The sequence below is a fragment of the Neobacillus sedimentimangrovi genome, assembly GCF_010614825.1.
Classification (GTDB): domain Bacteria; phylum Bacillota; class Bacilli; order Bacillales; family Cytobacillaceae; genus Neobacillus; species Neobacillus thermocopriae.
Window position 1 is genome coordinate 115,343 of sequence record NZ_JAAFZF010000002.1, and the last position, 44,425, is coordinate 159,767.

Sequence of the window (44,425 nt, forward strand, 5' to 3'; positions counted from 1 at the left end):
TTTTTCCCAGGATCATTTTGATTAGTTGCTCGGCATTTTGTAGTTTTGTGTTAAAGGAAGAAAGCCGACATGGAACTTTGAGATCAAATCCGTTACTAAATGTGACGATGGTGTGGTTTAAGTTTCCTTTCGTTCTTTTGATGTGATCGGGGTTAAACCAAATGGTTTCTGGGTTGTTCGCTGATTTAGTTGGAAACACACAAATTTTGCATATCGGATTAACGATGAATGGGCACATCGGAATATTGCCAAGATGCCATTTAGCCGATTCTATCGCTCCTTTTAAATTAAAGCCAATACTTCTGATACTGTCTGATAAAATTTCCAGTGGGGACTGATCCACCATAAACGTTCGATTGTTCTCCCGTACAAGGGAACAAAGCTTGCCGAATCGGTCATGGTAACCTGTCATATACATAAAATTTTCATTGATAATATAATTTTTTTCGATATTCAATGGAAACCTCTCCTTATGGTCTAGTTTGAATAATGGTGGAAAAAAGATATACTATCAAAATTTAGATGCTATCTTACCCAATGCTAAGAGTGCCGTCTTGTTCTGACCACTTACTCATTGTTTGTTCCAAACAAGATGCCTCACATTTTCCTCACCTCCCTTAGTGTAAAACGCTTACATTGTATATAAAAATCTTGCCTCTTATAAAGAGGACAGGGGATTTTTTGCTCAAGCCATTTCTATAGATGAAAAATAGTCAGATGAGATATGGAAAAACAGTGATGTTGTCTGGGGTGTCAGAGTGGAAAGGGGGATTGTCACTGTTATCATTATATTGTCATAACTTCTATCAAAAATTTTAACACAAAAAATTACAAAATTGGCACTAATTTGTTGAAAAATTCGTAACATTTTGTGTCAAAAGTAATAGTAAAAAATACCCACATTGTTTGTTGTTGAAAAATCTATGATTCGCTTATCCATTTCTTTAATTTCACTATGGCTCTTGACCGCCACCGTTTGACGGCAGAAACCGAGACATTTTCTTTTTCTGCTATTTCTTTCAAGGTCAATCCGTACTGCATGTGGTAGTATAGCCATTTTCTTTGGTTTAGGGATAGAATCTGGCTACTGTCAATGAGAAGTTCTTTTCCGATGAATGGATGAGAAGAATCAGAAGCCACCTCCCAAAATTCCTCTTTTGGGCAGAAATGATGGTCGCTTTCTTTTGCTTGTTTTCTCAATTCATCTAGTAATCTACCTTTCATAAACGAATAGGCATAACTACTAAAACTTCCTTTTTCCGCTTCAAAGCGCTGGCTCGCCTCCCAAAGGGCAATCAGGGCGAGTTGATAAAATTCATCCTTGTTGTATAGGTGGAGGGAGTGGATAATCTTATGGATCATCGGCTCGTATTGTTCGACGATTTTTTCAAAGCTTTCCAAGTGTTAGGTCCTTTCAGGAAAGCGCGCTTAGCCAGTGAATTCCCGGGTATCTCCACCATACCGGATTAAACTGTTTCTATCGAATTGCACCATTTCATTTTTGAAGTGAAAAACGCTCTCAAACTCACGAATTTTCCATTCGAAATTCAAATTTAACGCCGATTTTTTTCATTTCGAGTAGATTTGGTAGAAAAAGAGAAGGAGGGAATTAGATGGTTGAAAGAAGGAAAGGAGAATAAAAAAAGCGGACAAAGTCCGCCTGTTCGCTGTTATTCAAATTCTTTCCCTTTTTTAAGTAGTTCGATCATCGGCAATGAGCTCATCTTCTTTACGCCTAATAAGTAGACGAAGGCTAGGGTAATTAGCAGGATGAGGAGATCGATACCGATGATGATCAAGAAATAGGAAAAACTGATCGGAATCCATTTGAAGAGATAGCTAATCAAATAGAGTAGGACAGTGATAAGGAAGATCCTACCGAGAATTTTGGTCAGTAATCGGGTGTAAATGCTAGAAATAGACGTTGTTTCGTATCCTATCAATTTTAGAATGGCCATTTCTTTTCTTTGGATTCTCATAAAATTCACCATCAGTAAAACGGCTGTGATAATGGAAATGATGAGAAAAACGATTCCTAGAATGATCAGGATTAGCTGGGCTGAACTGATATTAGCTGAAAAATTTTCAAAGCTATTAAAAGTATAGCTGGTGAAATAGTCATGGTTTTTTAATAGTTCCCCAATGGTATCGACATCTTTGATGTCCTTTACATACACTATCACTTTATCTAAATGCGATTGCTCTATGTATTCGAAACTGTTTGGTGAGTTTTGGAACATCGTTTTCAAGAATTGATGTGCTTCATTTTCATTGATATAGGCCTGGTAGTTATTCGGGATGGAATGGATTAGGATCGCATTTTCATTGGTCGCCCCTTGTTCGGCTGTCAATGTGACATCCGTTGTTTCATTAGATGAAAAACCTCCGTCTTTTTCTTCAATTACAGGGATTTTGATTTGAATTTCTTTCACATCTGCTTTTGGTAGACAAATATGGTTGTCTTTTAATGTACAGTTTTCACTCACTAGAAAGGCTAGTTCTTCACTTAGGCCCATCAGTGAAATGCCAGTTTCTAAAGAGTGGTCAAAGACCGTTGGTAAAATATAAATAGGATAGGCTTTTGCCTTATTGTCTAGTCCCTTTTTTTCCAAGAGGGTATTAATGCTCTGTACATCCTGAAGCTCAATTTGTGTGGAATTGCCTTGTTCGGCTTTTCCATCTACATGAATGACTTTGACATTATTGTTCGTCAAATAATCTCTGTTGATCATGTAGTATTGATTGGCCAAGTAAGAGAACATTAGGTTGATCATCGTTAGGGACACCACTAGGATGATGACCGAAATGGTAAGGTAGCGGTGTGTTTTCTTCCGCAGGATCTTCACAACTAAGTTTTTATTCATGCAAATGACCTCTTTCTAGGTATAACGTGATGTCGGCATATTCTTTCACTAATGGATCATGTGTGGTCACAATGATCAGCTTTTCTTTAGAGAGCTGTAGCAATAATTTCAATAAATCGCTCTTTAAATCATGGTCAATACTTGCTGTCGGCTCGTCTAACAGGATGACATCAGGGACGTTTAGTAAGGCTCGCGCTAGTGACACCCGCTGCTTTTCTCCTCCGGATAGGACGGATACTTTTTTATCGATGAGCTGCTCGATGCTCAGCTTTTTGCATGTGTCGAGAATGAGTGAATCATATTCACTTACCTTTTTGTCGGTAAGATTGAGTTTCAGATATAGATTTTCTCTCACTGTAATGTTTGTTAAAAGCATATGTTCTTGCATTACATATTCTAATCCATGATAGGAGGCGTGGATCCGGCCGCTATCTGGTGTTTCAAAACCGGCGATCAGGTTTAATAAGGTTGATTTTCCACTGCCACTAATGCCATAGATAGCATATAAACCTGTTTGGCTAAAAGTGTAATTCACATCTGACAGCACCTGATGGGTGTAATGTTTGTTTATGTTTTCTAGTTTTAATGCGACACTCATGTTTTTAGTCCCCTAACTTTTCCATTTTTCCTTCGCTGTAGATTCGTACTTCGGATGACTTTTCGTCAAAACCGATAAACTTGTTTCCTGATAAGAGAAGTTGTTTGTCTTTGACGGCCCAGACTTCGTAATTTCCTATGTCATCGACTTCTAGAATATATTGATCCCCGACGACCCATGCTAATACGGTCTTAGGTTGAAGTTTGGTTAAGACTTGTTTGCCACAATACAAGGTTTGATCTTTCATGTAGCATACGTCTCCATAGAGGGTGCTGAGATTTTGAGTTACATCCTTGGCAATGAGTTCAAATTTCGACAGGTTGATGTTTGTTTTGTATAAATTTTGGACACCATCTTCATGTAATAAGGTGTAAATTTGATCATTGGCAGAAATACCAATGCCAAAGATTTTTTTTGTTTTTTCATTTTGTTTCGTTGGAAGCTGTTCTAGTTGATTCTTTTTTAAATGAAAGAGTCCTACGAATCTTTGCTCATTGCCATTGTAATCCATCACTGCGAAAATAGGTTCATCTTTGACATAAGCAAAGGGAAAGATGGCTTCGGTTTTACTAGGATGGACATATATCGTTTCTAGTCGTTCGTTGACTCTTTTCATAATCTTAAATTCTGAACTGACGGAGTTCCCATAGGAAATGTATTGATCGTATTTACTCAGCCTGTATTGAAAATCATTTTCTTTTGCGCTGATTTTTCCTGTCCGCTGCTTGGACGTTGTGTCATAGGTGATGTATTCCACCCCATCGTATACAAGAATACAGTTTTCTTTCGAACAGCCTAAGATCTCCTCCGTTCCACTCGAATCCCGACTACAACCGAATAATGTTAGAATCATTCCCAAAATGATGGCTAATTGTTTTTTCATGATTGTTCCCCCAAATACCAAGGGACGGTTCTTCTAGCTGGAAGCACAAGAACCGCCCCTGTGAAATTGTCATTTGAATAGAATTAGACCGATGCGTTGATGGCCCAGGATCTAGCATCTCCTTTTAATTTAACCTTTGCTTCGTTTTGGATGGAAACGGTGCCGCTTCTGTAATCAGATTTAGGCTTAATTACCGCATTTCTCCGATTAGAGTAGGCTCCTTTACTTCCATTGGAATTTTGCCAATAAGCGCTTGCGCATATATTTTGCCAAGAGCTGCTGGCACTAGCAGATACTCCGTCGCCAGAAACACCAATGGACATGGAGGCGCTATTTCGTAATGAAGCACAAGTTTCCCAGCTCGTTTTGATCCACTCTACCGTTTTACTACCTGAGTAGACAGCCGATGTTTGATATTCAAATTGATAAGTATTTCCACTTGAAGTAAGACCGGATCTCCAAGCATTGGATGTTAATGTTCCGTAACTACTTGGGAGAGTTAAAGTTTTTGCTTGTGAAGCTGCATCGGCGGTGCCAATAGAATAGCTAAATATACTGACAGCTACGGCCGCACTGGCTAGTAGTTTTGAGATCTTTTTCATTTCTTCTTCCTCCTGTTTCCCTCGTTTTTGGGTCTTTATTTATGTATGGTTTTCATGTAAGAACAAAGAAGTTTCATGATCTCCTAACCATACGATTTTACTAGTATTCAACTTTCGGCCGCGGCAACGGAAAGCAAACCTCAGTTTCTATTAGAATGTATCGATACACCCTCATATTATCACAAATTTTGGAAACCCTTACAGGGAATTTGGTAATACTTATTGGGAAAATTTGTAGGAAAATAAGAAATAAGATCGGATAGGGTCTAAAAACTCTTTATACACGAGAAAAAGTCATAGAGAATAAGAGTCCAATTCTTGCAAACTTCCACACACAACAATTGGACTTTTATTTAGCGATATAAGTAGTATATTTATAGTAGATAGACAAAAATGGACATAACAGTCCAATCATTGCAAAAAAGTTTACACTTTCTTCATCGTATAGAAGGGCCCTGTTAGACATACGGGAGGAAGGGAGCACGCTTATGGTATTAGACCAACGATGTATGGCCATTTTGAATAAAGTGGTTTATGCATCAGCCTATGTCTCTCCAAGCGAGATTATGGAAGAACTGAAAATTTCTAAACGTACTGTTTATTATGACGTTGAAAAAATTAATGGTTGGCTGAAGGATCAGGATATAGAATTGCTGAGTTATGTCAGATCGGCCGGTTTTTATTTAAGTGAAGAAGGGAAGAAGCGAGTTAAAGAAAAACTAGCTTCCTTTGATAAGAAAAAGAGTTATGAATTTTCTCCAAGGGAAAGAATGGCCTGGGCGGCGATTTTGATACTCACCCGGGAGAATAAAATCTTTCTTCAAGATTTATTGGAACAATTAAATGTGAGCCGAAGTACCTTGCTTTCGGACATGAAACAATTGAAAGCACAGTTGATTCCCTTTCATGTGCAGCTGAAATTTCAAAGAAGTTCAGGCTATTATATCGAAGGACAAGAACAGGACAAAAGAAAATTGTTGCTCTACTTTTTGTCTCAAGTGATGACGAATCGCAACTGGAATGAATTATTATCGGAAATTCAAATGACGGTTCATTCAAAAGACCCATTGCCTTTGGATTTGCTTCAGCAGTCAGACCTTGAGCGAATCTATGAAATTATCAATGAATGTGAGCGCTTTACGGGTATTCATTATACAGATGAGGTCATCCAGGCTTTAAGTGCTCATTTATTTCTATTGATCAAGCGGTTTACTCAAGGGAAATACATTCAAATGGACCCGGTTGAAAAGGAAGTCATTCAGGAAACAACGGAATATCAGGCCGCCCATTTTATTTGTCAAAAAGTTGAAAGCGCATTCCGAGTTTCGGTGCCGGAAGATGAGGTTTTTTACTTAACCACTTATCTTCTAGGAGCGAAAATTAGTGATTACCGTCTGAGCGAAGTGGAAAATCAACAACTCGTTCATTTAAAACAGATGATTAAGTTGATGGTCGATGATTTTCAAAAACTGGCTTGTGTCTTTTTTCAAAATCGTCAGGAACTGGAACGAAACTTATATATTCATTTAAAACCCGCCTTTTTCCGGATTAAATATGGGATTGAGTATGACCATCCTTTATCCGAATCATTAAAGCATACGTATCATGACTTATTTGTTCTAACGAAAAAGGTGGTCCACCATTTTGAATATGTGCTTGGGAAACCTGTTTCAGACGATGAAATTGCTTATATCGCAATGCATTTTGGCGGATGGTTGGATAAAGAGGGCGTAAAGGTAGCCAAAAGAAAAAAAGCCATGGTGGTTTGTGCAAGTGGGATCGGGACATCCCGTATCTTACAAAAGCAAATTGAAGACTTGCTTCCAACCGTGGATGTCGTTCAAGTGCTGACGGTTCGAGAGTATGAAAAGGTTAACTTAGCGGGAATGGATTTCGTGATTTCCACTACGCCGCTTGAGGAAAAAGGTCGACCCGTTTATGTCGTTCATCCCATCTTGAATCATGCAGAAAAAACCTTACTTCTAAAACAAATTCAGTCTACTTCTGATGGAGAAGGTTCTGATATCGAAGCACTCCTTTCTATTATTCGAAAATATGCCGATATTCATCAGGAAGAAAAGCTTTATCAGGAATTAAAGAGTTTTTACCAAATCAAAAAAGAGAAAATGGAGGTGAAGTATAAACCGATGTTAAATGAATTGCTAACCATCGATAAAATTCAATTTGCCGACAAGACGGAGAGCTGGGAGGAAGCGATCCAGATGGCGGCGAAACCACTGGTCGCGGATCAATCGATTCAAACAAGTTATGTGGAGGCCATGATTGAAAATGTAAAGGAAATGGGGCCATATATTGTCATTGCGCCAGGAATTGCCTTGCCACATGCCCGGCCAGATGCAGGAGTAAATAAGCTGGGTATGAGTTTTCTTCGGTTGAAGGAAAGCTGCTCTTTCTCTGACAAACCGGACCACCAAGTTCATCTATTCTTTGTTCTCGCTGCCGTTGACAATGAGACCCATTTAAAGGCTTTATCACAGCTATCGAACATGTTATCAGATGGAACCACCCTTGAAAAATTAAAAACTGCGCAAACCGCAGGTGAAGTGGAAGAAATCATTAACCAATTTTCGAAAGAATAAGGAGGAAACATCAATGAAAAAAATTCTTGTTGTTTGTGGAAATGGATTAGGAAGCAGCTTTATTGTCGAGATGAATGTAAAAAATGTTTTAGGTCAATTAGGTGTCGAAGCAGAAGTATCACATACAGATTTAACGACAGCTAAGACTGAAAAGGCAGATTTATATCTTGGTTCCAAGGACTTAATTGCTGTATTAGATGATGGCACACGTACAGTTGTCGGCCTTACAAATATTTTAGATCAAAATGAATTAAAGAGCGCCCTTGAGAAGCACATCTTGTAAGGTTGTTAAAAAAAGCTGACTCTACAAACTAGCGGCCAATCTCCCTTCCTCATCCCTGGCAGATAAGGAGGGAGCAGCGCCCTTTTGAGTCAGCCATGAAAAATTCGTCCATTTTTAGTATAACTGGAAAATCGATAGATTACTAGATCAAAGATAGAGTTGACAAAGTAACCTTAAAAGGAGGGAAAGGTATGTTGGATTTTATTATGAATGATATATTAGGCACCCCGGCTATTCTTGTCGGATTATTTGCCCTATTTGGTCTCATTCTTCAGAAAAAAGGGATTGCCGATGTGATTTCCGGTACATTAAAAACGATTATGGGATTTCTTATTTTAGGAGGAGGGGCTTCCATTTTAATAGGGTCTCTCGACATTTTTGGAAAGATGTTTGAAAAGGCTTTCCATATTCAAGGAATTATCCCGAACAATGAAGCGATTGTTGCCATCGCACAGCAAACATTTGGTAGAGAAACCGCGATGATTATGCTTTTTGGGATGGTCATGAACATTGTCATTGCCCGTTTTACGCCATTTAAATATATTTTCTTAACCGGACATCATACGTTATTTATGGCTTGTTTAATTTCTGCTGTTTTTGCGACAGGTGGAGTGACGGGTATTCCATTAATTATCATTGGTTCAATCATTCTAGGATTATTAATGGTTTTCATGCCAGCTATGCTGCAACCATTTGTACGCCAAATTACTGGTAATGATAGTATTGCTGTCGGTCACTTTGGATCTTTTGGTTATTTTACATCTGGGCTTATTGGGAAGTATCTCGGTGATAAATCGAAAACGACAGAAGATATTAAGGTTCCGAAATCACTTGGGTTTCTCCGGGATACATCGGTAGCGATGTCGTTAACGATGGCCATCTTATTCTTAATTGTCGCTCCGGCGGCTGGAAAGGATTTCGTCGAATCAGAGTTAAGTGGCGGAGTGAATTTCTTAGTCTTTTCTCTCATGCAAGCGATCACGTTTGCGGCTGGGGTGTATGTGGTTCTTGCTGGCGTACGCATGCTCATTGCTGAGATTGTTCCCGCTTTTAAAGGGATTGCGGATAAAGTTGTGAAAGATGCCAAACCAGCTTTGGATTGTCCAGCGGTGTTCCCATTTGCACCGAACGCCGTTATTATTGGTTTCTTATTTAGCTTTCTTGCAGGTCTTCTTTCGATGTTTTTACTTCCTGTCTTTGGCTTAAAAGTCATTGTTCCTGGATTAATTCCGCATTTCTTTACAGGAGCAGCTGCAGGTGTCTTTGGGAATGCGACAGGAGGAAGACGTGGGGCGATGATTGGTTCCTTTGCGAACGGTCTATTAATCTCTTTCCTACCGGCTCTATTACTTCCTGTTCTCGGTTCACTAGGATTTGAAGGCACAACATTCGGTGACTCTGATTTCGGTGTTGTCGGAATTCTATTAAGCTTATTGGCGAAATTGTTCTAGACATAGGAAGCTTTGCATGAAAAAAAGTCCGCATTCGCTTGATGGATTAGGGCTGTCCAGAAAGTCAACTGTTTGACTTCTGGATGGCCTTTTCCTGTTTTCTTGTTCCTTCCTATTTAAGCATCGTGAAAATTTTTCCATTATTTAATTCACACCATTCTAAATCACCATAGGATTCTTTATCTCCATATTTCTTGATAAATGCTTCTTTATTTTCGAATACTTCAATGGAACCATTTTCTAGTAATGTTAACATTCGATATGTATTGATCTGAAACACTTTTGAAACGGCTATTAATTCACCAATATGAATGTCATTAGAAAAATCGGTCATGGTTTCTACTCCTTTTTACAAATTCCGTTGCTCGTCCATGAAAAACGGAGCTAATTATATATTTGTGTTCATGTGCTCGGTTACATCCTTCCATTTTTCGTGGTATATCATACCTATGTTTTGGTGGGCTAGGGGAGGGATTGGGATAGGGGCTTACAGTGAGGGAAACAGAAAAGACACCGGGTGATAAATCCCGATGTCTTTACAATGTTTTATTTGTAGATCCAAACTGCACCAGCAGAGTTGTCTTTGGCTTCTCCAATGACTCGGAATTTAAGACCTAATTTAGGAACCTTGCGTCCGGCATCAGGAATGAGCGAGTTCATATAGGATTTGGAATCATCAAAAAGGGTTTCTCCTTGTAGTCCTGGATATTCATAGATGCCGCGGGTTGGAGAATCGATCGTCCAAGCCGGTGCCTTGTCTAAAGTAAAGGCAGCATCCGAGATTTGGTAACGAGTACTTTGATTGATGGAGTCAGAGCCATTTAGTTTTCCGACAATCGCTTCAGGGTGAGAATCCACTACCCCAAGGAAGCCTTCGCCAGGATGTACACCAACCCAGTTATCTGTGTAGGAATCATCTGCATACCAAACGACTAATCCCGTATTATATTTTACGCCGCGGGAGAATGCTAGTGCCTTGTCAGAACCAGCATAGTTTCTCCACTCAAGGTAATAGTAGTGGTCTTTTAGGAATGTTCCATTCGTTTGAATGAATCCATCAAGTGTAACTGCTGGAGTTCCTTCTGCGCCATCTGCAAATACTTCATTACCATCGACGATTAATTTTAATTCATCCATTGCAAAGCCTTCAGGGGCTAAACCGCCATCTGTTACATAGTCAAAGGCTAGCTTCACTTTTTTCCCTGCAAAAGCACTTAAATCATATTCTTTGTCCATCCATTTTCCGTTAGTTGTTTCCATTCCGCCAGCTGTGTTTTCGTCACCAATCGTATCGATTAACGTTTCTTGTCCATCGATGATCGCATTGACATAGACAAAGTCATAATCGTACTCCACTTCAAAGTTTGCTTTATACGTAAACTTCGCATTAGTTGCATTGGTCAAATCAAACTCTGGAGTGACGAGGGCTGTATGAAGGTCGTCCCCTTTTTGGCTATAGTAATATTGGTTGCCAAAGTCTGTTTGAATGCCTTTTACTTCTTTACCAGGAAGGTTCACTTTCACAATGCCTGGGTTTTTCGATTTTGTGACGCTTTGGTCAATGACCGTTGCGACCCCATTTTTATCGATGTCTTCATAATTGATTTCGGTAATGTTTGCCCAGTTGCCGCCCATGATTTTTTGGAAATATTCCTTGTTTTGCGGAGAAAAGCTCGTTGGTTCCGTTCCGGCAATTTTACCGTTCCAGCTACCACCACTCATGACGGACCAGGATCCAATAGGCTCACCATGTCCACTGTAAATGGTATCGTATTCATCAGGAAGTCCTAAGTCATGTCCAAATTCGTGTGCGAAAACGCCCACTGCGCCATCTTCTGGCTGGATGGTGTAATCAAAGGCTCCCATTTTGCCGCCCCAGTAATCTACTTTAGCCGTTGATCCAGGAACCGCATACACGCCATTTAATACCCAGCGGTGTGACCAGATCGCATTGTCTCCTAGGGATCCGCCGCCAGCTTCTTGACCAGTACCTGCATGGATAATCATTAAGTGATCAACTAGTCCATCTGGCTCGTATTGGTTACCGTCTCCATCAAGGTCGTATAGGTCAAACTCATCGAATTTGGAAAGGTCGATGCCTGAAACTACTGCCGCATCAAGGGCGCGTTTTACAAGGTCACGTGGCCCAAGTGGATCTAGGTTGTCGTGACCACCGTCTGGATGGTCATCACCGTAGTCTTTCAGGCTGCCTGGAATGGTCAGCCATTCAGAAACCGTACCGTCCACGGTATAGCTTCCACCAGATTGTTCTTCATAAAATTGCTTAAAGGTCTTAATTTTTTCTCCATTGAAAAGAGTGAATTCTTGATCACCGAACAGTAAATTTTCGTAATGCTGTTTGCTGAAGTCATCAGAGTACATATAACCTTCTTCTTGCACAACTTGGTTATGTTTGAAATCTTCCGTCTCAACCAATAAAACTAGCACTTTATCTGTGCGTACGGGACCGTTATAGTTTGCTTGTTTCGCAGGATTTACTTTGACGGGTCCATTAGGTTTGCCTTTTTTATAGTTTCCATGTCCTTTTTGAAGCTGTTTGGCTAGCTTGTCCTTTTGCTTGGTGATGAAATCTTTTGTTTTCTTATCAAACTTCTTCTGTTCATCGGTTAAATGCTTTTTACCAGGCTTTTTGCTTTCTTTTTTTCTTATGTAAGTGCTTACAGCTTTCTGGATCTCTTTTTTACTAGCATTCTTTGAGATAACTCCTCTTTTCTGTAAAGCTTTTGCTAGTCTGTCTTGATCCACAATATTTAAGTCGATGGGTGCTGATTCAGCCATGTTTCCTTGGTTGGCTGATACAGGTGTAGCCGTTCCTGCAAAAGTGCCGGCAAATAAGGACGCAGCCACTAAGGTAGAGGCTGTAATGCTGGAAAATACTTTCAATCTACTATTTTGTTTCACTCTTTTTCCCCCTTTTCATAGATTAGATTATTCGTTATCCGAATAATCTGATTTTATTTTCCTTCTAAATGGCTAGGAAGTAAATGGGTATAAAATCTTAAATGTTAGAAAAATCTGACTTTATTTCTAGGAAATTTTACCTATTGGAAAAATTGGTAGATGATCAAAATGGTAGATTAAATAGATAGAAGAAAATAAGTTTGAAAAAATAGACTGGTCCCGAGTGGAACCAGCCTTTTTCGTGATTATCTTGTTGCGACAATGGATTTTCTTTTATACAGGAGGGAACCAGCAAGAAAGGATAGAGCGCCCCATATGACTAAAATCCCAATCCCAAACCAAAGTGTACTGGACATGACTCCTGTTTCATACACCATGCTGTCTCTCAGGCCTTCAGCAAAATAGGTGAGTGGAAGGACTTTGGATACAGGTACAAGCCATTCAGGCATTGTTTCAATTGGAAAGAAGATCCCGCTTAAGAACATCATGAGAAAGCTGAAAATGTTGGCGATCCCCATATAGGCATTTTGCGTCGTACTGATCGAAGAAATAAAGTATCCCAGTGCATTAAAGGACAGGGCGCCAAATAAAAAGACGATGGCCAGACTGAGGTAGTTAATGTACAAATTGGCTCCAAATATAAATACGCCGATGAGTGATAAGAGAAGGATTTGAACAATGCTGAATAACAATCTCATGATCATATCACTTAGCCCGAAAATGCCCATATTCGCAGGCGTCATCCTCAGTCTTTTGATTAATCCTTTTCTTCTCATTTCTACTAAATCCACCATGCCAAACATTCCGCCTTGAGCAATGGATAAAGCAATCATTCCGGTTAATAGGAAGTCCGTATAGCTTAAGTCTGCATTTCCGGATGAAATGGATTCAAATTGGACATCAAAGGAAGGCGTTGCCCCTACGGCAGTTAAGTTTGCCTGTTGTACAAATTTATCGAGAACACTTGAGATGACCTGAGTTGTCACTCCTTGTTCTTCTTCTTTATTAACCAAAATGACAAATTGGCCTCCGCCTTCGGTTTCAGGAAACACGATCGCTGCATCGACTGTTTTGTTTTTCACCCATTTTTCTGCTTGTTTTCTACTGACAGGTTTGTCAGATTTCACTTCTAGGATTGGAAGTTGACTCAGTTGCGTGAACAGCATGTCAGACGTGGGATTTGGATGTTCTTTTACTATCGCTACTTCCGTTTTAAATTCATCATCGGAGTTGTCGCTAAATATCACCATAAAGATGACCATTAAGATGACAGGGAAAAAGATTCCCCAAAACCATGCTTGTTTTTCCCGAAGGGTTAATTTTAATTGGGTCATGAACATTTTTTTAAACTGCTGCCAGTTATTCAACTTAATCCCTCCATTCTTTGCCTGTGTAAGCAATAAAGACATCTTCAAGGCTCATTTCGCGAATGGAAACTTGTTCGACTTGATAGTCGTTCTCTTTTGTGAATTGAAATAAGTCATGTAGGGTGTCCTCTGGTTTCACCGTCCAGAGTTTTAAGGTAGTATCATCTCGCTCTGTCCGGATGACGGAGTCAAGATTTTTTGAAAAATGTTCGGCTTCTGCTGTTGTTTTTTCATCGTGGAAAGAGAGCCTTACTTCCCTTTCTTTTGTCAGTTTTTCGATAAGGGCAGAGGGGGAATCCAATGTGACAATGTTCCCTTGATCGACGATACAGATGCGGTCACTCAATTTTTCGGCTTCTTCCATATAATGTGTAGTTAAAATGATCGTTTTGCCTAATGACTTTAGCTGGAGGATGATGTCCCAAATATTTCGACGTGCTTGTGGATCTAGCCCAGTTGTTGGCTCATCGAGGAAGAGGATTTCGGGATTACTAATCATCGCCAGCCCGATGGCCAGTCTTTGACGCTGCCCCCCTGATAATTGTTTGACGAGATTGTTTCGGTGTTCGGTGAGATTGACAAGTTCTAGAATTTCTTCTGTCGATTTAGGTTGATCATAGAAGGTGGCAAAGAGGTCCAAATTTTCTTTTGGGGTTAATAAATCAAACATTGCACTCGATTGAGGCTGGACACCAATTTTTTTCTTAATGGCTACGGCATCTTTGTCCCAGGTTAAGTTCTGAAAACGAATTTCTCCTTGATCGGGAGGAACTAAGCCTTCAATCATTTCAAGTGTCGTGGTTTTTCCAGCCCCATTTGGACCGATAATGGTGAATACTTCTCCTGCATTTACCGAAAAACTAATGTCGCGAACCGCTTCGATGGAACCGAATGACTTTTTTAAATGCTTTACTTCCAATACGGTCATGCATTTTCCTTCCTTTCATGGGATATGCTGATCCTATGTAGCCCTGCCCAAAAGAGGGAGTTTCATCATATTACGTAATGAATGAAAGAAAGATTCATCATTTTTACAAAATTATAAAAATTTTAGAGCAGAGAAGGAAGGATTCGAAGGAGAGCCTTTTTCAATGAAAAAGGGGCTGTCCGGAAAGTGGTATTTCAGCCGAAATAAAACCCAAGAATGCTGTTAAATCAACATTCTTGGGTTTTTAATTTGGGTTCATTTTTCTCTTAAATGGACTTTTTAGACAGCCCCTTTTATAAATACATGACCTAATCAATTTTTTTATAAATATATTCAACTGGGTAATCAGCGAAATCTTGTCTCCACTCATCTACCACTGGATGAAGTTTATTTTTATAAGTTATATCATTCGTATAGAATTTTACTTTTTCACCATCATTTATAATACTGCCAATATAGTAATGGTTAAATGGGTCCTTTACAATAATCCCTTCCTTTAAGGTATAGAGTCCACGAACTCCGCCTTCAAAAACTAATGTATCTTCAAGCTCATAAGAATCAATTATTTGCATATTTTCTACCAATGTATCGTAGTCATTACCTAATAACTTTTGGATATCTTTATCACTATTAGCATCTATAATACTTCCTGAAGATAAAGTAGCTTTTGGAGTCTTTGCTGCTGCTGATTGATTTTTGTATTCTCCTCCAAAGTGCGTGCCTATTCCGCCAATTTCATAACAACCTTCTGTTTCATTGACTGTGATAGAATCTTTATTCAATGTTAAATCGAGTCGACAATTAAATTCATCGTTAACCAAAATAGCCGTCTTTCCCGTAACAGTTGCTTTTCCATCAATTCCACCTGTATTCGCACCGCTTAAAACTTCAACAGCAAGGTCAAACGTCTTTCCATTGAAATTGCTAATTTTTAACGTCCCAGGATCACTTACGGAGACACGAGTCCACTCACCATTCCAATTGTTTGATTCCTTTTTCTTTTTTTCTTTTTGAACTTGCTTACTATTTTCGGTTGTTTCCGTTTTTGAGATTTCCTTTTCTTTAATTTTTGTTGTTGTTGATTTTGAATTTCCTACTTTACTATAAACAAAATAACCGGTACCTCCGATTAGTAATAAAGTAAGAATCGCCAATAAAGCTTTCTTCATTTGTTTAGTTCTCCCCTTTTATATTTGTATACGAGAAAATTATAATGAAATATTTTTCTTTTGTGTTAAAATGTTCCTATCTTTTTTACAATAAAATAGAAAAAACAGGATAATTTTCTTAGGTAAAATAATCTATATCTACTGTTGGGCTTGATACATAGTTTGAAAGTGGGAATATGGGGAGCTGTCTAAAAAGTTATATTCTCAATTAAAAACGCCCTGTGAAATAGGACGTTTTGGGTGACAATTACACTTTCATCCGCTCGGGCAGACTCTGTATCGACTGGACCACTAAATCTAGCTTGGCTTCGATCCGATAGAGTAGAAAGAGGGTTACCACGATCGGAAATCCGACCTCGCTGATGAGTGGAATCAGTTGATCCATGAGAATTCACTCCTTTCTGGGGCCATTCGTTTATATTGCTATTGGAGAGAGGCCGGTTTACTAGTGAAGCCGGCCTCTAGTTGCCTATTCTGCCAATTCATATTCGACTACATTGCGGTCAATTACGCGTGCGCCTTTTGCTACGGCTAATTTACCGGTAGCCGTAAAGAAAACATCAGATGCAATGATTTGTTCCATGGATTGCTTGACTTGAGCCTCATCAATCGGCTCTTTCGGGTTTTCTAACGAAATTCGGGCCGTTTTCCCAAACTCTGTGCCGAATTCTAATTCCAATGTTTTTGCCATTTAATTCACCTCCATTCTTTTGTGGGGCCTGTCCTAAATGTTGGTGGGACAGGCCTTTGCTTTCTTCCTTCCATTAAGCAATGATTTCGGAGCTGTCTGTACGCTCCAACGTGTTTAGCGGATCATTGCATAAAACGGCAAGTGCGTTTGCTGCTTGGAATAATTGGTCGGCTGTTGCTTCTTTACGAACATTGCTAAACGTTTTAGTTCGTAAAATTGGTTTGCCGTCATCATCGATGCCAGTTTGGAATACCATTTTTAGCTTTGTGCCAACTAATAAGGATTGTGCCATCATTCATCACCTCCTTTCACCCTCTATATAGGGTTTGGGAGACGAAAAGGACAGGGGGGTGGAAAATTTTTTTTATAAAAAAATGAAAAAAGGGATATGGCTAGAGAATTTACCACCAAAACCCCTTAATGGAGGTACGGGGATCATGCGGGAATTTTCGGTAAGAACGAGTAGAAAAAGGTGGGGTGTTAAAAATCTACTAAGGATTCTATAAACGTAGATTTTTTTCCTTACTTAAAGGACGGATGGTTTCACTCTAATATTAATAAAATATCTTTAATTTTCATCTATGTAGATCAAAAAAATGTGATAATTACTTTGGAAACTATTAAATTCTCTAATTCTTAAGTAATTAATTCTTCTTCTCGGGATATAATAAGACAGATAGAAAAGCAACTATAAATTTTAAGGTGGAAGATAGTCTGTAATTTTTCTTCCACCTTTTTTTAGATATTAGCTCTGTTAAATTTGAATGTTGATTTTTACATTAAAAAAAGGCCGACTGATTATGTCAGTCTTTTCATATGCTTGCTCTTGTTAAACTAACGCCCTTGTTAGTTAAAGAAGAAGTAGCTACTTTTTATTCCAATCTTCAGCTAACATTCCATAAACAATATGGTCAACATAATGGTCATACAACCATTCTGCTTGTCTAATACGTCCTTCGTTTACGAACCCCAGTCTTTCTGGAATAGCCCTACTTTTCTTATTTTCCACGGCAACCCTAATTTCAACTCGGTTTAGTTTTAATTCATTAAAAGCATAATCAGTCAAAGCCTTAGCTACTTTAGTCATAATTCCTTTACCTTGGTATTTTTCACCAAGCCAGTAACCAATGTATGCAAATTTATGTGACCAATTTATCGTGTGATAACCTGAAACTCCAACAATTTCTCCATTAAATAGTATAACTGTATTCAAACTCTTGTTTTCAGCAAAACCCTTTAAGGATAGTTTTATATAATCTTTCGTATCTTCAATTTTTGTTACAGTATCAAGCCAAGGAAGCCATTCGCGTAGATATTCTCTTGAATTATTTGTTAATTCGAAAATCCTTTCCGCATCTTTTAATTCTATTAACTTCAAAGATACTTCCTCATCAATCTTATGTACAAACATAATCACACCCCCTAAATATGGTTTAATTTGTATATTAACACACTTTATTTTAAATGAGTTTTTTATTTAACTAACCTTTCCGTTAGTTGAAGAAGAAAATCAACATTATTCTTTAACAGAGCCTAGATATTAAGCTTTTTATCAGATTCCATTTTTATCAGCGACTACGTCCCCTATAATATAATCGTACAGACAAGTACGTAATCAAAAAGATCACTGATTTTGAAATCAATGCTCTTTGTTAATAGATTAATTTGGTCTAAATGTAGTAGAAACTCCTGGTAAAACTCGGTATCTACTACCTGATAATGCATATGCTGTACCTGATAGATACGCAACTCCACCATTATTTTTGTTCATGGATACGGCACCACTAACAGTTGATCCTAAAGCTCCCATACCACCAACAACCACATCTCTCTTAAATCCAGAATAATATCTTAACTTTACAAGACCTGAAAAATGATATGGCCAAGCAGTGGCAGGTTTTACAGACCAATACACAATTCTTCATGAATCACCAGCTACAATACTTGCTCGTCCTCCAGGGCCAGTAACTGATGAAAAAGGCATAATAATATTATCACTACTACTTATTCCATTTTCATTTACAACACTATTAGGGTGATTGAAAATAGCATTAGAAATTTCGGAATCATTATCGAAACTTATAACTGTAATTTCATCATCTTTATAAATAATTTTTCCTGTTTGAGATAATCTTTCTAGTTCTTGATTATCTTGCTCATTAGCAAATGCTGGAGTAACTAATACAAGTGAAAAAAGCATAAAAAATTATTGTGAAAATAAATTTTTTCATAAATCCCCTCTATTTTCTATATTTTACATTTTTATTATATAATCACATAAAATGGAAGGAGAGGTAATTTATTTTGGAGAAAAATAATCATTATAAAAATCTATTAGAAAGACTGTGTAAAGCTAATAATATTTCCCCTCGAAGGCTTAGATTTGAACAAATTGAAGATTTTGTAATTATTTATGTAAAAAATCAATTAAAAGAAGGAGTAGATTTAGAATGCTTTAAAATCTTAAATCTAATCCATCAAACTGTTTCACCTTTAGGAATACGATTCGAGCAGCAATTATACTTATATCCTGGAGGAGATAGATTAGATAAAGTAGCAATAATGTTTAATAAAGAGGACTACGTACTTTTAAATAAAAAATTAGAAGAAGGAGACATCTAAAATTTGCTAAAAAGGGCCAAGGACGCTTTAAAGGTAAACCAAAATGGGCATAGCTTTTTTGCGCAAAAATGCCCTGTATGGCGTCTGTGAACAAGAGTCGTTAAAGTGATGATCAATCTATAAATCCGTACCATATTCAAATATGGGAAATTTTTTATAGCCATAACAAAGAAGAAAAAAGGGGGTTACTCATGAAAAATTTCGTTTTCTTGTTGCCTTTTTTATTATTAGTTGCTTGTAGTAATCAAACTCCAACTCTATCGAAAGAAGATGAGATTAGAATTGAACAGGAAACAAAACAAGAACTAAAAGAAGCGGAAGAAAAGGCAAAAAAAGAAGTTGAAGAAATGCTATCTTGGCATGATCATGAAAAATATGATTTTATTGCATATCAATTACTCAGTAGAACCGAAGAAGAGAGAAACGGAAAATTAGAATACAAATAAACGGGATATGCAGTCGACGCTGAGGTATATGGATGGAAAACATCACCTTTATTGAGTGAAGAGGATAAATCATTTTCATTATGGCGTAGTGATTTGCCAAATACTCCTGAAAAAAGAGATGTTATATTAGTTAAGTTTCCTAAAAATGATCATAGTAAATATCTAGATATAATGCTAATATATTCACCTACGGGCGAACCCATCGGTGATTGGGGTTTTTAAGTTTGTGTTCTCAAGTGAGTTTACCGACGAATCCTCACTTGAGATCGAGTTTGCAGAAGGAAATTAGAAAAATTGTAAATTAATAACTTTTTCTAAAATACAATAAGTAACATTACCTCATTATTTTCACTCTTTCACAATACAAATCTACTGCGTAACGTTTGTTATTTTGGATAATATGTTCCATTACATAATCCCATTAGCCATATTCCAAGAACCAAAATGATAAATGAGATTTATAGAAGGAGGGAAGTTATGTTCTTTGTATATTAATCCTATTTTTTTACAGTACTTAGTGCGTCTTTATGTGGCTCTAACATTTTTATTAGTTGTTCTTTGTTCATTATTTCTCCTTATATCTTCAATTCATTTTCAGAATTAAGCATTATTTTTACTATATCTTCATTAGGTGCTTTAAACATCCGCAATAATTTAAGTAAATGATCAAATTCCTCTTTATGTGTTGTATTTTTTAATTTGTTTATAAGTGTTTCTTTAGAAACAAAGTAATTCTTTTGCTGTTCTCCTACATAGTTTTGGTACTCAAATGAACATGTAAATATATTCATTGCATTACGCATATCTACATGTTGTGTATCATAGAAAACAATAATATCATCATTAAAACAACAACAATAACTATAACTGTTTTGTTGTTGTTTTATTTAATATCTTGTTTTCATGTTTTTAATGTTTATATGTTTTATATTGTCGAACAAGCTAGAAGAATAAAGGCTTTTTTTACTTAAATTATCACCTTTTTTGCGTTAACTATCACTTATTTTGCGGTAGTTATCACTTAGACTAATCAAACGATTAGTTAGATGAAAAAAATATTTTGTGATATTAGAAGAATGGATATTTCGTAACGCAGAAGAGGAACTAATTAAACGATTGATTAAACGACAAAATTTTCCCGTGATGTAGGAAGGAATGGATCTATCACAACACATATAGAGGAATGAATCAAATGTTTGATTAGACGACAAATTTTTTGCCGGGGTGTGCTAGATAGGGAAAGTGAACAAAGCAAATAGAGGGATTTATTAACCATTAGATTAGATGATAACTTTTTAAAATGTAAAAAATGCGGCAGGATCAAGTCCTGCCGGTTGTTGTATGAAGTTGCTTGTCATTAGGCATTTTTCGCTGCCGACTTTTTAACGAACCAAGTGGTGAAAAGAATGATGACAATGAGCAACAGCTGTGTTAGAAAGGTTTCCCAAGTTGGATACATGCCTATCCAATCAATATATGGCAGAGATTGCACAGTGCTTGTAGATAAGATATTGGATATTTGCAGTGCATGGATGCTGACACCGATTATTTTAAAGGCCAATAGGTAGATGAGAATGGCTGCGGCTTTAAAAAATAGTCGAATCGGAATTTTTACACTGTAATGAATGATTATAAAGCCGATAACCGCTAGAATCCCAATGGCCAAGACGATGCCTAGAGCGAGCTGTTGCAAGCTGATGTAGGGAGTAATCCCTGTGTAAAAAATAATCGTTTCTGCCCCTTCACGGAAGACGGAAAAGAAGCTAATGACTGCAAATGAAAGAAGGCTTCCTTTTGCAATGGCTTGGTGCATCTGCTGCTCAATAAACTTTTTCCAATTTCCGATGTTTGACTTATTATGAAGCCATGCTCCAATCGTTAGCATCATGATGACAGCAGCCACTCCTGTAAGTCCTTCAATATATTCCCGGCTCGAAGCGGCGACGATTTTTGAAAAAGCCATATTGATAATGATGGCGAGGATTGCGCTCCCTAGAATTCCAGCTGCAACTCCGCCCCAAATCCATTTTTGTTTATTGGCATGCCCCATTTTCTTTAGAAAAGCAATTAAGGTACCGACAATGAGCATGGCCTCTAATCCTTCCCTTAGTAAAATGAGGGAAGCATCCCAAAACGTATAATTCGTTTTAGCTGTTAACGGAGCGAGTCGAGAGGATAGATCCTGAACGATAGACTCGGCTTTTTGTTGATCGATGTTTTTTGAATTTATGAGACTGATGCTGGCCGGAATATTGGTTTCTATATCATTGTAAAGTTTGCTGTCTCTCGTTTGTACTTCTCCCTCGACCATTGGCCATATGGTGAGGATTTCATTTAAATCCGTGCTTGCTTTCTCATATTCCTTGTTTGCGATCGCCTTTTTTGCATTGTCCAATAAAGTTGCTACATCTGTCAGTGAATAGCTCTCGTTCACGTCCGTTGCTGATTTACCGGAAAGGAAGTTATTTACTTCTTTGGTCAGCTGGTCAGCACTTTGCTTGGCTTTTTGAAGGTCTGCTGGTTCTTGCGTAATCGCGATTCGAATTAAGGCCATGTATTTTTCGATTTGACCATAAGCAACTATACTTTCATCATGAACTGCTTTTTCCGAAGCTGTCCATTGATTCATGATGGCTTGATAGCGTGATTTTAAAACCATGGGATCACCATCAGCGAGCGAGTCCTTTAAACGGTCAATGAGTGGAAGCAGCTGTTTGACTTGTTCTTTTGCTGCATTTTTGTCCACCGGATTTTGTTCTTGATCATATAAAACGAGCGCCGTTGATAGCGATGATAGACTTTTGGTGACTGCCTGGCTGTCTGTGTTTGGATTGGCTAGAAGTGATTGAACATTTTTCAGCTCTTTGTTTACCTTTTTGGCGTGTTGACTATTTGTATTCTTTATGGATTCCCATTCCTGGGCAAATTGCTCCATATTTTTTGCTGAGGTATCGACATCTCCGGCTTTTGCCTTCATTAAACTGTCGCCAATCAAGACAAATAGTTCGTCATGGTTTTGTGCTGCAAAACTCGGGACAGCGTTTGGCAAAAGAAGCATGAAGAGCAACAATAGAATTTTTCCCGTTTTCATCATGGTTCATTTCATCCCCTGACTAGGTGAATAATGTCTCGCCGATAAATCCGCCTGGCTTTGTGCCTGGAAGACAGGCAAAAATGGCACTGCCGCGGTGAGAGATGTACTCATTCAACTTATCCATTTTTGCTAGGCGTTGTTGAATCGGAATAAACTGTTTGCTTGGCTTACGTTGGAAGCAGATAAATAATAACCCGGCATCGAAGTTCCCCGTTTTTCCATCCATCCCGTTAGAGTAAGAATAGCCTCTGCGCAGTATTTGTTGTGTTCCGTCCCCATGTGCGACCCGCATATGAGAATCCGCAGGAATGACATATTCGCCGTTCTTGTTTTTTTGTGAAAAATCAGGTGAATCGAATTCATTTTTTTGGCCTAAAGGGGCACCGTTGTCACGATAACGTCCGAATGTATTTTCTTGCTCCTGTAAATGGGTTCGGTCCCATACTTCGATGAACATCTGGATCCGTCTGACGACAAGATAACTGCCGCCTGCGAGCCAGTTAGGGCCGTCACCAGGCTGGACCCATACTTGCTCATTCATCACTTTTTCGTTATTGACATCGGGATTCACTGTTCCATCCTTAAAACCAAACAAGTTTCTTGGAGTTCTTTCCTTGGGATCGGCCTGTTTGGTTCGCTGAAATCCAGGTTGTGCCCAACGTAAAATGGCTTTGCCGCGTGCAATCCGAATCAGGTTTCTTACGGCATGAAAGACGACTTGCGGATCATCCGCACAGGCTTGGATACACAAGTCTCCTCCTGACCACTCTTCTTGCAATGCATCCAAAGGAAACTTAGGGAGATCAACTAATTCTTTTGGCTGTTTCCCTTTTAATCCAAAACGGTCCACACCATCTTTAACGAAAAGGCTGGGACCGACACCAAAGGTAATCGTTAATTGAGAAGGGGAAAGGCCGGCTGCCTCTCCGGTATCTTTCGGCGGTAGGAGGCCATTGCTAGACAGTTCACCAACCGGCTTTCCTTCTGTCATTAAGGCAGCAGCTTTCGTCCAGTCCTTAAATAGCTGGATTAAAGCTGTTTTGTCTGTTGCCGTGACATCTAGTGCGGCAAAATAGATATGATCTTGCGGCTTGGTTGTAATACCGCTTTGATGTTTTCCATAGAAAGGGATAATGTTATCCGGTTTCGAACCAGACGCTTTGTTTTCCGTGATGGAAAGCAATCCGCCAAAGCCGGAAGCCCCAATTAGGACACCAATTCCGCCAACCCCCGCTGTTTTTAACATCTCACGTCGGGTAAACGTTCTGGAGGATGTAGGTGATTTTTCTAACTGTGGATCAGTCTTAGTCATTTATTCCGCCTCCGTTACTTTGCCTAATTGCGAAAGTGGCTCTGCAAGTGCATCAATAGCTTGGCTTAACGCTTTTACCTCTTCTTGGGACAAATCGGTGTAAAGTTTATAGCCTTCGCCTTGTTTGTGAGAATCTAATAGACGATATACTTCATCAAAGCGTGATTGAATTTCCTTTGAAAGTTCTTGATCTTTCTTTTTTAATTCTGGTTTTAATAGTTGAAAAATCTTTTCCGCTCCTTCGACATTGGCTGCGAAATCGTATAAATCGGTATGGGAATAACGGTCTTCTTCTCCAGTTACCTTGGAGGTGGAGACTTCATTTAACAAGTCAACGGCACCAGTAATCAATAAATCGGGCGTTACTTCTACCGTTTCTACCTTAGCCCTAAGAAGATTGACATCCTTCATTAGCTGCTCCGCATAGGACTCGTAGCCTTTTGTGGTATTTTCTTCCCATAATCCTTTTTCAATGCGGTGATAGCCACCCCATTCAGCTTCTGGAACATCCCCATCACGGGCATCAATTTTTGGATCAAGTTCGCCAAATACTTCAGCGATCGGTTCAGCTCGTTCATAATGCATTCTTGCAGGTGCATATAGAGCTTTTGCTTGCTCAATGTCGCCGTTTTTTACGGCATTGGTAAAGGCCTCTGTCTTTTTGACAAATTCCTCCATCTCTCCAATGGCATATTCGCGGTATTGATCCGTTACACCTTTAAGGGAATCGGTTGCTGTTTGGCTTGTTTCCTTTTTCTCGGCTTTGGAGGCGGTTTGCTCGGATTGAGAACACCCGAATAATAAACTACTTGAGAATAATAGAATACCAGATACTTTTGCCCATTTCATAGGTAGAGGAACCTCCTGTTTAATAATGAGAATCATTTTCAACAATTATTATTTTATGTTAAGTGAGAAATGTTTTCAATTATTTTTTTGTAGGATCATACGGGAGGTTATTTGGTTGGTTCGGTGATGTTAGAAACTTTCATGAAGGACGGCACCATAAAAAGTTTCTCGAAAATATAATTAGACGGAGAAAGGCAAAAGAAAAAGGGGTGGTCGTTGAGACCTACCCCGGGTATAAAGAGTTGCAGGAACCTGCTGTTGTTGACACGAAAGGAAATCGATCGCCGAGTGGTGGATTTAAACATGTCATGATATCCCTTGCAGCATGTCAATCTACATGCAGTTATGAAAGATTAAAAAATTATAGAAAAAGGGGCTGGGATTATGGGGATGCCGCCCCTCATTCTTACTCCTATTACATAGCTTTTTTCATTCGTTTATGATCAATGCCCATTTTTTCTAGTTGGGCTTGTAATTGGGCTAAATCAGATGCGTCTCTTTCTTTCAATCTATCAAAAATCACTATAGTTGTATAAATGCATGCTAGAAATAAACTAATTGTCATTAACCAAGCAAGAAACATTTCATTTCCCCCTTTTGTGTTGGTCAAGTATATAGTAAAAAATTTTCCGCTTACCTAAAGTGACATAAATCACAAAAAACAGGGAGAATATGTGTCATTTTTGTGAAGTGGAGAGTTGCCAAAGGGGAGACTAATTAATCGATTGATTAAACGACAAAATTTTTTTGTCTTTGCTTGAAAAAATGTTTGTATCACAAAGTTTTTAAAGTGTTTCATCAAACGATTAGTTAAATGACCATCTTCGCAGGTACTCTTTCAACAAACGTTTGGAATAGATAGAATTCATCCATCGTTTCATTGATTAATTCCGGTTCCATCACTAGAGACAGGACTTCTTTAGAAAGAAAATATGTTAAACAGACAGGGATTTGGGGCTGTTTTTGGTAGTATGAAAAATTATTCCTTTTTTGTCTAATATATACATTCATACTATACTCTCATTGTTTTTATCCGATAAAGTAATAGGATTAACAATTTAGGAGAGAGGTTAAGATGGAAACACAACAGGAACAACACCGTCAAAGAAAAGGTCTATCCATTCGGGTGAAATGGATTTTTTTCATTTGTTTAGCCATTCTAATATCCAGTGGCGCAACGGTTATTTTTAACCATTTTACAATTAGTAAGATCTTAAAACACGATCATGCGGAATCTAGCCAAACGAATGCGCATCATGCGGCTGAAGAAGTGCGGCTTTCACTTGAGAAGTATGAGACATCTATTAACTATTTTGCTAGAATCGTCTCAAATGATGTCCAAGATGCGAATTTTATTCAACGTATGGAAGCGTCTATTAAAAGTATTCAAGAGGAAAATAAAGATCTTATAGCTGTTTATTATATGGATTTTACTACAGGAAAACTTCATATTTCTCCACATATGGAATACGATGTCGATGTTCGCGATATGAGAACGTATAAACAATTAAGCGAGGATCCAAAGACGCAATGGATGGATGTGTATCAGGACAAACAAACGAAAAAAATTATGACATCCATTGTAACGCCGGTTTTTACCAATGGAAAAATGGTCGGGGCACTCGGTTATGACATTGATCTGTCAGCAATTGGAGCCATCAGGGAGCAGATTGAGAAGAAGACGAATGCCGAGCTTGTGATTTTGGATGCGACAGGTATTATTGTCAGTTCCTTTATGGAAGGTGCGGATGGGAAAAATATGAACCCAGCACAAAGTGGTGCTGTTGAAGGGGTAGCAGATTTACTAACAGATAAGAATCAGTTTGATGCTGATTTCCAATGGGTGACTAATATTTATAAAAGTGATAAAGCGATGAAACAAAATTGGTCATGGAATGGCGAGAAATACACAGGTCAAATCGTGACAATACCTGGTGTCCATTGGAAAGTATTATCCTTTACCCCTGACAATATTTTTGCCAGTAAGATGAATCAGTTTACCGAAACAGGCATTTGGTCCCTTCTTTTAGGCATTGCCATTGGTGCGATTTGTGCTATTATTCTCGCGGAAAAACTGAGAAAGATTATTGCTCATTTCCAAAAAGTGATTGAAAAAACAGCAGAAGGGGACTTGGTGACAGAATTCAAAGTCAATTCGAAGGATGAAGTCGAAGAGTTAGCGAGAAGTTACAATAAGATGCTAGCTCAGATGAGAAGATTAATCATGACAGTGATGGACAATGTTTCATCTATTCATCATTCCACGAAGGAATTAACCACCATTGCCAGTGAACATAGTACCGCTATTTCCGAAGTTTCTAAATCGGTGGATTACATTGCGAAAGGCATTGGAAATCAGGCAATGGAAGTAGAAAAAGGATCAAAGGCTGTTCATGATTTAAGTGGGTCTATTGAGGAACTTTCCAAACAATCAACAATCATTGAACATGAGGTTGGAGAGGCTTCACAAGAAATGCAGATTGGAAATGAACAAGTGAAAAACTTGGAAGATTCCTATCAAAAATTAGAGAGTGCCTTTCAAAAGGTAACCGAGCGGATTGCCCAATTAAATGAAAAATCGAAATCGATCTCTGAAGTGACTAAGGTCATCGCTGGAATGGCGGAGCAGACCAACCTGCTTTCATTAAATGCCTCTATAGAAGCGGCAAGAGCAGGAGAACATGGTAAAGGGTTTGCCGTTGTTGCTAATGAAGTTCGGAAGCTTGCGGATGAGTCTAAAAAAGCAACGAACGATATTCAAGCTATTATTCATAGTGTACGAAGTGATACAAAACAACTGGTAGAAGTCATGGAGGAAACGAATCGAATTAGTATCGATCAAAAGAAAGCTGTGTCAACAGTCACTTCTTCTATCAAGCAGATGACCGCTTCATTGGAAAAGATGCTCGAATCAGTCAAAGAAGAGGTGGAAACGATCCATTCGATCCAAGAGCAAAAAAGTATTGTTGTCGGTATGATTGAAGAAATATCGGTCGTTTCCCAACAGACCACGGCTTCAACTGAAGAAATCGCTGCAGCTATGGAAGAACAATCTGTAACCACCAATGAAGTAGCAGGTCATGCTAAGCAACTTTCCCAATTGGTCGATGAACTGAACCAGGCTGTTGAAAAATTTACAGTGTAAAAATGGGAGTAGAGAAGTGTTCATCTCATATGACAAAAACTGATTTATTTCTTGGGGGATAATGGTTGAAATTGTCGAAAGGAAATTGTTTTCTATATGGCTTTATTCCAATGTGTGTCCTCAATACCTATATAGGAGAGATCTGAAAAGGGCAAGAATGTACCAAGAGTCAGGTTTTGGTCATTTGGGTCATTATGGGTATCATTTAATAAAAAAGGGGCTTCTAGAAGTCGGATCTTCGATTTCTAGATGCCCCTTTTTCTGTTTCAAATTATTTTTCCTCATTGGGACCAAGTGCATGTAAAATTTACCCGAGGTTTAGATGAATTCAATTATATCTTTAACTGGAATGCGGGTAGTTTTATGCGCAGGGGCAGCTGCTTTTCCAATGGCAATTAATACGATAGGCATGTATCGGTCAGATACGTTGAATTTTTCCATAAACTTTTGCTTATCAAAGCCACCCATTGTAACGGTGTCATAGCCTTTTGCTTTTGCCAATAGCATAATTAGCATAGACACTAAGCCTGTATCAAAGGATGCAATATTCTTTCGGACTTCTTCCGATGCATTAGGATAAACATTATTTATATTGTTAATGAGCTGTTGCATTGTAGATTCATCCATATAGCCCGCTTCATAGCTACTTTGATATACCTTATCGGCATTTTTATACATTTCCTTGTCTCCCAAAACCGCAATAACAGCAGAACAAGTTTCAACTTGTTCTTGATTGTATGCAATCGAACGAAGTTCTTTTTTTGTTTCTTGATTGTCGATTACCATAAAGCGCCAAGGCTGAAGATTGCTTGAAGAAGGAGCAAGGATGGCTTCGCTTAAAATTTCTTCAATTTCCTCACGGGCAATTTTAAAATTAGGCTCATATTTGCGGACAGAGTGACGTTCTCTGATAATATCAATTAAATTTTGTGAATTTGTAGTCACTGTTGACATTTAAAAGTTCCTCCTTAAAAGCTTTTACTTATAAATAGCAAGTGTAAAATAAAAATTACTATTCGTAACTGCAAGAGTCAAGGAAAAGGCATTTACCTAATAAATGGGTGCATCCAGGTACACGAGATCGAAATAATCAGAGGATTGAATTTATTGGAAAACAGTGGATGGGAATGGTTTGAAACAGTGGATAGACCGCTTTAAAGGTGTGGCTAACAAATATCTCGATAATTACCTTGCTTCGTTTTTATTTGTTGATAGTCGTAGTAATGAAAGCACTAAACAGCATATTAAGGAATTTCTACTAACGTCTTTTGTATTTGAAATGAAAAATGCTTATAATATCCTAAGATTATCTAAATTCGTTGTGTAATCCTTATTCAACGGGGCAGAAGAAACAAAAATCTAAATAATAAAAGGATGAAGAGCTATGACAAAAAACGTAAAACAGAGAAAAATAATTTTAGATTTAGCAGTTACTTTAGATGGTTTTATTGAAGGAAAAAATGGAGAAGTTGATTGGTGCATTATGGACCCTGATATGGGGTTCATTGATTTCTTAAATCAAATTGATACTATTTTATATGGTAAAAAAAGCTACGATTTGTGGGGGAAATATATTCCAAAAAATGAAGAGTCTGATACCGAAAAGGAAATTTGGAAATTGATTCATAGTAAAGAGAAATATGTGTTTTCCAGAACACAAAAAGAGACTGATAATCAAGCAATATTTATAAATGATAATATTCTTGAAGAAATAAATAAATTGAAGAAAAAGCCTGGTAAAGACATCTGGCTATATGGTGGAGCAAGTCTCATTACAACTTTTATAAATTTAGGGCTTGTTGATGAATTTAGATTATCTATTCACCCTGTTGTTTTGGGAGAAGGAAAACCGTTGTTTATTGATATAAAACAGAGGATAAATTTAAAAATGGTTAATACAAGAACGTTCTCTTCTGGAGTTGTGCAAATAATCTATCATTTGAATGATAATAATAATATCTTTCACTCCAAAGATATAATGTAATAAATATTATAAGGCAATACTCGACAGTAGTTGCCGCTTATTCAACCAAAGGGGAAACCCATTATTTATGGGTTTCCCTTTCATATTATAGAATTATCAATATTAAATTTTAACTTAGCCTTATTTTTATTTTGGACTGGAAAACAAAGAGGCATCATCTTCCACAATGAAGGAGTCTAGTTATCTCTCCCATTTTGTCTGCCTTTTTACCGCTTTATGGATAAGTTCAAAATCATTGGGGGATACTGAATGACAGTAGTATGAACGAGGTATAGGACATGACACAATTTCCCAACCAACGTAGGCAAAGAGCATTTTTATCCCAATTTTCAGTTACACAGTTGCATTTAAAAAATCCATGGGTGGTCGCGTTTTTTTCGTTTTCCTATCCAGGGTTTGGCCATTTAATGCAACATCGATATGTAGTTGCGATCATTTTGATCTTATGGGAATCGTTTATCAATCGGATGGCAAATGTGAACCTTGGCATCTTGTATACCCTATTGGGTGAATTTGATAAAGCTAAAGAAGTTTTAAATGAACGTTGGTTAATCTTGTACGTGGCCATTTATATGTTTGGTATATGGGATGGTTATCGCTCAACCATTGATCAAAACAAACAATATGTATTGGCTGATCGAGAGGATGCCTCCATGCCCACTATTACCATGGGTTCGTGGGATATGAACTACTTGGATAAAAAGAAACCATGGGTAGCCTTAGTATGGTCTGCTTTATTTCCTGGGCTTGGACACCTCTATCTTCATAACGTCATATTTGGCTTTTTTATTTTTATCTATACCGTTGGAATTTGTTATTTAGGTAATATTCTCCTTGGCATTGAGTATTCCATGTGGGGTGATTTTGCCAAAGCGAAAGAGGTCCTTAACATGCAATGGGTACTCTATTTCCCTTCTATCTACCTTTTTATCATTTTTGATTCGTATGTGACGGCGGTGGAGCACAATAAACTGTTTGAAAAAGAAATGTCCAATTATTTACGCAGAAAATATCAAAATCCACGCTTTAAAACTCCCATTTAAAAAGGAGGGAGAATGTCATGTTTGTGATCGCTACCTTTGAAAACTCACTTTTCATTGAAATGGCCATTACGGAACTAGAAAAATGTGATATTTCCAATGAGCAAATCTTGGCCGCCCCGTTGGATAAAAAGACAGAACCAAGGCAGCTTTTTGATACGATCCATCGAGCAGACGGATTAAGCTTGTTTGACGCATCTGCCATTCTTGGTACTTGTTTCATGTTGTTAGGTGCCATCTATGGCTTTGTATTAAAATGGGGCCCCATTATATGGGGAATCATTGGGGCCGTCAGCGGCATGCTTCTCGGATTCCTCCTAAAAATGATTCTAGTCAAGAAAAATAGGAGGGGAGTGAAAAAAATGACATCCGAAATTGTCCTTATGATTCGCTGTGAGAAAGACCAATGGAAAAAGGTTGAAACTATTCTTTGGGAACATGGTGCTTTAGGCATCTCCCATATCAAACATCTTTAATATGGAGAATCATGCATGGTTTGTGTCTTATAGTAATCAGGTTCTAAAATTCTATGATCCCAGTCTAGAATCTTTTCTAATGGCGGGATTTTTCTGTATATAACGCTATCTTCATCCGTATCATCAAGCAGGTCCTCTAAGTCTTGATAGAACTGGATTCGTAGCTTTTTAAAAATAATGCCATAAAAGTAAGCGAACGGATTTTTGACCGACTGGGTATATTTTAGCTTCCTGATAAGCTGCCGGAATGCCTGGATGGCGGTTTCTAGAATTCGTTCTGGTTTCTCTTCACTCAAGTTCCGATAGGCCGCGATTTCTGCCATTTTCCAAAATTCCTCGATCGATTTAGCTTCTGGAAAAAAGCATTTTACCATTTGCACGAATGGTTGAGGTACACGGTCACTGACATAGGTGTCATCTAATACCGATCTGTTTTCCTTTTGGTTAGGTCGTTTAGGCGTTTCTTTACGTATCTTTTGATGATTGGTTTTTAAAAGATTAATGGTTTCTTCATGGTGGTTCAATTTTTCCTCTTTAGGTAGTTCATTTTGAGGAAAACGATTAAAGACATAGAGATTGCTTGTTTGCGCCCCATTTTTGCGCTCGGTTTCATACACGGTTAAGATTCCAAGTTTGATGGATTTTTGGATCATACGTTTAAAAGTAGAGCGGGAAATCCCATTGTTGTTGAATTCTTCGTGAATCGCCTTTAACATTGTACCGATTTTGGCATTTGCCACCCCTGGAACTTTAGCGGCAAAACGAGCTAGACGTTTGATTCCGATCAGCTCCCCTTTGGAAAATTTCTGCTTGTGTTCTAACATCCACCATTCAAAATGAGTGTTAAACTCCTTCAGACAAGTAAACTGCGAATATCCTTCAAATTGAGTAATTTCACCAGATTTTATAGGCATAAAAATGACACCACCCTTTCATCCTCTATATAGGGAAAACAAGGGCAAAAGGTCAGGGGGGGTTGTGACAAATTTGTGAACAATACCTCACCATCTATTCCAGTGTGGAAGGGATATAGAGAGAAAAAATAGAAGAATACGAAAGGTTAAAAAGAATGCGCCCAAAAAAGGTTTTCATCGTTTTCTCTGGAATATGTTAGGATGGATTGGATAAAAAGGAGAGGAAAATGATGAAAACGGAAAAAGAAAAAATGCTTAATGGGGAACTTTATTTTGCGGGTGACTCCGAATTACGAAAAGATCGAATGAATGCCCGAAGGCTGACAAGATTATTTAATGAAACACCGGAAACGGATGAGAATATGCGAACGGAATTAATAAAAGAGCTATTTGGTTCAATGGGATCGAATATATACATTGAGCCGACGTTTCGTTGTGATTATGGCTACAATATTCACGTTGGTGAAAATTTCTATGCCAATTTTGATTGTGTATTTTTAGATGTTTGCGAAATTCGAATGGGTGACAATTGCATGCTCGGGCCGGGAGTTCATATTTATACTGCGACTCATCCCCTAAATACAATGGAAAGAATATCAGGAGCAGAATATGGCATACCGGTTACGATTGGTCACAATGTTTGGATTGGTGGGAGAGCGGTCATTAATCCTGGGGTGAATATAGGCAATAATGTCGTTATCGCTTCAGGGGCAGTTGTAACAAAAGATGTACCGGATAATGTCGTGGTAGGAGGAAATCCTGCAAGGGTTCTTAAACAAATAGAGGAATAGAGAAATGGGAAACAAAAAGGTCGTTCATACAGTAAATGAACGACCTTTTTTTGAACGTTGTTTCCTTAATGGATGTCATGCTTTTTGAAATTGCCTCCTCTGACTTCTGCGACGTCATAGACCGTTACAAAGGCATTTTTGTCAATTTCATAAATAATTTCTTTCATTTTGCTTTCTTCTAATCGGTTAATGACACAATTGATCACTTTAATGGGTTCATTGGAATATCCACCTTGAGCCATATTATAAGTTGCACTCCGACCTAGGCGGTCACGAATCGTTTCGACCATTTTCTCTGGTTCGCGGGTGATAATCTGAAAGGTTTTGGAACCACTTAACCCTTCTTCGACAATGTGAATGACTTTAGAAGCAATAAAATATGCGATTCCGGATAAGATCGCCCCTTGAAGACCGAAAACAGTGGATACAACGATAAACACAAATAGATTTAAGAATAAAATCAGGTCACTCGTACCAAAAGGCAATTTACGTGAAAGCAATACAGCTAACATATCGATGCCATCCAGAGCCCCACCATTACGTAAGGCCAAACCCATACCGAAACCAATGATGATCCCGCCGACAACGGTTACTAACAGCGTATCACCCTTAATAATTGTAGGTACATGGTGCATAAGAGCTGTGCCGATGGCAAGGGAGGCAATACCAATAACAGATTTTATCGCAAAACTTTTTCCGATTTGTTTATATCCTAAAAAGACAAACGGAGTATTCAGGACGGCAATGAGAATACCAAGTGGCAATCCTGATAATTGGGATCCAACGATACTAAGGCCCGTCACTCCTCCGTCTGAAACATTATTTGGGATCAATACCGCCTCTAGTCCATAGGCCGTAATAAACGCTCCAATTATAACAAACAATCCTCGCCAAGCTAACGTAATCATAGGTTTTTGTTTCGTATTTGCACTCATCTCTTCTCCCCATTTCTATTTATTACCTTTACTTTCCCGCTTTTTTCCACTTTTTATGTATAAAAAGGTGTCAGTACCTTATTCAGCCATTTTCCATTATGTCATTCAAGTCATTCCTCTTAGAAATCGGATTCCATTTATAAAGAATATCAAAAAATGGGAAATAGGGAAATAGAAGGTAGGGGATGATCAGAATAGTCAATTTTTGTGTCTTTTTTGGTTCCTATAGATGGTCGACTGATATTTATTTAATGGTTCATAAATGAAAAATAATTTGTTTGGCAACTTGCATATGTGGAAAATTCAACAATTTAACCCAATTTTCGACCATTTTAGATAAAATTCACCCCATCTTAGTGTAAAAATATTGTCAAAGGATGTGCCGAAAGCCGAAAGCCGAAAAATGATAATGTTTTAAGGTAATCAAAAAGGTGTACATATTGTAAATATTTGTAAGATATATAAACTAATCGAACTAAGTGTTAAGAGGATATTAATAAAAATTGTGCGTTTATTACGGAGGTAATGGGTTTTGTAGTGGGGCGATCATATTGGTGAAGTTGAAAGACTTGGACGATACCGAGGATCGAAAAACCGAAAGTGTCGCCAAGTTTTTCTTCACTTTAGAATAGGAAGTCATTGAAAACTATTTTCTATTGGCACCATTCCTTATCATGCTATTTCAAAAATGTCATCCCATTCCCTTTGTAAAAAAAGTGTATTTTTCAATGGCCTCTTTATTTCTCTGCTTTGGCGTTTCAGCTGTCACTTGATCCTTTTCAATTGTGAACAAAGTAACATATGAAACTATTTTAGATTTTACCTTTATCGGAAGTATGGTTGGTTTATGGAAGAAAACGAATCTATTTCGGAAATTCTTTTTTCATTCAAAAATGAACGGGGAAGTCTACATTTTAAAGATGAAAATGAATCAAGTTTACGAGATTTCAACGGATGTATTTTTTTATAACACTTCAATTATTCACTCTTAAAGGGGAAAATACAATGAGTGGAAAGAAACTGTCGAAAGGAAACAAAAACAAAATAGAGATTAAAACGGGGTTGAACCTATCCAAGACAAAGAAGTCTCAAGAGAAAAGGGAACGAAAATCGAAGAGACTTCTTCGACTTCTTGGGGAAAAATTTTCCTTAAGAAAGAAATGGAAGGAAGAGGACGCTATTATGGCCAAGGATTACCGCATTAGAAAAACGGCCATGGAAATAGAAGAACAGCGAACGGAAGTCCAACTCGGAAAGGTTTGGGTAAAGAATGGACAAATCTATTGTAAGGAATCATCTGCACACTATCCTACCATTACGGTTTCAGAAGGTATGCATTTCTATAAAAATGGAAAGTTAGTAAAAAAGACAACTGTTCTTTCAGAAAAGGATCAGTTAAGGGTTAATTTTCCAAACGAGCGGAAAGAAGCTTCATGGTCTATTCAGCTTGATTCTTCAAAAATGGAAGCGATCCTAAATGTAGAAATGGGCTATCAAAAAGTGTATTACTTAAAGGATCAGGAACCAAGTACCCATCTTGATCTTCAGATGGAGACGAAGCTCAAGATTATCAATTCTCTTCAAGCGACTCATCTCGATCAAAGAATGAAAGAACTAGGAATCAACACTGGGATTCAACGACAGGAAATTCAAAGAGCATTGAATGCAACTGAATCTGGACAATTTATCATTGCTAAAGGATTAGAACCTATCCAAGGAAAAGATGGTTGGGTGGAATGGGCATCTGAATTTTTTGATTTTAGCCATTTACGATCCAAAGAAGAGAATGGAATCCAACATTTAGCATCACAAAATTTCGTCCAATCAGGGCAGTTGATTGGAACTATTCATCCTCCTGTACCTGGAAAAGCAGGGTATTCGGTTACTGGAGAAAGCATTCCTGCAAATCCGACAAAAGCGATTCAGCTTCAATTAGGCAAAGGAACAGATCTGATGGAGCAAGGTTCAAAGATCGTCGCTCTTTTAGGTGGCTATTTTTTATAAGATTAGAGCCGTGCTCGACCAACTCGAGGATTGTCTAGCTCCAGCCCCTAGCGGCGAGACGCCTTCGGTCTTCGCCCTACGATAAGTCATCATCGAATCGCCTCCGTCTCTTCGTATTTCCTTTATCTCAGTTGGAGACCACCACAAGGAAGGCTACGGAAGCATAAACATCGCACGACCGAAAGCGATAGCTTTTGGGAGGAGGCCATACGCCGCTGGACAGGAGGCTTCCGCTTTTCTATTATGATGACGTTTTCATCTTTCTTAAGTATAATTTTATTAGTAAAAAGTTTAATAGGACGTGAGATAAGGTGAAAAAAATAACGGTTGAAAACTTGGTTCAGAAGTTTTCATTGAAGGTTTTGGCTGGTGAAGATCAACTCCAGAAAGAGATTACCCAATCACGAGTTCATCGTCCGGGCTTGGAGTTTGTTGGTTATTTTGATTTTTTTCCAACGGAACGGGTTCAAATTCTAGGAAAAAAGGAAATTACGTATTTACATAAATTGAGTAAAGAGGAACGGAAAATCCGGATTGGGAACATTGTTCATTACCATCCGCCTTGTTTTATCGTGACGGCTGGGGAAGAAGGGCTTACCTATTTAAAACATCATTGTGAAGAACAAAAGATTCCTTTGCTAGTTACAAAACAGCCGGAAATTACTTCTGATTTTATTACCAAATTGGATGCGTATTTGGTGAAGGAACTTGCTCCAGAAATTGCGGTACACGGGGTTTGTGTGAATGTCTCCGGGATCGGAATTTTGATCCGCGGCAATTCCGGTGTAGGAAAAAGTGAGACGGCTCACACATTGATTCGCCGGGGGCACCGGCTAGTAGCGGATGATATTGTGGTGTTGAAGAAACTGAGTCCGCAAACGATTCTAGGAACGCATGATGAGAAAACGAAGGAGTTTTTGGCCCTTCGGAGTATCGGTCTGTTGAACGTGGTCCGCTTATATGGACGCAAGGCTTTCCAGGATGAAACAAGAATCACTCTCGAAATTAATTTAACAAAATGGGAGAAAGATGCCTTGTATAATGATTTGGATCAGGAAGTTCGCTATACCGATTATATGGGAGTGAAAATTCCTACGATGGATATCCAGCTTGTTCCAGGCCGTGATGTGGCGGGCTTAATAGAGGCTGCGGCAAATAACTGGTATTTGAAGCAACAAGGATATAATGCGGCAGAAGAATTTATGAGCAGGATTGAAGCAGAATTGTCGTACTCAGATAAATAATAACGAAACAGAAAATAAGTCCCCTGAATCATCACGGTGATTCGGGGGATTTCTATTAAACTAAGAATGTTCGACTTTGTTCATTTCTGAAATATTTGGAAAATCGTATTGCCTATGATCAGTGGTTTTTCAATACGAATCACGCAGATCTTTTCGTTTTCGTGCTCTTCTAAAAAATTTGTGCGACTATAGGGCAGAAAGTGTCAAAAAATCCATCCTCATAAAAAATTAATGTCTAAATCTTTTTATTGCAAAGCGCTTACATTGGTTTTATAATGTTTATAAACCGATTTACTAAACCGATTTATTAAACCAAAAGGAGGTGCCCATGCCATGCATCATGTTATTGTTCCGTTAAATGCTTTTAATAGAGTTGAAGTTTTAAAGAGGGGGCAAGCTTCATTCTTTCAAATGATTGCTCAGTCAGGTGCTTTTGGGGTGGAGATTCGGCGTGAACTACTCACGGAACAGGATTTACCTTTACGCACCATGAGAGAAGAAATCGAGCAATATCAATTGTTCACTGTTTTCTCGGCCCCTGTTGAGTTATGGAAAAAGAATCATCTGTTCAATGAAAAAGAAATAACAGAAATTTTCCAAGAAGGTAAAGAGCTTGGAGCGAAATGGATCAAAGTGTCACTAGGGCATTTTCACAAAGAACAATCCAATGTTACTGATCTTCATTTGTTTTTAAACGAGCATAAAGAAATACAATTGCTTGTTGAAAATGATCAAACACTTTATGGTGGTAATATTCATCAATTGAAAACGTTTTTTGAAAGCGCCTACGAGAATGGTGTACCAGTTAAAATGACATTTGATGTAGGGAATTGGCATTATACGGAGCAGGATGCGGAAGAGGCATTAAGCGAACTTGCCCCTTATGTTCATTACCTTCATTTAAAACAAGTGGAAGAAAAAGATGGTGAACGTGTAACTGTACCACTCCAAAAAAATAACCACTGGGAATTCATACTGAAGAGGTTTCCATCCGAAATGATGAAAGCGCTTGAGTTCCCTATTGAACCTCCGGAAAAAACAAAGGAGTATATTCAAATGATTGTAGAAAGGGTGGTATTATGCAACCACTAGATGTGGTGACGTTTGGAGAAGCAATGGCCATGTTTATTGCCAATGAGCCTGGTAGGTTACATGAAATTAGCCAGTTTACCCGTGAGCTTGCTGGTGCGGAAACAAATGTGGCCATCGGTCTTGCTCGCCTTGGTCTTAGAACTGGCTGGGCTAGCAAAGTGGGAAATGATGCCTTTGGAAAATTTATCATCGAACGGCTCCAACGTGAACAGGTAGATATCAACCATGTTTTGATTGATAACCACTATCCGACAGGCTTTCAACTAAAATCAATCGTCACAGAAGGCGATCCTGAAGTTCAATATTTTCGAAAAGGATCCGCAGCAAGCCATCTAAGTCCGGCTGATTTTCAAGAAGAGTATTTTCAAAGTGCCAAGCACCTTCATATGACAGGGATTCCATTAGCCATCTCCAAAGATGCTAGAAGATTTGCCCACCATGCTTTAACCTATATGAAAAAGAACGACCGAAAAGTCTCGTTTGATCCGAATCTAAGGCCCACTCTTTGGTCTTCCCAAGATCAAATGGTGAAGGAAATCAATGAGGTGGCGTTTCAGGCAGATTACGTTTTACCGGGAATCGCCGAGGGTGAAATATTAACAGGCTATAAAGATCCTCGTGATATCGCTTCTTTCTACTTGGATATGGGTGTGGAACTGGTTGTGATTAAGCTAGGACCAGAAGGAGCTTTTTATAAAACAGCTTCAGAAGAAGGAACGGTTCCTGGGTTCCGTGTAGAAAAAGTGGTAGATACCGTTGGTGCTGGGGATGGGTTTGCTGTTGGGGTAATCAGTGGACTTCTCGAAGGCCTCTCAATCCACGATGCCGTTTTAAGAGGAAATGCGATTGGTTCTTTGGCGGTTCAATCACCTGGCGACAATGATGGTTATCCTACGAGAGCGGCACTTGAAAAATATATGGAAAATTATTTGCAGGGAGTGAAAGTTTATGAATCAAACAATTGCTAAAAAACGCTGGTTGTATCTGATTCCTGTTGCTTTTATCACGTATAGTCTTGCTTATTTGGATCGTGCCAACTATGGGTTTGGTGCAGCTGCAGGATTAGCAGAGGATCTCAATATTACGGCGGCTACTTCCTCCCTGCTTGGATCCTTATTTTTCTTAGGATATTTCTTTTTCCAAGTACCTGGGGCTGCTTATGCAGAGAGAAAGAGTGCCAAAGTCCTGATTTTCTGGTCATTGATTGCTTGGGGTTTATTAGCCTCCTTTACTGGTATGGTAACCGATATAAAATTGTTATACTTTATTCGCTTTGCCCTTGGAGTGGTAGAAAGTGCGGTCATGCCATCTATGCTTGTCCTTTTAAGCAACTGGTTTACAAAGCAAGAACGTTCTCGTGCGAATACGTTTTTAATTTTAGGAAATCCTGCAACGGTATTATGGATGTCGATTGTTTCCGGTTATTTAGTGGAATCAGTCGGCTGGAGATGGATGTTTATTATTGAGGGTCTTCCTGCGGTCCTTTGGGCATTTATTTGGTGGAAAGTGGTTAATGACAAACCGAGAGAGGCTAAGTGGTTAACGGATCAAGAAAAGGCGGACCTTGAAGAGCAATTGGCTAAAGAACAACAGGGCATTAAGCCGGTGAAGAATTACCGTGAGGCATTCCGATCCAAACCCGTTATTTTGTTAAGTGCTCAATATTTCCTTTGGAGCATAGGTGTGTATGGATTTGTGATGTGGCTCCCTTCGATTATTAAGGCGGCACCAAATATGGATATGGTCACAACTGGATGGTTGTCGTCTGTTCCTTATATTTTAGCTATTATTCTCATGTTCACTGCCTCGTATTTTTCAGATAAATCGTTAAAACGTAGCGTTTTTGTTTGGCCATTTCTGCTTATTGGAGCTATTGCATTCTATACTTCTTATGCTTTAGGAACGAATCATTTCTGGCTGTCATTTATTCTGTTAGTTATTGCTGGTGGGGCTATGTACGCTCCATATGGTCCTTTCTTTGCGATCATTCCGGAAATTCTTCCTCGTAATGTCGCAGGAGGTGCTATGGCTCTCATTAACAGCATGGGGGCATTAGGTTCCTTTGTTGGTTCCTATATTGTCGGCTATTTAAATGGGGTTACAGGCGGATTTGGGGCTTCTTATATTTTCATGGCTGGCTCTCTATTATTTTCTGCCATTTTAACGATTTGGGCGGTTAAAGTAGCTGGAGGCCCAGGTGGTAAAGCTACTATTAAAAGAATTGCTTAATTCGAAACCGGTTTCGAATGCCTTAAAAGCTATGATTCTATTTTGACAAAAAGGAGTTTAAATGATGGGGGTAGAAGAAATCCAAAAGCGGAGAGTTGTGGCTGTCATCCGCGGTGCCACTATGGAAACGATCATTCCGGTGGCTCAAGCATTAAAGAATGGCGGAATTACTGCCATTGAGATTACGATGGAAACACCAAAAGCACTGTCCATCATTGAAAGAGTAGCAGATGTGTTCGGGGATGAAATGTTTGTAGGGGCTGGGACTGTCTTAGATCCGGAAACGGCAAGGGCTGCTATTTTATCTGGAGCAAAGTTTGTTTTTTCACCAACGGTACGAAAAGAAACGATTGAAATGACGAAACGATATGGAATCATAAGTGTCCCAGGTGCCTTTACTGCAACTGAAATATTAACCGCTTATGAATATGGTGCTGATGTGGTGAAAGTATTTCCTGCCGGAAGTGTCGGACCTAGTTATTTTAAAAATTTAGCTGGCCCCCTTCCTCATATTCCTCTTATGCCAACAGGGGGGATCAACACGGAAAATGCCAAAGACTATATTCGTGCTGGTGCTGTTGCTGTTGGCGTGGGAAGTTCTCTCGTGGATCCAACAAAAGAGTTAACCGAACCGTATTTACGTTCAATCACAGAGAAAGCCCAACAATTAATGATGGAAGTTCAGTTTGTCCAAAAGGTCTAAAATGGAGGATGACAGAAAGCGGAACCTCTTCGCTAGCTGTCATCCTTGTTTTTTGAGGGAGGGCTGGAAATGAAGAATGATAGGGGCTAAAATGAAAGCGATGAAATGAGAGGAATGAGGAATGGGAATGGAAAAAGTAACAATGGCTGATGTAGCACGTGCGGCGGGTGTTTCGAAAAGTACGGTTTCCCAATATTTAAATAAACGATACGAATATATGGGGGAAAAAACAAAGCAAAAGATTGAAGAAGCGATTAAAACCCTTGGCTATCAGCCAAATTTTTTGGCAAGAAGTCTTAAACAAAAGCGCACTTCTTTTATCGGAATCATCGTCGCAAATATAACGCATTATTTCTCAACCGAAGTAAGCCGGGCAATTGAAGATTTCTTTCATCAACATGATTTGCAAGCGATTGTTTGTAATGCCGATGATGATCCTGAAAAAGAAAAGAAATATATTGAAATGCTAAGAGCCAAGCAGGTAGACGGGCTCATTATTTTTCCAACTGGACAAAATCATGATTTATATAAAAACATGGTCGAGCAAGGCTATCCAGTTGTGTTTATGGATCGAAAAGTAGAGGAAAGCCTTAAGGTATTTTCCATCTTAACAGATAATACCGAGTCCACCTACAAAGCGGTTCAACGATTTATTGATAAGGGACATAAAAATATTGCCTTTGTCGTACAACCATTGCGGGTCAGTACGCGCTTGGATCGTTTGGAGGGATATAAAAGAGCTTTGAAGAATGCTGGGATAGAGATCAATCCGGACTATATTGTAGAAGCCGACATTCCGGATATGAAAGCCAAATTAGAACGGCTCTTTTCCATGGAAGTGAAACCTACGGCTCTATTTGCTGCTAATGATCGTGCCTTTATGGCTGTGGTTGAGTTTTTAAAAGAAAAGAAAATCCAACTTGGAGAGGACCTCGAGTTGATCGTATTTGACAATATCCCTTTTGCCCACTTACTTGATACGCCTATTTCGTTTATTATCCAGCCGGCAAGAGAAATGGGATTCAAAGCGGCTGAGCTTTTATATGAGCAAATTAAACAAGAAGACAGGACTCCTGAAGTGTTTGTTTTTCCAAGTAAAATGATATAGATGGCCGGTCGTGGAACTGGCTATCATTTTTCATACCTATCATTGAAGAGCATTTACAAATGCCGTATAATGGATTTATAAACCGGTTTAGTAAATCGTTTTATCTTTATCAAAAAGGAGTTATACTCATGAAAATACAATTAGCTTTAGATCGAATGGAAATAGCAGAGGCGATTGAGCTTACTAGAAAGGTCGAGCAGTCGATTGATTGGATTGAAGTTGGTACCTCTTTAATCAAAGAATTTGGGATGAAAAGCATTCATGAAATTAAGCAAGCCTTTCCCAATAAAATAGTCGTGGCTGATATCAAAACCATCGATAATGCCCGTTATGAGTTTGAAATGTGTTATCAAGCGGGGGCAGATGTGGCTACGGTGATGGGAGTATCACCCCTAGTTACGATGGATGTTTGTATGGACGTGGCAAAAGAGTATAACAAACAAGTTATGATTGATTTACTAAACACGACGGAACAACAAAAACTAGCCCTCCAAAAATATAAGGATGCCATATTTTGTGTGCATGTTAGCAAGGATCAACAAGAGCAACTTGGTTCATTTAACACTGGGATGGTGTCAGAAAACTTTTATACTCCATCTATGAAAATAGCTGCAGCAGGTGGAATTTCACTCGCTTCACTTGAAACGGTAACAACAGCGCTTCATCCATCCATCGTGATCATTGGTTCGGCCATCACAAAGGCGGAAAATCCAGCAGAAGCGGCGAACCAAATAAAACAATGTATCTTACAAATGAAAGTGGTGTAATTTCATGTTCATTCCGACCATTTTAAAAGAAATAGACACCGTGCTTCGTCAGGTTGAAGAAAATCAGCTTCAGGACATAGCCCTTCAAATGCAAAAGGCCAATCGGATTTTCGTGATTGGAGAGGGACGTTCTGGGTTGATGGCCAAGTCGTTTGCTATGCGCCTAATGCATTTGGGAGCAACGGTTTATGTTGTCGGTGAGACCATCACTCCGTCGATTGCCTCAGGGGACCTGTTAGTCGCCATTTCTGGATCCGGTACGACAAAGAATGTCGTTTGGACGGCGGAAAAATCACGTTCACTTGGCTGCTCCGTCATCGCCATGACTACCAATCCAGAATCAGCTTTAGCGGGAGTTTCCACGGAGATTCTTCATGTGCCAGCAGCGACAAAATACCGACGTGAAAATGAGCTAAAAACTATTCAGCCGCTTGGATCTTTATTCGATCAATGTGCCCATATTATTTTTGATGCCTTATGCTTGCACTTCAGTGCGTTAAATGAAGTAGATCATACAGCTGTATTCGGACGTCACAGCAATTTAGAATAGTCTATGGAATTGTTTTTGATATAGATAAAAAGTATTCTTTTGATATATGAAGAAGCAGGATGTTATGTCTTATGGTGAGAAATAAATCCCTCTATGGACTTCCTGTTTCTTTTTCTCTCATATGGTGCGTATCACCCGGAAGGCTTCGGTAGCCATAGTTATTTTTCTTGTTATAAATTTTTTTGTAAAAAAGTATTGACCAATCTATAAAACTCATGTAATATTTAAAAAGTCGTCAGCACGACGACAAAAGATAAAAAACAAATAAAAAAAGTTGTTGACACAAACAACTTGAAATGATATATTAATAGAGTCGCTTTTGAGTGACTGAAAAAATAAGATTGTTCTTTGAAAACTAAACAACCAAAAACGTCAACAAATCACAACATTCGTTTCTATCGAAACGAAGCCAACGTTAATTTTATGAGCTAATCAACTTTTTTTGGAGAGTTTGATCCTGGCTCAGGACGAACGCTGGCGGCGTGCCTAATACATGCAAGTCGAGCGGACCAATAGAAGCTTGCTTCTGTTGGTTAGCGGCGGACGGGTGAGTAACACGTGGGCAACCTGCCTGTAAGACTGGGATAACTTCGGGAAACCGGAGCTAATACCGGATAATTCATCCCCTCGCATGAGGGGGTGCTGAAAGTCGGTTCACGCTGACACTTACAGATGGGCCCGCGGCGCATTAGCTAGTTGGTGAGGTAATGGCTCACCAAGGCGACGATGCGTAGCCGACCTGAGAGGGTGATCGGCCACACT

44 protein-coding genes, 1 rRNA gene and 1 pseudogene (1 of these 46 only partly in view) are annotated in these 44,425 nt (G+C 38.7%); 21 read left to right on the forward strand and 25 right to left on the reverse strand.

What is annotated here, in order from left to right:
- The 6 genes from GZA11_RS01935 to GZA11_RS01960 all read right to left on the reverse strand — a co-directional run.
- Nucleotides 1-457, reverse strand: partial view of a competence protein ComK gene (locus GZA11_RS01935; protein WP_163182696.1) — the 5' portion only. 14 nt of this gene lie to the left of the window's left edge; the window shows 457 of its 471 coding nt (coding positions 1-457); its start codon is at nt 455-457; the stop codon falls past the left edge of the window.
- A gap of 464 nt (nt 458-921) precedes the next feature.
- Nucleotides 922-1,401, reverse strand: a complete 480-nt coding sequence (locus GZA11_RS01940; protein ID WP_163182697.1) for a sigma-70 family RNA polymerase sigma factor — start codon at nt 1,399-1,401, stop codon at nt 922-924.
- A gap of 269 nt (nt 1,402-1,670) precedes the next feature.
- The gene (locus GZA11_RS01945; protein ID WP_163182698.1) at nt 1,671-2,864 is read right to left on the reverse strand and encodes an ABC transporter permease family protein; all 1,194 of its coding nucleotides are present in this window, start codon (nt 2,862-2,864) and stop codon (nt 1,671-1,673) included.
- The gene (locus GZA11_RS01950; protein ID WP_163182699.1) at nt 2,857-3,462 is read right to left on the reverse strand and encodes an ATP-binding cassette domain-containing protein; all 606 of its coding nucleotides are present in this window, start codon (nt 3,460-3,462) and stop codon (nt 2,857-2,859) included. Before GZA11_RS01950 ends, GZA11_RS01945 begins: the two co-directional genes overlap by 8 nt.
- A gap of 4 nt (nt 3,463-3,466) precedes the next feature.
- The gene (locus tag GZA11_RS01955; protein ID WP_163182700.1) at nt 3,467-4,345 is read right to left on the reverse strand and encodes a hypothetical protein; all 879 of its coding nucleotides are present in this window, start codon (nt 4,343-4,345) and stop codon (nt 3,467-3,469) included.
- 83 nt (nt 4,346-4,428) lie between these two features.
- Entirely contained in the window at nt 4,429-4,947 is a 519-nt protein-coding gene (locus GZA11_RS01960) for a hypothetical protein (protein ID WP_051968223.1), read from the reverse strand.
- A 488-nt stretch (nt 4,948-5,435) separates the two neighbouring features.
- On the opposite strand from GZA11_RS01960, the gene GZA11_RS01965 reads away from it, so the two are divergent.
- From GZA11_RS01965 to GZA11_RS01975, 3 genes are all read left to right on the forward strand, one after another.
- Entirely contained in the window at nt 5,436-7,547 is a 2,112-nt protein-coding gene (locus GZA11_RS01965; protein ID WP_163182701.1) for a BglG family transcription antiterminator, read from the forward strand.
- Nucleotides 7,548-7,560: 13 nt separating this feature from the next.
- Nucleotides 7,561-7,830 (forward strand): PTS sugar transporter subunit IIB, encoded by a 270-nt coding sequence (locus GZA11_RS01970; RefSeq protein ID WP_163182702.1) that lies wholly within the window; start codon nt 7,561-7,563, stop codon nt 7,828-7,830.
- Nucleotides 7,831-8,021: 191 nt separating this feature from the next.
- Nucleotides 8,022-9,281: a PTS ascorbate transporter subunit IIC gene (locus GZA11_RS01975; RefSeq protein ID WP_163182703.1), complete on the forward strand. Its 1,260-nt coding sequence runs from the start codon at nt 8,022-8,024 to the stop codon at nt 9,279-9,281.
- Between the two features lie 112 nt (nt 9,282-9,393).
- On the opposite strand, the gene GZA11_RS01980 is transcribed toward GZA11_RS01975, so the two are convergent.
- The 11 genes from GZA11_RS01980 to GZA11_RS02030 form a co-directional block, all read right to left on the reverse strand.
- On the reverse strand, nt 9,394-9,615 hold the full coding sequence (locus GZA11_RS01980) for a hypothetical protein (protein ID WP_038537532.1): 222 nt from the start codon (nt 9,613-9,615) through the stop codon (nt 9,394-9,396).
- 212 nt (nt 9,616-9,827) lie between these two features.
- Nucleotides 9,828-12,203 carry an immune inhibitor A domain-containing protein gene (locus GZA11_RS01985; protein ID WP_235924811.1) on the reverse strand — a complete coding sequence of 792 codons (2,376 nt, stop codon included), beginning with the start codon at nt 12,201-12,203 and terminating at the stop codon, nt 9,828-9,830.
- A gap of 245 nt (nt 12,204-12,448) precedes the next feature.
- Complete coding sequence (locus GZA11_RS01990) at nt 12,449-13,612, reverse strand: ABC transporter permease (protein ID WP_235212178.1); 1,164 nt, start codon at nt 13,610-13,612, stop codon at nt 12,449-12,451.
- Complete coding sequence (locus GZA11_RS01995) at nt 13,572-14,498, reverse strand: ABC transporter ATP-binding protein (RefSeq protein ID WP_163182704.1); 927 nt, start codon at nt 14,496-14,498, stop codon at nt 13,572-13,574. The genes GZA11_RS01990 and GZA11_RS01995 overlap by 41 nt, the downstream gene beginning before the upstream one ends.
- 308 nt (nt 14,499-14,806) lie before the next feature.
- Nucleotides 14,807-15,667: a hypothetical protein gene (locus GZA11_RS02000; protein ID WP_038537526.1), complete on the reverse strand. Its 861-nt coding sequence runs from the start codon at nt 15,665-15,667 to the stop codon at nt 14,807-14,809.
- A 247-nt stretch (nt 15,668-15,914) separates the two neighbouring features.
- Nucleotides 15,915-16,052 (reverse strand): YvrJ family protein, encoded by a 138-nt coding sequence (locus tag GZA11_RS02005; RefSeq protein ID WP_038537524.1) that lies wholly within the window; start codon nt 16,050-16,052, stop codon nt 15,915-15,917.
- A gap of 84 nt (nt 16,053-16,136) precedes the next feature.
- A complete protein-coding gene (locus tag GZA11_RS02010; RefSeq protein WP_038537522.1) occupies nt 16,137-16,358 on the reverse strand; it encodes a DUF2922 domain-containing protein in 222 nt (73 codons plus the stop codon).
- Between the two features lie 73 nt (nt 16,359-16,431).
- Nucleotides 16,432-16,650, reverse strand: coding sequence for a DUF1659 domain-containing protein (locus GZA11_RS02015; RefSeq protein ID WP_163182705.1), 219 nt, complete (start codon nt 16,648-16,650; stop codon nt 16,432-16,434).
- Between the two features lie 573 nt (nt 16,651-17,223).
- Nucleotides 17,224-17,769 (reverse strand): GNAT family N-acetyltransferase, encoded by a 546-nt coding sequence (locus GZA11_RS02020; protein WP_038537520.1) that lies wholly within the window; start codon nt 17,767-17,769, stop codon nt 17,224-17,226.
- Nucleotides 17,770-18,018: 249 nt separating this feature from the next.
- Nucleotides 18,019-18,273, reverse strand: coding sequence for a hypothetical protein (locus GZA11_RS02025; RefSeq protein WP_163182706.1), 255 nt, complete (start codon nt 18,271-18,273; stop codon nt 18,019-18,021).
- Between the two features lie 6 nt (nt 18,274-18,279).
- Nucleotides 18,280-18,558 carry a hypothetical protein gene (locus tag GZA11_RS02030; RefSeq protein WP_163182707.1) on the reverse strand — a complete coding sequence of 93 codons (279 nt, stop codon included), beginning with the start codon at nt 18,556-18,558 and terminating at the stop codon, nt 18,280-18,282.
- A gap of 104 nt (nt 18,559-18,662) precedes the next feature.
- On the opposite strand from GZA11_RS02030, the gene GZA11_RS02035 reads away from it, so the two are divergent.
- Both GZA11_RS02035 and GZA11_RS02040 read left to right on the forward strand, forming a co-directional pair.
- Nucleotides 18,663-18,980: a hypothetical protein gene (locus tag GZA11_RS02035; protein WP_038537515.1), complete on the forward strand. Its 318-nt coding sequence runs from the start codon at nt 18,663-18,665 to the stop codon at nt 18,978-18,980.
- Nucleotides 18,981-19,171: 191 nt separating this feature from the next.
- Nucleotides 19,172-19,426 (forward strand): hypothetical protein, encoded by a 255-nt coding sequence (locus GZA11_RS02040; protein WP_163182708.1) that lies wholly within the window; start codon nt 19,172-19,174, stop codon nt 19,424-19,426.
- A gap of 1,357 nt (nt 19,427-20,783) precedes the next feature.
- Here the strand turns inward: GZA11_RS02040 and GZA11_RS02045 are convergent.
- The 5 genes from GZA11_RS02045 to GZA11_RS02065 form a co-directional block, all read right to left on the reverse strand.
- Nucleotides 20,784-22,520, reverse strand: coding sequence for an FTR1 family iron permease (locus GZA11_RS02045; RefSeq protein WP_163182709.1), 1,737 nt, complete (start codon nt 22,518-22,520; stop codon nt 20,784-20,786).
- A 19-nt stretch (nt 22,521-22,539) separates the two neighbouring features.
- The gene (gene efeB, locus GZA11_RS02050; protein ID WP_163182710.1) at nt 22,540-23,832 is read right to left on the reverse strand and encodes an iron uptake transporter deferrochelatase/peroxidase subunit; all 1,293 of its coding nucleotides are present in this window, start codon (nt 23,830-23,832) and stop codon (nt 22,540-22,542) included.
- The gene (gene efeO / locus GZA11_RS02055) at nt 23,833-24,681 is read right to left on the reverse strand and encodes an iron uptake system protein EfeO (protein ID WP_038537500.1); all 849 of its coding nucleotides are present in this window, start codon (nt 24,679-24,681) and stop codon (nt 23,833-23,835) included. It abuts the gene before it with no gap.
- A gap of 415 nt (nt 24,682-25,096) precedes the next feature.
- The gene (locus tag GZA11_RS02060; RefSeq protein WP_163182711.1) at nt 25,097-25,264 is read right to left on the reverse strand and encodes a hypothetical protein; all 168 of its coding nucleotides are present in this window, start codon (nt 25,262-25,264) and stop codon (nt 25,097-25,099) included.
- 227 nt (nt 25,265-25,491) lie between these two features.
- Nucleotides 25,492-25,692 (reverse strand): hypothetical protein, encoded by a 201-nt coding sequence (locus GZA11_RS02065; RefSeq protein ID WP_163182712.1) that lies wholly within the window; start codon nt 25,690-25,692, stop codon nt 25,492-25,494.
- A 64-nt stretch (nt 25,693-25,756) separates the two neighbouring features.
- Here GZA11_RS02065 and GZA11_RS02070 point away from each other — a divergent pair, with 64 nt between their 5' ends.
- Nucleotides 25,757-27,826 carry a methyl-accepting chemotaxis protein gene (locus tag GZA11_RS02070; protein ID WP_163182713.1) on the forward strand — a complete coding sequence of 690 codons (2,070 nt, stop codon included), beginning with the start codon at nt 25,757-25,759 and terminating at the stop codon, nt 27,824-27,826.
- A 318-nt stretch (nt 27,827-28,144) separates the two neighbouring features.
- Here the strand turns inward: GZA11_RS02070 and GZA11_RS02075 are convergent, their stop codons facing one another.
- Complete coding sequence (locus tag GZA11_RS02075; RefSeq protein ID WP_163182714.1) at nt 28,145-28,780, reverse strand: nitroreductase family protein; 636 nt, start codon at nt 28,778-28,780, stop codon at nt 28,145-28,147.
- Nucleotides 28,781-28,958: 178 nt separating this feature from the next.
- On the opposite strand from GZA11_RS02075, the pseudogene GZA11_RS02080 reads away from it, so the two are divergent.
- The 4 genes and pseudogenes from GZA11_RS02080 to GZA11_RS02095 form a co-directional block, all read left to right on the forward strand.
- Nucleotides 28,959-29,153: pseudogene (locus GZA11_RS02080) on the forward strand (IS1595 family transposase); the annotation flags it as partial.
- A gap of 57 nt (nt 29,154-29,210) precedes the next feature.
- On the forward strand, nt 29,211-29,810 hold the full coding sequence (locus tag GZA11_RS02085) for a dihydrofolate reductase family protein (protein ID WP_163182715.1): 600 nt from the start codon (nt 29,211-29,213) through the stop codon (nt 29,808-29,810).
- Between the two features lie 278 nt (nt 29,811-30,088).
- Nucleotides 30,089-30,853 carry a membrane protein gene (locus GZA11_RS02090; protein WP_038537488.1) on the forward strand — a complete coding sequence of 255 codons (765 nt, stop codon included), beginning with the start codon at nt 30,089-30,091 and terminating at the stop codon, nt 30,851-30,853.
- Between the two features lie 17 nt (nt 30,854-30,870).
- Nucleotides 30,871-31,326: a hypothetical protein gene (locus GZA11_RS02095; RefSeq protein WP_163182716.1), complete on the forward strand. Its 456-nt coding sequence runs from the start codon at nt 30,871-30,873 to the stop codon at nt 31,324-31,326.
- On the opposite strand, the gene GZA11_RS02100 is transcribed toward GZA11_RS02095, so the two are convergent.
- The gene (locus GZA11_RS02100) at nt 31,323-32,240 is read right to left on the reverse strand and encodes a hypothetical protein (protein WP_235924813.1); all 918 of its coding nucleotides are present in this window, start codon (nt 32,238-32,240) and stop codon (nt 31,323-31,325) included. The genes GZA11_RS02095 and GZA11_RS02100 overlap by 4 nt on opposite strands.
- A 230-nt stretch (nt 32,241-32,470) precedes the next feature.
- Here GZA11_RS02100 and GZA11_RS02105 point away from each other — a divergent pair, with 230 nt between their 5' ends.
- Nucleotides 32,471-33,031 (forward strand): maltose acetyltransferase domain-containing protein, encoded by a 561-nt coding sequence (locus tag GZA11_RS02105; RefSeq protein WP_163182717.1) that lies wholly within the window; start codon nt 32,471-32,473, stop codon nt 33,029-33,031.
- A gap of 65 nt (nt 33,032-33,096) precedes the next feature.
- On the opposite strand, the gene GZA11_RS02110 is transcribed toward GZA11_RS02105, so the two are convergent.
- Nucleotides 33,097-33,966 carry a YitT family protein gene (locus GZA11_RS02110; RefSeq protein WP_038537480.1) on the reverse strand — a complete coding sequence of 290 codons (870 nt, stop codon included), beginning with the start codon at nt 33,964-33,966 and terminating at the stop codon, nt 33,097-33,099.
- 1,005 nt (nt 33,967-34,971) lie between these two features.
- On the opposite strand from GZA11_RS02110, the gene GZA11_RS02115 reads away from it, so the two are divergent.
- The 10 genes from GZA11_RS02115 to GZA11_RS02160 form a co-directional block, all read left to right on the forward strand.
- Nucleotides 34,972-35,970, forward strand: a complete 999-nt coding sequence (locus GZA11_RS02115) for a flagellar assembly protein A (protein WP_163182718.1) — start codon at nt 34,972-34,974, stop codon at nt 35,968-35,970.
- Between the two features lie 311 nt (nt 35,971-36,281).
- A complete protein-coding gene (gene hprK / locus GZA11_RS02120; RefSeq protein ID WP_038537477.1) occupies nt 36,282-37,214 on the forward strand; it encodes an HPr(Ser) kinase/phosphatase in 933 nt (310 codons plus the stop codon).
- A 333-nt stretch (nt 37,215-37,547) separates the two neighbouring features.
- Nucleotides 37,548-38,306, forward strand: coding sequence for a sugar phosphate isomerase/epimerase family protein (locus GZA11_RS02125; RefSeq protein ID WP_163182719.1), 759 nt, complete (start codon nt 37,548-37,550; stop codon nt 38,304-38,306).
- Nucleotides 38,294-39,274: a sugar kinase gene (locus GZA11_RS02130; protein ID WP_163182720.1), complete on the forward strand. Its 981-nt coding sequence runs from the start codon at nt 38,294-38,296 to the stop codon at nt 39,272-39,274. The genes GZA11_RS02125 and GZA11_RS02130 overlap by 13 nt, the downstream gene beginning before the upstream one ends.
- On the forward strand, nt 39,255-40,535 hold the full coding sequence (locus tag GZA11_RS02135) for an MFS transporter (RefSeq protein WP_163182721.1): 1,281 nt from the start codon (nt 39,255-39,257) through the stop codon (nt 40,533-40,535). Before GZA11_RS02130 ends, GZA11_RS02135 begins: the two co-directional genes overlap by 20 nt.
- Before the next feature lie 64 nt (nt 40,536-40,599).
- On the forward strand, nt 40,600-41,238 hold the full coding sequence (locus GZA11_RS02140) for a bifunctional 4-hydroxy-2-oxoglutarate aldolase/2-dehydro-3-deoxy-phosphogluconate aldolase (RefSeq protein WP_038537468.1): 639 nt from the start codon (nt 40,600-40,602) through the stop codon (nt 41,236-41,238).
- A 127-nt stretch (nt 41,239-41,365) separates the two neighbouring features.
- Nucleotides 41,366-42,346, forward strand: a complete 981-nt coding sequence (locus GZA11_RS02145) for a LacI family DNA-binding transcriptional regulator (protein WP_038541940.1) — start codon at nt 41,366-41,368, stop codon at nt 42,344-42,346.
- 128 nt (nt 42,347-42,474) lie between these two features.
- A complete protein-coding gene (gene hxlA, locus GZA11_RS02150; RefSeq protein WP_163182722.1) occupies nt 42,475-43,113 on the forward strand; it encodes a 3-hexulose-6-phosphate synthase in 639 nt (212 codons plus the stop codon).
- A gap of 4 nt (nt 43,114-43,117) precedes the next feature.
- Nucleotides 43,118-43,663, forward strand: a complete 546-nt coding sequence (gene hxlB / locus GZA11_RS02155) for a 6-phospho-3-hexuloisomerase (RefSeq protein ID WP_038537463.1) — start codon at nt 43,118-43,120, stop codon at nt 43,661-43,663.
- Between the two features lie 439 nt (nt 43,664-44,102).
- Nucleotides 44,103-44,425: ribosomal RNA gene (locus GZA11_RS02160) — 16S ribosomal RNA — on the forward strand; the annotation flags it as partial.

Coding starts and splice junctions, on each gene's coding strand:
- GZA11_RS01955 (WP_163182700.1), bottom strand. CDS start 4,345: ATGAAAAAACAATTAGCCATCATTTTGGGAATGATTCTAACATTATTC.
- GZA11_RS02040 (WP_163182708.1), top strand. CDS start 19,172: ATGAAAAATTTCGTTTTCTTGTTGCCTTTTTTATTATTAGTTGCTTGT.
- GZA11_RS02095 (WP_163182716.1), top strand. CDS start 30,871: ATGTTTGTGATCGCTACCTTTGAAAACTCACTTTTCATTGAAATGGCC.
- efeB (WP_163182710.1), bottom strand. CDS start 23,832: ATGACTAAGACTGATCCACAGTTAGAAAAATCACCTACATCCTCCAGA.
- hxlB (WP_038537463.1), top strand. CDS start 43,118: ATGTTCATTCCGACCATTTTAAAAGAAATAGACACCGTGCTTCGTCAG.
- GZA11_RS02015 (WP_163182705.1), bottom strand. CDS start 16,650: ATGGCACAATCCTTATTAGTTGGCACAAAGCTAAAAATGGTATTCCAA.
- GZA11_RS01995 (WP_163182704.1), bottom strand. CDS start 14,498: ATGACCGTATTGGAAGTAAAGCATTTAAAAAAGTCATTCGGTTCCATC.
- GZA11_RS02090 (WP_038537488.1), top strand. CDS start 30,089: ATGACACAATTTCCCAACCAACGTAGGCAAAGAGCATTTTTATCCCAA.
- GZA11_RS02020 (WP_038537520.1), bottom strand. CDS start 17,769: ATGTTTGTACATAAGATTGATGAGGAAGTATCTTTGAAGTTAATAGAA.
- GZA11_RS02110 (WP_038537480.1), bottom strand. CDS start 33,966: ATGAGTGCAAATACGAAACAAAAACCTATGATTACGTTAGCTTGGCGA.
- GZA11_RS01960 (WP_051968223.1), bottom strand. CDS start 4,947: ATGAAAAAGATCTCAAAACTACTAGCCAGTGCGGCCGTAGCTGTCAGT.
- GZA11_RS01950 (WP_163182699.1), bottom strand. CDS start 3,462: ATGAGTGTCGCATTAAAACTAGAAAACATAAACAAACATTACACCCAT.
- GZA11_RS02045 (WP_163182709.1), bottom strand. CDS start 22,520: ATGATGAAAACGGGAAAAATTCTATTGTTGCTCTTCATGCTTCTTTTG.
- GZA11_RS01945 (WP_163182698.1), bottom strand. CDS start 2,864: ATGAATAAAAACTTAGTTGTGAAGATCCTGCGGAAGAAAACACACCGC.
- GZA11_RS01965 (WP_163182701.1), top strand. CDS start 5,436: ATGGTATTAGACCAACGATGTATGGCCATTTTGAATAAAGTGGTTTAT.
- hxlA (WP_163182722.1), top strand. CDS start 42,475: ATGAAAATACAATTAGCTTTAGATCGAATGGAAATAGCAGAGGCGATT.
- GZA11_RS02065 (WP_163182712.1), bottom strand. CDS start 25,692: ATGAATGTATATATTAGACAAAAAAGGAATAATTTTTCATACTACCAA.
- GZA11_RS02145 (WP_038541940.1), top strand. CDS start 41,366: ATGGAAAAAGTAACAATGGCTGATGTAGCACGTGCGGCGGGTGTTTCG.
- GZA11_RS01980 (WP_038537532.1), bottom strand. CDS start 9,615: ATGACCGATTTTTCTAATGACATTCATATTGGTGAATTAATAGCCGTT.
- GZA11_RS02125 (WP_163182719.1), top strand. CDS start 37,548: ATGCATCATGTTATTGTTCCGTTAAATGCTTTTAATAGAGTTGAAGTT.
- GZA11_RS02010 (WP_038537522.1), bottom strand. CDS start 16,358: ATGGCAAAAACATTGGAATTAGAATTCGGCACAGAGTTTGGGAAAACG.
- GZA11_RS01990 (WP_235212178.1), bottom strand. CDS start 13,612: ATGTCTTTATTGCTTACACAGGCAAAGAATGGAGGGATTAAGTTGAAT.
- GZA11_RS02085 (WP_163182715.1), top strand. CDS start 29,211: ATGACAAAAAACGTAAAACAGAGAAAAATAATTTTAGATTTAGCAGTT.
- GZA11_RS02115 (WP_163182718.1), top strand. CDS start 34,972: ATGAGTGGAAAGAAACTGTCGAAAGGAAACAAAAACAAAATAGAGATT.
- GZA11_RS02070 (WP_163182713.1), top strand. CDS start 25,757: ATGGAAACACAACAGGAACAACACCGTCAAAGAAAAGGTCTATCCATT.
- GZA11_RS02105 (WP_163182717.1), top strand. CDS start 32,471: ATGAAAACGGAAAAAGAAAAAATGCTTAATGGGGAACTTTATTTTGCG.
- GZA11_RS02000 (WP_038537526.1), bottom strand. CDS start 15,667: ATGAAGAAAGCTTTATTGGCGATTCTTACTTTATTACTAATCGGAGGT.
- GZA11_RS01975 (WP_163182703.1), top strand. CDS start 8,022: ATGTTGGATTTTATTATGAATGATATATTAGGCACCCCGGCTATTCTT.
- GZA11_RS02075 (WP_163182714.1), bottom strand. CDS start 28,780: ATGTCAACAGTGACTACAAATTCACAAAATTTAATTGATATTATCAGA.
- GZA11_RS02135 (WP_163182721.1), top strand. CDS start 39,255: ATGAATCAAACAATTGCTAAAAAACGCTGGTTGTATCTGATTCCTGTT.
- GZA11_RS02005 (WP_038537524.1), bottom strand. CDS start 16,052: ATGGATCAACTGATTCCACTCATCAGCGAGGTCGGATTTCCGATCGTG.
- GZA11_RS02100 (WP_235924813.1), bottom strand. CDS start 32,240: ATGCCTATAAAATCTGGTGAAATTACTCAATTTGAAGGATATTCGCAG.
- GZA11_RS01970 (WP_163182702.1), top strand. CDS start 7,561: ATGAAAAAAATTCTTGTTGTTTGTGGAAATGGATTAGGAAGCAGCTTT.
- GZA11_RS02060 (WP_163182711.1), bottom strand. CDS start 25,264: ATGTTTCTTGCTTGGTTAATGACAATTAGTTTATTTCTAGCATGCATT.
- GZA11_RS02130 (WP_163182720.1), top strand. CDS start 38,294: ATGCAACCACTAGATGTGGTGACGTTTGGAGAAGCAATGGCCATGTTT.
- efeO (WP_038537500.1), bottom strand. CDS start 24,681: ATGAAATGGGCAAAAGTATCTGGTATTCTATTATTCTCAAGTAGTTTA.
- GZA11_RS02140 (WP_038537468.1), top strand. CDS start 40,600: ATGGGGGTAGAAGAAATCCAAAAGCGGAGAGTTGTGGCTGTCATCCGC.
- GZA11_RS02030 (WP_163182707.1), bottom strand. CDS start 18,558: ATGCTTTTTTCACTTGTATTAGTTACTCCAGCATTTGCTAATGAGCAA.